This is a genomic window from Pseudoxanthomonas dokdonensis (assembly GCF_001431405.1).
GTDB classification, from domain to species: domain Bacteria; phylum Pseudomonadota; class Gammaproteobacteria; order Xanthomonadales; family Xanthomonadaceae; genus Pseudoxanthomonas_A; species Pseudoxanthomonas_A dokdonensis.
Map to the genome: position 1 here is coordinate 1 of NZ_LDJL01000015.1, position 57,671 is coordinate 57,671.

Here is a 57,671-nt window from a genome sequence, read left to right on the forward strand (position 1 = left end):
GAGTCCATTCCGGCCTACACCACGCTGGCTGCGTTGAGCGGTGCCAGCAGCAGTGACTGCGCCGTGGGCGATGCCGGTCGCAAGACCTGCACCCTGACGGTGGCCACCGTGCCGGCCAACGGCACGGCCACGGTGAGCCTGACGGTGACCGCCGATGCGGCGCTGCCCAGTGGCATCAGCCTGTACAACCTGGTCACCGATGAGGTCTGCCAGCCGGGTGATACCAGCTGTACGCCGCCGCCGCCGTGCGACCCGGCCACCGATGCCAACCAGTGCACCACCCCGCCGGAGGGCTGTGACCCGGCCACCGACCCGGATCATTGTGTGTCGACCGAGACGGACAGCTCGCAGGTCACGGTGGCCAAGCGTTTGACCGGTGAGTCCGGCACCCGTGAAGGCAAGGCAGAAGCTGGCGAAACCCTGACCTACACGATCACCCTCACCAATGTCGGTGATGGCGAAGCCGAGCAGCACAGCTTCTACGAACTGCTGCCGCAGTACTCGACGCTGCTGTCGATCGAAAGCGCCAATCCGGTGGTGAGCAGCTGCCAGCCTGGCGATGGCAACCGCCTGTGCCGGATTGACGTGACCGGACCGATCGCTGGTAACGGCGGGACGGTGGATGTCATCGTCGCGGTCCGTGTCGACGACAGTCTGCCGACCGGCGTCAGCCACCTGGTGAACATCGTCACCGACGACGTCAACCAACCGCCGACCGGATGCGATGAAGCGGGCGTCTGCACGCCGCCGCCGCCGGGCATCTGCGACGATCTGGATCCGGCGCATTGCGTGCCGACCCCGGTCGGACCGGTGCTGACGATCACCAAAGAGGTCAAGGGTGAGCCGGTATTGGTTGCTGGCAGTGCCGATACCTTCCTGGTGACCTATGAGCTGACCGTGGTCAACGAGGGCGGTGGTGAAGGCATCTATGATCTGACTGACCAGGCCCGCTTTGATGGCGATGCCAACGTGATCGCTGCCAGCTACCAGCGTGGCGAGGAATCGGCCGTCAATCTGACCGGCAGCAGCGAGTGGGTGCTGGCGACCGATCGCAATCTGGCCGCCGGCGAGCAGGACGTGTATGTACTCAACCTGCAGGTGCAGATCGCGGTGGGCAGTGACACCAGCAACGACACCTGCAAGGTCGGTGAAGGTGCTGCCGGCAACGGCCTGTTGAATAACGCACTGTTGCAGGAAGGCGAAACCGAACTGCGCGATGACGCCTGCGTGGACACGCCCAAGCCCGGTGTCAGCAGCCAGCTGGCAGTGGAAAAAACTGGTAGCACCCGTGATGCCGAGATCGGCGACCTGGTCAACTACAGCATCCGCGTACGCAACAACGGCGATGGCGTCGCCATCCGTCCGCTGCTGGTGGATCGTCTGCCGGCTGGCTTCAGCGTCCTGCAGGACAGCCTGCGGGTCACTGGCGCCAACGTGGAATCGGTTGAAGGTGTGCCGGGCCCGCGGATCGAGGTGACCCTGGATCGGATTGATCCGGGTGCCGAAGTCCTGTTGACCTACTCGGTGCGTCTGGGCGTGGGCTCGCTGGAGGGCGACGGCATCAACCGCGTGCATGCCGAATGCCGTGAACAGGCCAGTGACACCAGCACCCGGACCTGCTCCAACGAGTCGCGCTGGAAAGTGGATGTGGATGCCGGCGTGTTCACCGAAGAGGGTTGTGTGGTCGGCCAGATCTTCGTCGACTGCAGCGCCAACTCGATCAAGGATGAAGAAGAGTTGGGTATCCCCGGCGTGCGCCTGTACTTCGAGGACGGCACCTTCCTGATCAGCGATTCGGAAGGCAAGTACAGCTACTGCGGACTGCGTGCGACCACACACGTGTTGAAGGTGGACAAGATCACCCTGCCAACCCGCAGTCGGCTGGTGACCAGCAGCTCGCGCAATGTCGGCGACGCTGGCAGCCTGATCATCGATCTGAAGAAGGGCGAGCTGCACCGCGCCGACTTCATCGAAGGCTCGTGCAACAGCGACGTCATCGAGCAGGTCAAGGCCCGCAAGGCCCAAGGCGAGGTGAGTTCGGTGCAGACCGAAGCCAACCAGCCTGCCCTGAAGTTCGGCAGCAAGCCGGCTCCACAGGGCAACCCGTTGCGACAAGGGACTGACTCGGCAGACCAGCCGATTGAGCAACCGCGGCGCCAGGATGGCGACGAGGATGGGGAATCCAACCCTGGCTCCTAGGGCGGAGAGGATTCATCCCAGTGCACGACCGGCCCCGGTGTTCATCACCGGGGCTTTTTTTTCGCCTTCCCTCAGATGACCCGCGCACAGATCCAGGCATCGACGCGTTCGACCCCCGCCCGCCGCAGGCAGCGTGCGGCCGACTGCAACGTCGCCCCGGTCGTCATCACGTCGTCGATCAGCACCACGTGCGCCGGCAACCGGCCGGATGATGGCGCTGCGAAGGCGGAGCGCAGATTGCGCTTGCGCGCCGCCGCATCAAGTTCCGACTGCGGTGCGGTATCCCGGGTCCGCCGCAACAGATCGCCGCGCAAGGGAATCGATCGCTGTCGGGCCAGCGCCCGGGCCAGCTCCAGCGCCTGGTCATAGCCACGCTGGCGCAGCCGTGCAGGATGCAGCGGCACCGGTACCAGCAGCGGTGGCGAGGGCAGGGCCTGCAGGCCCTGTACCATCAATTGCGCCAGCACCTTGCCGGCGACTAGGTCGCGATGGAACTTGAAACGCGGGATCAAGCGGTCCAGCGGAAACCCGTACTGGTACGCCGCATGCACCTCGGTCAACGCGGATGGCCGTTGCAGACAGTCGCCGCATAGCCGGTCGCCAGCCAGCAGCGGCAGCCCGCAACGTTGACACGCGGAACGGTTGTCAAGCAGCTGAAGCCGGCATTTTTGGCACAAATCGATGCTGTTGTCGCCGCGTTCGCTGCAGATGATGCAGCGTGGCGCAAACAGCCAGCGACTGACCCAGCCCACATACTTGTCAACTTTCGCCACGTCCATGTGGTTGACAGCTCCCCAGCCGGTTCCCAGACTTGTCGACTTTAATCCTGCGAGTCCGCCGTGTCTGCTCACGAATCCCTGCCGTATCCGTTGCGCCATGACTGGCAGCTGGACGAATTGCTGGCGCTGTTCGATTTGCCGTTTACTGAGTTGCTGTACCGTGCGGCCAGCGTGCATCGCCAGCATTTCGATCCGGCGCAGGTGCAGATCAGCACGTTGCTGTCGGTGAAGACCGGTGGCTGTCCTGAGGACTGTGCCTATTGCCCGCAGGCACAACGCTACGACACCGGCGTCGATGCGCAGAAGCTGATGAGTACCGATGCAGTGCTGGAGAAAGCGCGCCAGGCCAAGGCCGCCGGTGCCAGCCGCTTCTGCATGGGCGCGGCCTGGCGTGAACCCAAGGATCGCGACATTCCGAAGGTTGCCGAGATGATCCGCGGGGTCAAGGCGCTGGGCCTGGAAACCTGCGCCACCCTGGGCATGCTCAAGGCCGAACAGGCGCACGCGCTGAAAGACGCCGGCCTGGACTACTACAACCACAACCTGGATACCGCGCCGGATTTCTACGACTCGATCATCCACACCCGCCAGTACCAGGATCGCCTGCAGACGCTGGAACACGTGCGCGATGCCGGCATGAAGACCTGCTGCGGCGGCATTGTCGGCATGGGCGAATCGCGCCAGCAGCGTGCCGGCCTGTTGCGGGCGCTGGCCAACCTGCCAGCGCATCCGGACTCGGTGCCGATCAATCGACTGGTGCAGGTCGCTGGTACCCCGTTGCATGGCACTCGCGAACTGGATCCGTTTGAGTTCGTGCGGACCATTGCGGTTGCCCGGATCTGCATGCCGCGGGCGATGGTGCGGTTGTCGGCAGGTCGCGAGAGCATGAATGACGAACTGCAGGCGCTGTGCTTCGCCGCCGGCGCAAATTCGATCTTCCACGGCGAAAAGCTGCTGACCACCGGCAACCCGGACGTGGAACGGGATCAAGCGTTGTTCGCCCGGCTCGGCCTGCGGGCGATGGTCGTGGCCATGGCAAATCCCGACGACGATCACAGAAACGATCCTCCCGGCAGCGCTACGGTGCACGCTGATATCACCCGGCCAGCGGCGTGCGGCCTGCCGGCGTGACCAGCTTGCGGACGATCCAGGGGCGTTCCGGCAGCACCGGTTGAGGCGAGGGCGACCCCGGGTCGCCCCGTGTCCAGCGACTGAGGAATACCCGGATTGCCGCCGATGGCTGCCGCGCAGCCGTTATCCATTCGAGGTATCCAGCAGATGAGCAGCCGTCCCGATCTTTTCCAGCGCATTGCCGTGCAGCGCGAACAGCGGGTGGCCGAAGGACGGGTGCGGGTGCGCCGGCTCGTCGCCCGCCGCGACGGCATGCGGGTCGAGCTGGATGGACGTTGGCTGACCGAGTTCGCCGGCAATGACTATCTCGGCCTTTCGCAGCAGTTCGAAGCGGTCAACGCGTTGCAGGACAGCGCCGCGCGCGATGGCACCGGTGCCGGCGCCTCGCATCTGGTCAGTGGCCATCATGCCCAGCACCACGCGCTGGAACAGGAACTGGCGGAATGGCTGGAATATCCGGCGGCGCTGCTGTTTGGCAGCGGCTACATGGCCAACCTGGCGGTGCAGCAGGCGCTGCTGGGCGAAGACGATGTCTGTGTCCAGGATCGACTCAACCACGCCAGCCTGATTGATGCCAGCCGTCTGGCCGGCTGTCGTTTGCGCCGTTACCCGCATCTGGATCCGGAAGGGGCGATGCGCCAGCTCAAACAGTCGCCCGATGGGGTGGCGATGCTGGCGACCGACGGTGTCTTCAGCATGGATGGCGATGTCGCGCCGCTGCGTTCGCTGAGCCTGGTGGCGCGCATGCAGCAGGCTTTGCTCTACGTCGATGATGCCCACGGCGTAGGTGTGCGTGGACCGCATGGTCGTGGCAGCGTGGCCGACGCGCGGATGGGCGTGAACGAAGTACCGCTGCAACTGGTGACGCTGGGCAAGGCGCTCGGCGGCTACGGCGCGGCAGTGGTCGGCGAGGCGGCGTTGATCCGGCACCTGGCCGAAACCTCGCGCCCTTACATCTACACCACCGCCTTGCCACCGGCGCAGGCAGCGGCCACCCGGGTCGCGATCCGCCAGGCGCGGCGGGACCAGTGGCGGCGCGACAAGCTCAATGCATCGATTGCCCGCTTCCGCCAACGTGCGCAACGCGCAGGCCTGCAGTTGATGGCATCGGACACGCCGATACAACCGGTGTTGTGCGGCAGCGACGCCAGCGCCGTGGCCTTGTCCGATGCATTGCAGAGCGCCGGCCTGCTGGTGCCGGCGATCCGGCCACCCACCGTGCCCGAGGGCAAGGCGCGCTTGCGGGTGACCTTGTCGGCGCTGCACAGCGAGGCTGAGGTGGATGCACTGGTCGATACGCTGGCGCGTTCCTGGGAAGCAATCCAGAAGCGCGAGCGGTTGCAGCGACTGGAGCAGGAAGTCGCCTGACGCGAGCCTGCCGCGGCACCGCCGCGCCTGCAGGACACGCCGCGATCAACGACAATAAACCCATGCATATCGACGTCATCGGCAGCGGTCCACCGCTGGTCCTCATCCATGGCTGGGCCCTGCATGGCGGCGTGTTCGCGCCCCTGGTCGAGCGCCTGTCCAGCGTGCACGAGCTGCATGTGGTGGATCTGCCCGGCCATGGTCACAGTCGCGATTCCGGCATCCGCCTGGATCTGGATGCCTGCGCGCGCGCGATCCTGGCGCGGACGCCGCCAGCGCCGTGGCTGGGCTGGTCGCTGGGCGGGCTGTTCGCGCTGCACGCGGCGGCGGTGTCGGAACAGGTCAAGGGCCTGCTGCTGATCGCGGCAACGCCACGCTTCGTACGCGGCGCTGACTGGCCATCGGCGGTGGACCCGGGCGTGTTCGTGCAGTTCGGCAGCGAGCTGCAACAGGATTACCGCGGCACGCTTGAGCGCTTCCTGGCGCTGGACACCATCGGCTCCGAGCATGCGCGCAGCGAGCTGCGGACCTTGAAGGAAACCCTGTATGCGCGTGGCGAGCCGGCGCCGAGCGTGCTCCAGGACGGGCTGCGCCTGCTGGAACGCAGCGATCTGCGCCAGCATCTGCCTGCGCTGTCCGTCCCCAGCCTGTGGCTGTCCGGGCATCGCGACCGGCTGGTGCCGCCTGCGGCGATGCGCGAAGCCGCGGCATTGGCCACGGCCAGCACCTATCTGGATATCGCCGGTGGCGGCCACGCGCCGTTCCTCGGCCACGCCGACCAGGTCGCCCAGGCGGTATCGGCGTTCATGGCCGGCATTCGATAATGGCGGCCGTTTGCTGATGTTGCCGCCGCCAGTACAGTGATGAATCCGATGTTTGATCAGCGCCAGATCCGCCGCGCATTTTCGCGTTCGGCAGGCACCTACGATGCCGCCGCCGCACTCCAGCACGAGGTCGAGAAGCGTTTGCTGGAGTCGCTCGATTACCTGGATGCGCGGGTGCCTGGCCGGGCGCTTGACGTGGGCTGCGGTCCCGGCCGCGCCGCGGCAGCCATGCACAAGCGCTGGCCGAAGGCGCAGGTGATCGCGATGGATCTGGCCCTGCCGATGCTGCAGCAGGCCAAACAGCGCGCGGGCTGGTGGAAGCCGTTTTCGCGGGTATGCGCCGACGCGCGCGCACTGCCGCTGGCCGACAACAGCGTCGACGTGTTGTTCAGCAATCTGTGCCTGCAATGGGTCGAGGATCTGCCGTCCGTGTTCGCCGGATTCCGGCGCGTGCTGCGTCCCGGTGGCCTGCTGCTGTGTTCGACGTTCGGCCCGGATACGCTGCATGAGTTGCGCGCATCATTCAGCCACGCCGATGCGGTCCCGCATGTCAGTCCGTTCGCCTCCATCGCCCAGTTCGGCGATGCGTTGCTGATGTCCGGCTTCCGCGATGCGGTGCTGGATCGCGATCATTTCAACCTGACCTATCCGGACATGACCGCGTTGATGCGCGAGTTGCGCGCGATGGGTGCGACCAATGCGCTGGCCAGTCGTCGCCACACCTTGACCGGCCGCGCCCGTTTCGCCGCCGCGAGCGCCGCCTACGAACCCCTGCGCGATGGCAACGGCAAGCTGCCCAGCACCTGGGAAGTCATCTACGCGCAGGCATGGGCCCCGCCGCCAGGTGCACCGATCCGCGAACATGGCCGCGACGTCGCCGCGGTGCCGGTGGCGCAGATTCCGATCCGGCGCAAGCAATGATCGATCCGGCCGTCGCCGGCGCTAGGGCGTCGGCAGCCGGTCGCGGTGGAAAAAGTAGACTTCGCTCAGCAGGAAGCGCCAGGACTTGGCAAAGCTGCGGAAGCGGCTGGTTGGGGTAGGCGACCCGACAGCGTCGATGCCCAGCTCGTGGCTGATCCGCAATGCCCGCGCCATGTGCATCGGATCGCTGACGATGATGGCGCGCTCCAGGTCATAGGTCTGCATCAGGCCACGCGCCTGGCGCAGGTTTTCGTGGGTATTGCGCGACACCGATTCGATCAGGATGTCCTGCTCCGGAACCCCTGCCTTGATGCTGTAGCGGCGGGCGACCTGCGATTCGGAAAAGCGCGCGCCGCTGCCGCCATAACCGCCGGTGTAGATGATCTTGCTGGCATAGCCGCGCTTGTACAGATCGACGCCGTGGCGAATGCGCTCTTCGAACACCGGCGAAGGCTTGGCATCGTAGGCCGCAGCGCCGAGCACGATGATGACGTCGGCTGGTGCCGCCTGGTCGCGACCGCCGACCCACATGATGTAGGCCGCCACCCCGAGCAGCCACAGCAGCACCAGCAGCAGCAGGCGCAGCAGCCAGCGCCAGGGACCGACACGCTTGCGGCGTGTACGTGCCATCAGCGGCTACTCCATGGCATGGCATCCAGATCGACGTTGCCGCCGGACAGGATCACGCCAACCCGTTTGCCGGCAATCGCATCGCGCTGCTTGAGCAGCGCCGCCAGCACCGTTGCCGAGGACGGTTCCACCACCACTTTCAGGCATTCCCACAGCTGCCGCATCGCTGCCACGGTCTCATCGTCGCTGACCGTGGTGACCTGCACGCCATGCGCGCGCAGCAGCTCGAAATTGGGCGCGCCAACCGGACCGCGCAAACCGTCGCAGACCGTATCGGGGACGAAATCGACCTCGCGCCGGCCTGCTGCCAGTGAACGCGCGGTATCGGCGGCGCCTTCCGGCTCGGCACCCCAGCGGGCGCAAGCCGGTGCCATCGCCGCCGTGGCGATGGCGGTGCCGGACATCAGTCCGCCACCACCCACCGGGGCCATGACCACATCGAGTGGCCCGGCTGCGTTGATCAGTTCCAGCGCGGCGGTGCCCTGGCCGGCAATCACCTGAGCATTGGCGTAGGGATGGATCATCGTGGCGCCGGTTTCCCCGGCAATGCGGGCGCAGGTCTGCTCGCGGTCGGCGGCGGTGGGCGCGCAGACATGGACGGTGGCGCCGTATCGGCGGATGCTGGCGACCTTGGCCGGCACCGCGCCGTGTGGCACCACCACATGGCACGGGATGTCGCGGGTTCGCGCGGCCAGCGCCAGCGCCGCACCGTGATTGCCGGAAGAATGGGTAATGACACCTTTGCCCGCCTGCGTTGCCGGCAGTGCCCAGACCGCATTGCAGGCGCCGCGGAACTTGAACGAGCCGGTGCGCTGCATCGGCTCGGCCTTGAACCAGACCGACGCGCCGAGCAGTTGCTCCAGGGAGCGTGACTGCAGCACCGGGGTGGCATTCACATGCGGCGCGATACGGGCGGCGGCGGCCAGCACGTCGGCAAAACTGCAGAAGGGTTCATTCATGTGGAAAGGTTAACGCATGCCACGCCAGCGCCAAACGACCGCGTGGAACAGCGGATGCCGGCAATTAAGCTTGCTGTCGCCCGGCGCGGCTGACGCTGCGCTGAGCGGTCATGTAATGGTCTGGCCGAGTTAAGGACGGATTCAATGCCGGCCACCGATGCTGCAGACTGCAGTTTCGAACAGGGGCCCGTCATGAACCGCTATCTACTGAGCACCGTGCTGGTTGCCGTCACCGCACTCGGTGGCTGCGCCACCTATGACTACCGTGGCAGCAGTGCGCCCGGTGGTTACTACTATGGCCGCCCCACCACCACCTATTCCGGTGGCTCCATCGGCCTGTACGGCAATGGCTACTATGGTTACGGCGGTGGCTATGGCGGCTACTACGGCTACCCGGGCTACGGCTACAACCGCTGGTATGGTCCGGGCTACGTCAACCCGTACTACCCGGGCTACCGGCCAGCGCCGCGCCCGCCACACCGCCCCGGCCACCCGGATGGCAGGCCTGACCGCCCGGATCACCGGCCGGACCATGGCAACAACAGCGGCAAGCCACCGTGGCGCGACCCCACCAACGGTGCCTGGCAGGGCCGTGGCGATGTGCCGCGTCGCCCGAACCCGCGGCCTCGCACCACGGTCCGACCGGTCGAGCCGACCCAGGCCGCCCCCCGTGTCCAGGGCCCGCGGCTGCGCGAGATGCCGGTGCGCATCGTGCCCAAGGGCCGCCCCGGCAATCCCAGAATTCGCCAGGTCGAACAATAAACGCTTGATTTGCGCGTCCGTCCGTCGCAAGCTCCGGTCTGTGGATTGACCGGTTGCGTCGCTTTGTGACGTAATTGGGTTATATACGGTTTATGTCGACGTCCCGTGGGGAAATCTGGATCCCCCCTGTTCCGGCCCCACTGGACGTCGGCGCCTACCCGCAGCGCGTATGTCGCGCGCAGCCAAAGCCCGGTAATTCCGGGCTTTTTCATGTCCGAAGCGGTATCCTGCGTGCGCGAAAAAAGGGGCCGATAGTCCCCCGACTATCGGCCCCTCGGCATCCCCGTCATGCGCATGGCTGGCCCCTGTTCCAATTCCAGCCTGCGCCCCTGAACGCTTGCCACGACGGGTGCATGATGTACGTAGCATGAAGCGTGCCAACCTGGCCGAGCATGCGTTCCGGTTTGTTCCTAGACCCGCTGGTGCAGATTCCATGAGTTCCGATTTCCATCGCTACGACGTCATCATCATCGGTGGTGGCCATGCCGGTACCGAGGCCGCTCTGGCGTCGGCGCGTGCTGGCGCGCGCACGTTGTTGCTGACCCACAACATGGAAACGGTGGGCGCGATGAGCTGCAACCCGGCCATCGGCGGCATCGGCAAAGGCCATCTGGTCAAGGAGATCGATGCGCTGGGCGGGGTCATGGCGCTGGCCGCCGACCGCGCCGGCATCCAGTGGCGCACGCTGAATGCCTCGAAGGGGCCGGCGGTGCGGGCGACCCGCTGCCAGGCCGATCGCAATCTGTACCGCAGCGCCATCCGCCAGGCGGTGGAGGCGCAGCCGGGGCTGACGGTTTTCCAGGCCGCGGTCGATGACCTGGTCATCGAGAACGGTCGTGTCCGCGCCGCAATCACCCAGACCGGCCTGCGCTTCGACGCCGCCGCGGTGGTGCTGACCGCAGGTACCTTCCTGGCCGGCAAAATCCATGTCGGCCAGACCCAGTACGCGGCCGGTCGCGCTGGCGATCCGCCGGCCACGGCATTGGCGCAGAAACTGCGCGAAGGCCTGTTCAACGTCGATCGGCTGAAGACCGGCACGCCGCCGCGCATCGATGGCCGTTCGCTGGACTACAGCGTGATGGAAGAGCAGCCCGGCGACACGCCGATGCCGGTGATGTCGTTCATCGGCCAGGCCAGCGATCATCCGCGCCAGGTGTCGTGCTGGATCACCCATACCAGCGAGCGTACCCACGAGATCATCCGCAATGCGCTGCATCGTTCGCCGATGTACAGCGGCCAGATCGAAGGTATCGGCCCGCGCTATTGCCCCTCGATCGAAGACAAGGTGGTGCGCTTCGCCGAAAAGGCCAGCCACCAGATCTTCGTCGAACCCGAAGGCCTGGACGTGGCTGAAATCTATCCCAACGGCATTTCCACTTCGCTGCCGTTCGACGTGCAACTGGACATGGTCCGCAGCATGCGCGGCTTCGAGCGCGCGCACATCACCCGGCCCGGTTATGCGATCGAATACGACTTCTTTGATCCGCGCGGGCTGAAGCCATCGCTGGAAACCAAGGCCGTGCAGGGGTTGTTCTTCGCCGGTCAGATCAACGGCACCACCGGGTACGAGGAAGCCGCGGCGCAAGGGCTGGTAGCGGGCCTGAATGCCGCGCGCCAGGTGCAGGATCTGCCGGCCTGGAGCCCACGCCGTGATGAAGCCTATATCGGCGTGCTGATCGATGATTTGATCACTCATGGCACCAACGAACCGTACCGGATGTTCACCAGTCGCGCCGAGTATCGCTTGCAGTTGCGCGAGGACAACGCCGATCTGCGCCTGACCGAGACCGGGCGCGAACTGGGCCTGGTCAACGATGAACGCTGGCAGGCGTTTGCCGGCAAGCGTGAAGCCATCGCCCGTGAAAGCCAGCGTCTGGCCGCCTTGTGGGCGACGCCGGCCAATGCGTTGGGGCGCGAACTGGAAGCCACGCTGGGCGTCAGCGTCAGCCGCGAAACCAACGTGCTGGACCTGATCAAGCGTCCCGAACTCGACTACGCCAGATTGATGCAGCTGCCATCGCTGGGCCCGGCAGTCGACGACGCCAAGGTCGCCGAGCAGGTCGAAATCGGGGTCAAGTACGCTGGCTATCTGGATCGCCAGCGCGAAGAAATCCAGCGTCAGCAGCGCAACGAGAACACGCCGATTGCCGAGGATTTCGATTACGCCAGCGTGCGTGGCCTGTCGGCGGAAGTGCAGCAGAAGCTGGAGCGGGTACGCCCGGCCACCGTCGGCCAGGCCCAGCGCATCCCCGGCATGACCCCGGCGGCGGTTTCACTGCTGCTGGTGCACCTGACCCGCGCCCGCCGCAGCAAGGTCGCCTGATCGCGCAGGTCTGCTCTCGTAGAGCGGAGCTTGCTCCGCTGGAGAATCCCTCATCCGATAGAAACACCGACGTCGCGGAAAGGCAGCGGAGCAAGCTCCGCTCTACGCCAGGTCGGGGTGGCGGCGTTTCCATGCCGCCAACTGCTCGCGGTATTGCTGCATCTGTTCCGCATACAGATCGTAGACGCAGATCGGACAGCCACTTTCGCAACAATCGCTGGGCAGTGGCTTTTCCGGTTCCTGCGGCCGTGGATCATCGTCGTGATGGCCGGACGATTGCATGGCGGTGGTGTCAGTCGACCTGCATTTCCTGCAGCAGGTGCGGGGCCGGATAGACCTTGGCCAGCAGCCAGCGCAGGTAACGCATGTCGACGTGCACGGCACGCTTGTAGCGCGGGTCGAACATCCAGCTGGCGCTGACCGCTTCCCAGTTGCTGTCGAAGTTCAGCCCGATCAACTCGCCGTTGGCATTCAACACCGGTGACCCGGAATTACCGCCAGTGGTGTCGAGGTTGGTCAGGAAATTGACCGTCTGCGTTTGCAGCACGGGATCAGCGGTATCACCAAAGTCGCCCTTGGCAATCGCGTCCAGCAATCGCTTGGGGGCATCGAACGGTACCTGGTTGGTGTTCTTTTCGACGATACCGGCCACGGTGGTCACCGGTGCGTAAGTGACCGCGTCGCGTGCCTGCAGGCTTTCCAGCGTGCCGTAGCTGATCCGCAAGGTGCGATTGGCATCGGGATACAGGGCGCGTCCCTGCGATTTGCGCCAGTCGAACAAGGCATGCATATAGGCCGGACGCAGGCGTAGATCCTCGCCTTCCCAGGTCTTGCGCTGCTGTTCCAGGCTCAATTGCGCCGGAATCAATCGTGCTGCCAGATCAATCAGCGGGTCCGGCTGCATCGGCTGGCCTTCGCGGGCGGCGGCGAAGCGCGACAGGCGCTGCGCTTCCTGATCCAGCGTGGTCGTGGCGTACAGCTTGTCCAGCGCGCTGGCCAGTTGCGCCGGCGTACGGCCGAAGGCCTGGTCGAACTCGGCCACGCGCTGGTTCTCCGGCAGCTGCTGATAGCGGCCGAGCAGGGCGGCCAGCAGTGCCTTCTCGACCTGTGGTGAGTAACGTCGCTGGACCTGCTTGAGGAAGGCCTCGATATTGTTCCAGTCGCGTTGCTGGTAGCCACTTTCGCGCTGCGCGTCAGGCTTCTGCGATTCCACCTGCAACCGTTGCAGCATCAGCGCCGAGCGCATCAGCTGGCTCTGGCTGCCGAACACGTTGAGCAGGAATTCGCGATCCCGCAGCGCGGTCTGTTCGGCCAGCAGTGTCGACAGCTGCTCGATGGCGGCGCGATCATCGGCATCGGTCTGCGCCAGCATGCCGCGCTCGTCGGCAGCACGCACCGCGACCGCCTGGCTGCGCTGCAGGCCGAGCAGTTCGCCGGCCGCGCGCTTGCTGTTGTTCTTCAGCGATTGCAGCTGTGAGGCATAGCGGGTGCGGGCGTCGGCATCGGCCTTGCCTTGTTGCTCGATGATGTCAATCAACTGGTCGAAGACCTGCACCCGCTGTGGCAGCACATGATTGACCTGGTTGTCGAACTCGGCCGCGGTGCGGTGGCGATAGGTCACCCCCGGATAGCCAGCCAGCATCGCGAAATCGCCTTCGCGCGGCCCGTTCTTGGCCATCTGCAGATGGGCTGGTGGCTGATACGGTACGTTGTCGGCGCTGTAGTCGGCGGGCTGGCCATCCTTGCCGACGTAGGCGCGCAGCAGGGTGAAGTCGCCGGTGTGACGCGGCCACATGAAGTTGTCGATTTCGTCGCCGTAATTGCCAATCGCACGCGGCGGCGCATAGACCAGCCGGATGTCGCGCAGTTCCAGTTGCTTGATCCGGTAGAAGTCGGTGCCGTAGTACATGTCGGCCACGCTGCAGCGATAGCCGGGCTGGCTTTCGCACTCGCTGACCAGGCGTTTACTGGCGGCGTCGACGGCATCGAAGTAGTCGCGACCGGATTTGCCACGCGCCTCCTTCAATACCTCGTCGGTGACCTTGTCGAAAGCAACGGTGACCAGTACCCGGTAATCCGGATTGGCCGGCAGTTCGGCGCTGCGGTCGGCGGCGATGTAACCGTTGTCGATCAGATTGTTGTCCGGCTTGCTGTTGTACTGGATGACACCGTAGGCGACATGGTGGTTGGTCAACAGCAGACCCTGGTCGGAAACGAACGAGCCGGTGCCACCACCGACCCGGACCACCGCGTTCAGCGGTGCGGCGGTCAGATCCGACAGTTGCGCCGGATCCCCCTTGAAACCGGCGCTGCGCAGTTCCGACGCCAGCTGCGGCATCTGCGAGGGCATCCACATGCCTTCAAACGCCTGCGCCGGCGCGGACAAGGCGATGCCGATGGCGAGGGCGGACAGCGACCAACGTTGATTCATGATGGATTTCCAGCGGTTTTGACAATCGATGACGATAGCGGTCGCGGCGGCCAGCGGCAATCGGGCTTTGGCCGCTTGCGCGGCAGAACGATAGTGGCTAGTGCCCCACGCATTCGAACGGGACGACGCGGCTATTTCTCGCGTCGCCAGTTGATCGAACCGCGGGTCTCGATGGTGCTGGTCTCGACTTCAGCATCGAAGCCCTTGCGCAGCAGGTACTTGAGCGTGACCACCGAGCCCAGGCCGATGGTCGAGACGCCGTAGCTGACGTACAGCTTGGGCGACAGGTACTTGCCGACGCCGAACACAGAGCCGCCGACCGTTCGCGATTCCAGCACGCCGGCATCATCCAGGCCGATGCGGGCACCGAGCTGCGAGGCAAGCAGGCCGGCCCCGGCCGACAGCGCGGTCGATGCCGCGTTTATCTGCTGGCTTTCATCACTGCTGGCGGTGCTCAGCGAACGGCCGAGGACCAGATAGGACAAGGCCTCGCTCTCGCTGGTGGCCGGGTCTGACCAGACCGTTGCACGCGGTCGCTGCGCGCGGCCGGTGACATCGATGCCGGCGGTAACGTCGGCACTGACGATTTCACGCTGGGCGCGGATGTCGATGCGTGGATCGGAGACCGGATTGTTGCTCCAGGTCAGCGCGCCACGGGTGATGTCCAGTTTCTGGCCATACGCTTCGTAGCGGCCTTCCACATCGAGCCGGCCCTGCGCCAGCATTTCCTGGCCTTGCCGCGAGCGTACGTTGAGAGTGCCGGTGAGCGCACCTTCCAGGCCATAGCCTTTCAGTTTGACGTCATCGCCCAGGCTGATCGCCAGTTGCAGGTCCAGTGGCGAATCCGGGGCCTGTTCCGGATCCACCGGATCCAGCACCACCACGTCGGGCGAGGCCGATACGCCCTGGCTGAGGCGTTCAACGTCGATCAGCGCCGACGGCACGGTCACCTCGCCACGCACCTGGATGCTGTTGTCGACCAGGCTGACCACGATATCCGGCGAGGCGACCGCACGCAGATCCGGGGTGTCGGAGACCAGCAGATTGTCGCCGCTGATGTGGAACACCAGCGGCGTGGTGGTGTTGTTCCAGCCCAGGCTGCCGTCGAGGTTGAGCAGGCCTTCGCCGGTCTTGACCGTGCCGCGGATGCTGGCACTGCCATCGGCCAGCGCGGTCAGGTCGACGTTGCCTTCGGACAGCGCGATGCCAAGCGATGGCAGCTCGGCGTTGAAGCCGGTCAGCGTGGCTTCGCCGCTGAGCGCCGGTTGCCCGCGGCTGCCGGCAAGTCCGATATGACCGGCCAGCACGCCGGTCGGCTGCACCAGATCCGGCGAGAACAGTTCCATCCACACCAGTCGCGAATTGTTGAAGTACAGATCACCACTTAGCGGCGAGGTCGGATCCCAGCCGGTATCGAACGTCGCATCGACATAGCCGTCGCCCTGGAAACCGGTGCCAAGGCGGCCTTCGATGCGTTGCGGAGTAAACGTGGCATCGATACTGAAATGATCGTAACGGATCACTTCGCCGCGACGGCTGTGACCCTGCACCGCCTTGCCGACGCGCAATGCGCCCTCCATCGAGGCGACATGCACTTCGCCAGCCCAGGCATTGCCTTGCGGACGCAGGCTGGCATCCAAGCTGACCTCGCCACGCAGGTTGAGGGGCGCGCCCTGCGGTTGGGGCAACCACGGGTTGACCAGGGTCAGCGGCAGTGCATCGGCCTGTACGCTGAGCCCGGTCTTTGGCCAATCGGCGACCACGCACAGGTTGCCGCCGCCATTGGCGACCAGGCAGCTCTGGCTGAGGCTGAAGGCATTGCCCTGCTGGCTGAAATCGGCCGGCGCCTGCAACCGCCATTGCGCGCCCTTGGCCGGCACCAGCGTCAGCTGCTGCAACTGGCCGAGCCAGCGTGGCCCCTGTTTGCGTGCATGACCGTTGATGGCCACGTCCAGCAGTTCGCTCTGGGCATCGGCATCGATGGTGATGTCCTCGACGGCACCACTGAGATCCAGCCGCAATTGCTGCAACAGCAGACCGGCATTGACCGAAGTACCACGCACCGCCAGTTGTCCGTCACCACCACGCCAGGGCAACTTGCCGCGCACGCTGAGGGTTTCGGCGCTGTAACCTTCCCAGTTCAGGCCGTTGCCGGTCAGATCGCTGTCCAGGGTCGGCGCGTCGCGCGGACCGGTCAGCTTGATACTGCCAGCCAGTTGGCCGCTGCTGCCGGGCAGCAGATCCGACAGCAGCAGCGGCTGCAGCCGGGCATCGATATCCAGGGTCTTGCCAACGCTGCCTTCGGCCTGGACCCGGCTGCTGCCCAGGCTGAGCGCCAGTTCGCCGCGGCCGTGTTCGCCCTGCAGCGCGAACTTGCCATGGCCACTCAAGGCGCGGCCACGCAGTTGCCCACTGAGCTTGGGGATATCGGCGGTGGCGTCGATGCCGCCGTCGTCGCGCAGTTGCCCCTGGCTGGCGATCTGGCCGGAGACATTGCCCTGCCAGCCACTGAGGAAATATCCCGGATCAAACCCGGCCAGGGTGGCGCTGGCGTCCCAGTCCAGTCGCGGCGTCCAGCCGACGCGGCCTTCGGCATCGAGCGTCCCGGTTGGCATGCGTGCCTGCAACTGGTGCACTTGCGCCTGCTTGTCGTCGCCGCGGATGTCGAGCGCCAGTTCGGCCTGCTCACCGTCACGCTGCAGGCGTGCAGTGCCCTTGCTGGCCCAGTCCCTGAGCTGGCCGGCAATGCCCAGGTCGGCATCACCGGCAATCGCGGCTTCGCCTTCACCCCAGCGCACGCCGCGCGCGTTGACCGCGAACTTGAAACGCGGATTGCCGCTTTCACTGAAGTCGGCGGTGCCGCGCAGGCGCACCCGCCCGTCCAGCAGTCGCACTACCAGCGGATGCACATCCAGCACCTGCTCTTTGATCGACAGCGTCGACGGTTCAATCATTGCTGACCACTGGCCCTGTTGCACGCGGCCACGCAAGTGGGTGCTGCCATCGGCACCATCGGCTTTCAGCGCGAACGACAACGGCAGCGATTCCTCGACTACGCCCAGCGCTGCCAGATCCAGCTCGTCGCTGCGGCCATCCAGATGCCAGGTCGGTTGTTTGCGACCCTGTACGGTCATGGTCAGGCGCACTTCCTTGGGTGCATACCCGGCCACGGCGACAACCATGCGGTCGATATCGCCGCGTGCAACCAGACCCAGACGAGCCGGACGCTTGCCCAGTCCGCTGGCCGGGAACTGCGCGCTGAGCTTGAGCTGGGTCTTGTAGTCGTCGCCAGGCAGGTAGCCGCCATGCAGCTGGAAATCACCACGGTCGGTGTTGATGGCGACCTTGTCGGCGTGCACGTAGCCGTTGCCGATGTCGATGCCGCCACGGACCTTGCGGATGTCGATCGTTGGCTGGCCGTCACTGCGGATGACGAAGCCATCGATTTTCAGATCATCGGCCTGGATCGCCAATGGCATTTCGATTGCCGGCAGTACATCGGGCCAGCGTGGCAGTTCGAACGGTTCGTCGCTGGAAGGCATGTCCAGCATCGCGCCTTCGATTTCCATCGCATCCAGGCGCAGCCGCTTGCCCAGCAACGGACGGATGTCGGGATCCAGATAGATGCGCTCGGCGCTGAAATGGATCTTGTCCCAGTGCAGATCGACACCGCGCAGGGTGAGCGGGCCTGCCAGCGGGCCTTCGACCTGTTTCCAGGTCAACGATGCATTGGCCGGCAAGCGTGCAACCACCTGCGACAGCAACACGTCGCGACCGGCGACCGTCTGCAATAGCCAATAGGCCAGCACCAGCAACCCCAGCAACAGCACCGCCAGGCCGATGCCGCCGCGTACCGCCAGCCAACGCACGCGCGCGCGGCGACGTGCGCGCAGTTCGGCGATGCGTTGTTCGTGGGCGTCTGGCTGTGGAGTTGCTTCTGTGGCCATCGGGTTACCAGTCTGCGCCTATGTTGAGGTAAAGCTGCAAGGCCGAATCGGGATCGTTCAAGCCGCGCGCCACATCCACCCGCACCGGTCCGACCGGCGACTTCCAGCGTGCGCCGATGCCGACGCCGGTACGGAAATCAGGGGTGTCGTCGAACGCATCGCCGCTGTCGACGAACACCGCCGCGCCCCAGCTGTCATTGAAATAGCGTTCGAACTCGACGCTGGCGGTGAGCACGTTCTTGGCACCCAGTGCGTACTTGTCGCCCTGGTCGGAGATCGAGGTCGGCCCGACCTCACGGTAACCATAGCCGCGGATGCTGCGATCGCCACCGGCAAAGAAGCGCAGCGACGGTGGCAGCCCGAACAGCTCGTCGGTATAGGTGTGGCCGGCTTCGCCACGCACGATCAAACGATTGTTGTCGCCAACGGCCTGGTACCAGCGTGCGGTCGCATGCAACTGGATGAAGCTGGCATCGGCGGCAACCCCTTCGACCGCGCCGCGCAGCTCGACGTCGATGCCGATGCCGTGCTGCGGAAACAGCAGGTCGTCGGCGTTGACGTAGTCGGCCCGCAGCGCCGGATACAGGAAGGTAGCTTCGCTGTAGTCGAGCGGCGCCAGCGCGCCACCGCCGTCGTCGGGTTCGTCGTAGAACCAGCGCTCGTTGAGCCAGTTGATCGAGGCGGTGGCCTTGAGGTGCTCGTTGATCTGGCCGCTGCGCGAGCCGGTCAGCAGGTAACGCCGGGAGTTGATGTAATCGCCGTCGTCATCGTCGTACAGGGCGCTGATCCGGTACCAGCCATCGAGCCAGGCGAACGCGGGTATGCGGTAGTCGGTACTCAGGATCTTGCGCTTGCGGGTGTAGTCCAGGCCCGCGGCCAGCTTGTGGCCATGGCTGTTGACGTAGCGGCGATCCAGGCCGAGCCGGATACCGGGGCCGTTCTCGGTGCCGTAGCTGAGACCGGCGGTGTAGACGGTGCGCTTGGCACGGGTCAGGTTGACCTCGACCGGGATCCGGCCCTCGACTGCTTTGTCCGGGTCGGTGCGGATGTCGATGTTGGAAAAATAATCCAGTCCGACCAGCGATTCGCGCAGCCGGTCAAGCTTGCCCTGGTGGAAATAGCTGCCCTCGTCCCAGTACACCAGCTGCTCCAGCAGGCCGGCATCGAAATAATCCTGGTTGAAACGGGTCGGACCCATGTCATAGCGGATGCCGGTGGCCCAGCTCAGATCGATGTCGGCGGCATGTTCGGCACGGGTCACCTCGACCCGCCGGGTCAGGAAGTCGGAGTCGAAATAGCCGCGCTCGGCCAGCCGGTTGACGATCTTCAGCTTGCTGGTTTCGTACACGGTGTGATCGAAGCGCTGTCCCGGCAGTGGCGTGAAGGCGGCCAGATCCTGCTTGAGATAGCGATCGTCCTCGCCCGGGCCCTCCAGCCGCAGGTTGGCATTGCGCACCCGCACCGGCTCGCCCAGTTGTACGTGGATGGTGATGTCGACCGCTTCGGCGGGCGCACGCTGGCGGGGTGCCGAGTCCGCGGCCGGCGCCGGATTGCCGTCATCGCCGGCCGCTAGGCTGTCCGGCTCAGCGGCGGCGCCGGCATCGGCCTGGCTGGTGACCGGCTCGGCATTGTCGGCGGCGGTCGCGACCGGGTCATCGGGGTCGTTGGCAGCGTCGGCCGCCATCGCCGCAACCGCGCGGGTCTCGCGCTGGTCTTCGGGAGCGGGCAGATCGCCGGGCGCCGGATCAACGCTGCCGTCGGCAGCTGGCGTGGCCGCGGGCTGGCTGTCGTCGGGACTGACGATGGTGGTGGCGCTGCCATCCTTGCGTGGCACGCTGATGGTGATGACCGGGCTGTAGTAGCCGAACGGTTCCAGCGCGGTACGGGTTTCCTCGACCGCTTCCTGCAGCAGGTATTCGAAGCGCGCTTCACGCAGGCGCCGGCCCTTCATTTCGTTGAGGGTCAGTGCCAGCTGGATGTTCTCCTCCATCAGCTCGTCTTCGAGACCGGTGACGGTGACGCTGTTGACGGTGGCCGCGGCCCATGCAGGCCCGCCGATGGACATCAGCGCGACCGGCAGCAGACGGCTGATGGTGCGGAGGTGGGAACGGTGCGTTGGCATGCGCTCAGGATAACCGCGGCGACATTAAATGGCTGAATGCAGCGGTTTGGCGCCACTGGCAGCCCGCATTGGCGTGGCCGGGCCGGGCAGCGATGGCGCGCTGCCCGGTGAGCAAACTCACATCAGGACGACAGGTGTTCGATTGCCGCGACCTTGCCGAACCGATCCGCCAGTCGCTTCAGCAATGCCAGCCGGTTGCCGCGGATGGCCGGGTCGTCGGCGTTGACCATCACGCTGTCGAAGAACGCATCCACCTGCGGCCGCAGCCGCGCCAACCGGTTCAACACGGCCACGTAGTCGTGGCGATGCAGGGCGTCATCGGTATCGCCCAGTGCGGCCTCGACGGCTTCGGCCAAGGCGCTTTCAGCAGGCTCGGACAGCAGCGCACGGTCCTCCATCGCCGGAATCGCGATATCGGCCTTCTTCAGGATGTTGTTGATGCGCTTGTTGGCTGCGGCCAGCGCCTCGGCTTCGGGCAGCGCGGCAAAGGTGCCGATCGCATCGAGGCGGGTGTCGAAGTCGTACAGCGATGCCGGCTTGAGCTCGGCGACCGCAGTGAAATGCGCGGTCGGCACGCCCTTGTCGGCGTAATAGCCGCGCAGGCGGTCGAGGATGAAGTCGTACAGATCCAGATACATTGTTTCGGTATTGCGATCCGCATGCGGTTGCACCGCCGCGGGTAGCAGCGCAATCGCCTGCTCGATCAGCGCCGGTATCGGCAGATTGAAACCGCTCTCGATAATTGTCCGCGCCAGGCCCAGCGCATTGCGTCGCAGTGCAAACGGATCCTTGTTACCGGTCGGTTTAAGGCCGGCGGCAAAGCCCCCGGCCAGGGTGTCCAGGCGTTCGGCGATTGCCAGCACCTTGCCCAGTGGCGACAGGGCGATGTCATCACCGCTGAAGCGCGGCTGGTAGGCCTCGTCGATGGCCAGCGCGATGCTGCTGTCCTCACCGGCGGCTTTGGCGTAATGGCGGCCGGCGATGCCCTGCAGTTCCGGGAACTCGTTGACCATCCGTGATTGCAGATCGTTCTTGGCCAGTTCGGCGGCGCGGCGGGCCTGCTGCGGATCCGCACCCACCTGGGGGGCAATCACTTCGGCCAGCCTGGCCACGCGCTGCACCTTGTCGGCGACACTGCCCAGTTTGGCCTGGTAAGTGACGCTGTTCAGGCCTTCGCCCATGGCCACCAGGCCTTGCTTAAGATCCTCGTCGAAGAAGAACTTGGCATCGGAGAAACGCGGCCGGATCACGCGTTCGTAGCCTTTGCGCACTTCGCTGACGTCACGCGATTCGATATTGGCGATGCCGATGAAATGTTCGGTCAGGCGACCGCCGTCGTCCAGCACCGGGAAGAACTTCTGGTTGACTTCCATGGTTTCGATCAACGCTTCCTGCGGTACCGCCAGGAACGCCTTTTCGAAGCTGCACAGCACTGCCGCCGGCCATTCGGTCAGGCACACCACCTGTTGCAGATTGTCGTCACTGATGCGGGCGCTGCCGCCGACCTGGCTGGCGGCGGCTTCTGCCTGCTCGGCGATGCGTGCGCGGCGTTCGTCGGCATCGACGATCACGTGCGCGGCGCGCAGCGAGTCGATGTAATCGGCCGGCTCGCCAATCCAGACCGGCTTGGCGTGCTCGAAGCGGTGGCCACGGCTCATCCGATCCGAACGCGCGCCCATCAGCTGCGCATCCACCACTTCCTGGCCCAGCAGCATCACCAGCCAATGCACCGGCCGCGCGAATGCGTGCTGGTGGTCACCCCAGCGCATCGGCTTGGGAATCGGCATGCCGGCGATCGCTTCGGCCAGCACCTCCGGCAACAATTGCGCGGTGCGCGCGCCGGGACTGACCGAGCGATGCACGAAGCGTTCGCCCTTGGCATCGCTGCTGCGCTCCAGCGCGGTCCAGTCAACGCCGGCCTTGCTTGCAAAACCCTGCAGTGCGCGGGTCGGCTGGCCGTCGCCGTCCAGCGCGATGTTGAGGTACGGCCCCAGTACTTCGGAATGCTGCTGCGGCTGCTCCACCTCCACCGCCGGCAGCAACACCGCCAACCGACGTGGCGTGTACAGCGGCCTGGCATCGCCACGTTCGAAGGCGACGCCACGCTTTTCCAGCGCGGCCAGCACGCCATCGAAGAAGGCCTGCGCCAGCCCCGGCAATGCCTTGACCGGCAGCTCTTCGGTGCCTAGTTCGATCAGCAGAGGTTGCTTGCTCATATCACGTCCTTACGGGTCGCCAGCAGGTCCGGCCGACCGGTTGCATCGATTCGGGAAGGTTGCGCGTGTAGCTTCGCGTTCAACCACAACAGCACCAGGCCCGCAACGGGCGGCAGTATGAATCCGAAGAGGAACCACAGCAGCGCGCTGCGTTGCGTCGTCTGCGCCCAATACGCGGTGAAGATCGCGAACAGAAAGGGTGTGAAGGTCACTGTTACCAGGGTATCGGGCGACATGGATCAGGTTCCGCCGTTGACAGTCTTCAAACCCGGAAAACCGAGCTTCTCGCGTTGCGCGTAATAGGCCCTGGCCACCGCCTGGGCCAGGGTACGCACGCGCAGGATGTAGCGCTGGCGTTCGGTCACGCTGATCGCACGGCGAGCATCCAGCAGGTTGAAGCTGTGGCTGGCCTTGCAGACCTGTTCGTAGGCCGGCAACGGCAGGCCCAGCTCGACCAGTTTCAATGCTTCGGCCTCGCACGCATCAAAGCGGTGGAACAGTTCGCTGACGTCGGCATGTTCGAAGTTGTAGGTGCTCTGCTCGACTTCGTTCTGGTGATAGACATCGCCATAGGTGACCACGCCACGCGGTCCCTGCGTCCAGACCAGGTCATAGACGTTGTCGCAGTTCTGCAGGTACATGCACAGGCGTTCCAGCCCGTAGGTGATTTCACCCAGCACCGGTTTGCATTCCAGGCCACCGGCCTGCTGGAAATAGGTGAACTGGGTGACTTCCATGCCGTTCAACCAGACTTCCCAGCCCAGTCCCCAGGCGCCCAGCGTCGGCGATTCCCAGTTGTCCTCGACAAAGCGCAGGTCGTGCACGCGTGGGTCGATGCCCAGCGCCTTCAGCGATTCCAGGTACAGCTCCTGGATATTGTCGGGGTTCGGCTTCATCACCACCTGGTACTGGTAGTAATGCTGCAGGCGGTTGGGGTTTTCACCGTAGCGGCCATCGGTGGGGCGGCGGCTGGGCTGCACATAGGCGGCGCTCCACGGCTCCGGACCCAGTGCGCGCAGGAAAGTCGCTGGATGGAAGGTGCCGGCGCCGACCTCGATATCCAGCGGCTGGATCAGCACGCAGCCTTGCTCGGCCCAGTACTGGTTGAGCGTCTGGATGAGCTGTTGGAAACTGGGTCCCTGGGTGGTCGATCCGGCCATGATTAATCGTGTGCGGCGTAAAGCGGGCTAGTATAAGCGCAACCCACGTCCTGCCCCGATTCTGTCTGGTCAATCCTGCCCCGTGAATGCCCTCGTCCACGCGCCTTTCCTGATTATCGAAACCGGCCAGCCGGTACCCAGCATGCGACGTTACGGACGCTTCCCTCACTGGGTTCGCGTGGCCGCCGGCCTGCAGGCCGACGAAGCCATCGTCGCCAATGTCGAACAGGGTGATCCGCTGCCCGAGCCGGTCGGCTTTGCCGGGGTCATCGTCACCGGCTCCGGGGCGATGGTCACCGACCGCGCCGAATGGAGCGAGCGCAGCGCGCAGTGGCTAGGCACAGCCGCGCACGCCGGCTTGCCGGTGCTGGGAATCTGCTATGGCCACCAGTTGCTGGCCCACGCGCTGGGCGGCGAAGTCGGCGACAATCCGGCCGGCCGCGAGATGGGTACGGTGACCATCCGCCTGAATCCGCAGGCCAGCCAGGATCCACTGTTCTCGCGCCTGCCGGACACGTTTGCCGCGCAGGCCACCCATCTTCAGACCGTGCGCCGGGCACCGGAAGGAGCCACGGTGCTGGCCGACTCGGCACAGGACGATTGCCACGCGTTCCGCTGGGGCAACAGCGCCTGGGGCGTACAGTTCCACCCGGAATTCGCCGCCCACCACATGCGCGGCTACGTCCATGCGCGCCGCGATGCGCTGCGCGGCGAGGGCCTATGCCCGCGGACCCTGGCCAAAAACGTGACGGCAGCGCCGCAAGCACGCACACTATTGCGGCGATTCACCCGCCACGCCCGCCAGCTGCAACGGCGCTGACGTCTTCCTACTGATCCGGAACTGCTGATGTCCAACCCCAACAAGCTGCTGGCCAGTGCCGGCGCCGAATGGCTATTGAACGGCTTTGCCCTGTTGCGCAAGGCGCCGCTGGCGCTGGGCATGCTGGGCGTGCTGTGGGGCGTGGCATCGCTGCTGGTGGTGGCACTCGGCAGCCAGTTGCCGGTCCTGTTCATGGCGCTGCAGTTGCTGCTGGTGCTGGCCGGGCCGCTGTTCTTTGGCGCCATGATCTGGGCGGTGCGCGAAGTCGACCAGGGCCGACGCGCGCATCCGGCGCATCTGCTGCAGCCGATCCGCGATGGCCATGCGCCGGCCCTGCTGGCAACGCTGTTGCCGCAGGTGGTCGCGGCACTGGTGCTGGGCGGCTTGCTGTTCGCGATGATTGGCAGCGACCAGCTCAAGCACCTGGCCGATGTCTGGTTGCAGATGCAGGCCATCGCCGAAGCCGGCGGGCAGCCGGATCCATCGCTGGTCGAAGGGCTGCCGGCCGGTCGCCTGCTGCTGTGGTTCGCGCTGGTCATCGCCACCTTCGTCGCGATCAAGTGGATGACTTTCATCGCCGCGCCGCAGATTCTGTTCGATGGGGTGCCGGCATGGACCGCGATGCGCAACAGCCTGCGCGCGTGCCTGCACAACTGGCCGGCGATGCTGGTGTTCTATCTGCTGGCTGGCATCGCCATCTTCGTCACCATGATGGGTACCTTCATGCTGGCGCTGGTGCTGCAGCTGGCGGTTGGCGCGGCATTGGCGATGATGCTGTGGCAGTTGCTGCTGCTGGCGGTGCTGATGCCGCTGCTGGCCGGGGCGATGTACGCCGCATGGCGGCAGATGCTGGGCCGTCCGGATGTGGTCGCGCCTGGCGTCGTTGCGCCGTCAGCGCCTTCCCATTTCGAAGCCTGATTGCACCCTGATGTAGAGCGCAGCTTGCTGCGCTGCAGTGGTTGACAGGGCGCGCGACGCAGCGCAGCAAGCTGCGCTCTACGAGTCTGGTGTTGTTTCAGCGGCAAACAGCGCAGCAAGCTGCGCTCTACCTCGGATCAGGCTTTGTGTTGCGCGGCCAGATACTCGGTGCTCTGCATTTCGAACAGCCGCGAGGCGGTGCGTTCGAACGCGCCCTGCAGGCGGGTGCCGGAGTAGAGATCAACAGGTGCGGCGGCGGCGGTACAGACCAGGTTGACGTGGCGGTCGTACAGCTCGTCGATCAGGTTGACGAAACGCCGTGCGGCATCTTCGTTGTTGCGATCAAACAGCGGGATGCCGCCAAGCAGGACCGTGTGGAATTCGCGCGCGATCTCGATGTAGTCACTGGTGCCACGTGGGCCTTCGCACAGCACCGCGAAGTCGAACCAGGCCACGCCTTTGCCACGCCCGCGCACGGCAATCCTGCGATCATCGATGACGATGTTGCCTTCGCGGGTGGCATGGCCGGCGCTGAGCTCGAGCCAGCGCTCGCCCAGCCACGCATCCGATTGCGCGTCCAGCGGGGCGCGATACACCGGTGAACGGGTCAGCGCACGCAGGCGATAGTCTTCCTGCCCATCCGAACGCAGCACCACGCAATGCTGCTGCAGCAGCTCGATGGCGGGCAGGAAGCCGGCGCGCTGCAGGCCGTCCTTGTACAGATTTTCCGGTGCGGTATTGGAGGTCGTGACCAGGGTGATGCCTTCGGCGAACATCCGTTCCAGCAAGCGCGCCAGCAACATCGCATCGCCGATGTCGGTGACGAAGAACTCATCCAGTACCAGTACCCGCAGCTTGCCGCGCACCTCGCGGACGATCTTCGCCAGCGGGTCGCTCTCGCCGGTATGTCTGCGCAGGCGCTCATGCACGCCACGCATGAAGCGGTGGAAGTGGGTACGGTACTTGCCACCTTCGGCGTGGCTGCGCGGTCCCTGGCCCTGGCCGGAAAACGAATAGGTCGGCAGCGGCAGGTTGTCGTAGAACAGATCGACCAGGAAGGTCTTGCCGCGGCCGACTTCGCCCCAGTAATACAGCCCGCGCACGGCATCGACCGGCTTGCCCAGCAGGCGGCCGAAAAAGCCGGGCTCGGCAGGCGTGTCCAGCAGTGCGTTGTGGATGCGGTCGAGTTCGGCCAGCGCGGCGTGCTGGACCGGATCGTCCTGCCATTGGCCTTGTGCCGCACCACGCGCATACACCTGTGACGGCGTCAGAGCGCCCGCATCGTTGTCCGACGTCATCCGATCCAAGCTCAGGCGGCCGGCAGATGGGCTTTCATTGCGTGCTTGATGGCGCCACGCAGATCCATCAGCTTGCGATGGAAGAAATGACTGGTGTCAGGCATGCGGATCACCTCCGGCGGCTGCTTGAGGCTGTCGACCCAGTCGTACACCGCCTGCGGCGAGACGACCTCGTCCTGTTCGCCCTGGATCAGCAGCCACGGCGAGGTCGGTGCGACGATCCCGTCGAAATCCCAGCGGCCGGCCGGCGGTGCAATCGAGATCAGGGCGTCAGCCTGCAGCGCGGCGGCATTGCGCAGCGAGACATAGGCACCAAAGCTGAAACCGGCCAGCCACAGGCGGGTACCGGGCCGTTGCGCACGTACCCATTCGACAACCGCGCGCAGGTCCTCGGACTCGCCATCGCCGTGATCAAACACGCCTTCGGATTCGCCGGTGCCGCGGAAGTTGAAGCGCACCGTGGTCGCGCCCAGTTCGCGCAGGCTGCGTGCGGCCATCACCACGACTTTGTTGTGCATGGTGCCGCCTTCGGTCGGCAGCGGGTGGCAGACCACCGCCACCAGCGGCAGCGCGGTCACGTCATCGTCTGGCAACTCGACCTGCACTTCCAGTTTGCCGGCAGGCCCTGGCAGGGTCAGCGCGGCCGAAGTGTCGGGAAAGGCGGGATGGGGGCGGGCGGGATTGACCATGCCGCTATGATAAGGCCTCGCCCGGACGCGTGCTGGCCCTGCGGCCGCGTGCCTGACTGCCAGCCATCGGCCGGCGCCCCTTCCTGCAACAAGAAACGGTTTCCTGGATGGCTTTCGACGCATTCGCACTGATCCTGGCCATGCTCGCGGTCGGCATGGGCTTTGCCCGGGCGCGGCTGTTGCCGGCCAACACTTCCGAGGTACTCAACCTGGTGGTGTTGTACGTATGCCTGCCGGCAGCGGTGCTGCTGTACGTACCGCGGCTGCATGTCGATGCTTCGCTGCTGGGCATCATCGCCACGCCATGGCTGCTGATGCTGGCGACGCTGGCGCTGGTCGGGCTGGCCAGCCGCTGGCTGAAGTTCCGCCGCGACGAATATGCGGTGGTGGTGCTGTGCGTGGCATTGTGCAACAGCAGTTTCATCGGCTATCCGATGACCCGCGCGCTGGTCGGTGAGCACGCCTTGCCCTATGCGGTGGTGTATGACCAGTTCGGCACCTTCATCATGCTGTCCACGTTTGGCGTCTACATGGTCGCCCGCTACAGCGGCAGCGTTGCCCCGAGTGGTCGCCAGATTGCGCTGCGGATCCTGAAGTTTCCGCCGATCTGGGCACTGCTGGTAGCGGCCACGATAATGCCGGTGCAGCCGCCAGCATGGATTGCCAGTGGCCTGCAGAAACTGACCGATGCGATGCTGCCGCTGGTGATGCTGGCGGTGGGCTTTTCGATCCAGCTGAAGATGCCACGCGACGAAATCAAACCGCTCGCCACCGGCCTGCTGCTGCGCCTGCTGGTGATGCCGGCGCTGGCGGTGCCGCTGTCACTGTTGTTCGGCATGCGCGGCGAGATGTTCCAGGCCAACGTGCTGGAATCGGCGATGCCGTCGATGATCAGCGCCGCGGCGCTGGCGATGGCCCACAACCTGGCACCGCGGCTGGCCTCGGCCCTGATCGGCTACGGCATCCTGCTGTCGCTCGTGACGTTGCCGATGTGGGCATGGCTGGCTCGCCAATTGGCAGCCTGATTGCACCCGTAGAGCGCAGCTTGCTGCGCTGTCGCTGTATCCCGGCCAGCGGAGCAAGCTCCGCTCTACCCTGGGATTGCACCCGTAGAGCGCAGCTCGCTGCGCTGTCGCTGTATTCCGGCCAGCGGAGCAAGCTCCGCTCTACCCGGGGATTGCACCCGTAGAGCGCAGCTTGCTGCGCTGGAGCTGTATTCCGGTCAGCGGAGCAAGCTCCGCTCTACCCGGGGATTGCACCCGTAAAGCGCAGCTCGCTGCGCTGGAGCTGTATTCCGGTCAGCGGAGCAAGCTCCGCTCTACCCTGGGATTGCACCCGTAGAGCGCAGCTTGCTGCGCTGGAGCTGTATTCCGGCCAGCGGAGCAAGCTCCGCTCTACCCGGGGATTGCACCGTAGAGCGCAGCTTGCTGCGCTGTCGCTGTATTCGGGCCAGCGGAGCAAGCTCCGCTCTACTGCTGCTTTCAGAAGGCGTGGTCGAAGCCAACTTCGCCCTGCACGCCGACCTGGTATGCGGAGACGCGGCGTTCGAAGAAGTTGGTCAGTTCCTGTACGTCCTGCAGATCCATGAACGGGAACGGGTTGCTGGACCCGAAGTGCTTGGGCATGCCGAGCTGGACCATGCGCTGATCAGCACAGTATTCCAGGTAATGGCGCATGTCCTTCAGCGACAGCCCGGCCACGCCGCTGGACAATGCATCCTCGGCGAAGGCGACTTCGCAGTCGACCGCTTCGCACATCATCTGCACCACCTGTGCCTTGAACGCATCGTCGATCAAATCCGGTTCTTCCTCGCGCGCGGTATTGATTACTTCAAACGCAAACGCCATGTGCGCGCTTTCGTCGCGGAACACCCAGTTGGTGCCACTGGCCAGGCCATGCAGCAGCCCGCGAGAGCGCAGGTAGTAGACGTAGGCGAAGGCGCCGAAGAAGAACAGGCCTTCGATACAGCCGGCAAAGCAGACCATGTTGAGCAGGAACTGCCGGCGTTGCTCGCGGGTTTCAATCCGCTTCAGATCCTGCACCGAGTCCATCCATTTGAAGCAGAAGTCGGCCTTCTGCTTGATCGACGGAATGTTGTCGACCGCGGCAAAGGCCTTGGCGCGCTCATTGGGATCGGGCAGGTAGGTGTCGAGCAAGGTCAGGTAGAACTGCACGTGCAGCGCTTCTTCGTACAGCTGGCGCGACAGGTACATGCGCGCTTCCGGTGCGTTGATGTGCTGGTAAAGATTGAGCACCAGGTTGTTCGACACGATGGAATCGCCGGTGGCGAAGAAGGCGATCAGGCGCTCGATCAGATGCCGCTCGGCGGGCCCGAACTTGTGCTTGAGATCGTGGGTGTCCAGGGAAAAGTCCACTTCTTCCACGGTCCACGTGTTGCGGATCGCATTGCGGTACATCTCGTAGAACTGCGGATAGCGCATCGGCCGCAAGGTCAGTTCGAAGCCGGGGTCGAGCAGCAGTTGGCGATTGTGGCTGGACATGGATTTTCCTGTTGGGTGCATCCTCCGCGAGCGGCGGATGGCATGGAGCAAGCGCCCGGCGAAGACGGCGCGGTTGGCGATGGATGCGCAGGCCGGCCCAGGCACCACGCTGGCCGAGGCAATGGCCGGCGGCCATTGCATCGATCCGATATGAAGAGGGCGCATCCTTGCGCCGGGAACATCCATGTTCCGTGGTCCGGCAATCCTTCAGTCAAGTCCCCACGCTATGGTTCGTAGCGATCATGCACGTAGCGGGAGATGTAGCTGCTCAGTCCCTGGCCCGCCTGTGCCAGTCGTTTCATCCGTCTGACGTGGTCGGTGCCGGCGCTGGCATGGCTGTAGACGTAGATCCGCGGGGAGTTGTGAAACCTCACCGCGATCGCATCGGTGCGGATGTCGTAAGCGGCCACGCCTGAATCTCCGCTCAGGTCGAGGTAGCGCTGCATCGCCGCCTCGCTGGGTCCAGATCATTGGCAGGCCTCGCAGGCTTCCGGGTTCTCCAGCGAACAGGCGACCGCTTCACTCGGGCTGTACTCCGGTCTGGGAGCGGCGGCCGCGCTGTTGCCGACGGTGGTCTTGGCAATCCTGGTCGCCGGCCGCGAGCGCAGGTAATACGTGGTCTTGATGCCTTGCTTCCATGCGTACATGTACATCGAGGACATCGCGCCGATGTTCGGGCTTTCCATGAAAAGATTCAGTGAAGCGCTCTGGTCGATGAAGGCGCCGCGACCGGCGGCCATGTCGATCAACGATCGCATCGGCAACTCCCAGGCGGTACGGTAGATCTGCCGCAGTGATTCGGGAATCTGGCTGATGCCCTGGATCGAGCCTTCCGACTGCTTGATCAGGTCGCGGATCTCGGCCGTCCAAAGCCCCAGTTTCTTCAGCTCGTTGACCAGATAACGGTTGACCTGCAGGAAGTCACCGGACAGCGTCTCGCGTTTGAAAAGATTGGACACCTGCGGCTCCACGCATTCGTAGCAGCCGGCAATCGAGGCGATGGTGGCGGTCGGCGCAATTGCGATCAGCAGCGAGTTGCGCAGGCCATGCTGCTGGATGCGGGCGCGTAATGCATCCCAGCGTGCGTTGTCCTGTGGCTGCACCTGCCAGGCATCGAACTGCAGCTCGCCATTGGCGGCGCGGGTATCGCCGAACGAAGGATGTCGGCCGCGTTCCTCGGCCAGCTCGCAGCTGGTTTCCAGGGCGTGGAAATAGATGGTCTCGGCAATCCGGTTGGACAGGGCGCGGGCAGCGTCGCTGTCGAACGCCAGCCGCAGCTTGAAGAACACATCCTGCAAACCCATCACCCCGAGGCCGACCGGGCGCCAGCGCAGGTTGCCGCGGCGCGCGCTTTCAATCGGGTAGAAATTCAGGTCAATCACCCGGTCCAGCTGGCGTACCGCCAGGCGCACGGTCTCGCCCAGCTTGTCGAAATCGAACAGCGGCTGCTTCAGGTCAGGATCGGTATCCAGGTGATGGCTGAGGTTGATCGAGCCCAGGTTGCAGACCGCGGTTTCCTCGGCGCTGGTGACTTCCAGGATTTCGGTGCACAGGTTGGACAGATGGATGACGTTGCCACGCTTGGCGGTCTGGTTGCTGGCCCGGTTGCACTTGTCCTTGAAAGTCATCCAGCCATTGCCGGTCTGCGCCAGCGTGCGCATCATCCGCGCGTACAGCTCGCGCGCCTTCACCGTCTTGACCGCCTTGCCCTGGGCTTCGGCCTGCTCGTAGGCGTTCTCGAATGCCTCGCCAAACAGATCGGTGAACTCGGGCACCACCCGCGGATCGAACAACGACCAGTCGGCGTCGGCTTCGACCCGCTTCATGAACAGGTCCGGCACCCAGTTGGCCAGGTTGAGGTTGTGGGTGCGGCGGGCCTCGTCACCGGTGTTGTCGCGCAACTCCAGGAATTCTTCGACATCGGCGTGCCAGGGTTCCAGGTAGACGCAGGCCGCGCCTTTGCGCTTGCCGCCCTGGTTGACCGCCGCGACCGACGAGTCCAGCGTCTTCAGCCATGGCACGATGCCATTGCTGTGGCCGTTGGTGGAGGTGATCAGCGAACCACGCGAACGGACCCGGGTGTAGCTGACGCCGATGCCGCCGCTGAACTTGGACAACTGGGCGATGTCGCCGTAGCGCTGGTAAATCGACTCCAGCGAATCCTGTGGCGAGTCGAGCAGGAAGCACGAGGACAATTGCTCGTGGGTAGTGCCGGCGTTGAACAGCGTCGGCGAGCTGGGCAGGTAATCCAGTTGGCCGAGCCGCCGGTACAGCGCCAGTGCTTCGGGCACGTCTTCGCTCAATGCGCAGGCAATCCGCAGGAAGAACTGCTGCGGGGTTTCGATGACCTTGCGGGTGTGCGGATGGCGCAACAGATAACGGTCATACAGCGTGCGCAGGCCGAAGTAATCGAAGTTCATGTCGAGGCTGGCATCCAGCGCGTCGTTGAGCTTGCGCGCATTGGTCTGCACGAAACCGAGCAGGCGCTGGTTGATCAGGCCGACCTCGTGGCCGCGGGTGACCGATTGCGAGAACGCATGGATTTCCTGGCCGGTGACTTCCTTGCTGATGACCTGCGCCAGCAGCCGTGCGGCCAAGCGGCTGTATTCGGGTTCCTCGGCGGTCAGCAGCGCTGCGGTGCGGATCGAAAGCTCGTCCAGCTCGCGGGTGCTGGCGCCGTCGTACAGCCCGGAAATGGTGCGGGTAGCCACCCGCATCGGGTCGATCGCATGCAGGCCTTCGCAGTTGCGCTGCACCGCACGCACGATCTTGTTCAGATCGACCGGCTCGCGCTGGCCATTGCGCTTGGCCACGCTCATCGCGGTCGCGGTTGGCGGCGGGGTCAGCAGGAATTCGCTATCGCCGGCAGCGACAGTGGCGTCGGTTTCAGCCTGGTCATCCAGGCCGACAGGGGTATTGGTCACGGTTGTTCCCTCCATGCGCGATGCACGCGTCGGCCCGTCCCTCGCAGGTCCGCGGGTGGCTCGGTGATCACAGGGTGGAGGAGCGGCGTCGCAGCGATCGCGACAGCGCGGACCCATCGGCAATCGATGGCCGGCTGCACGGCAGTGCGTCACCAGCCATCTCCCCCCGGAGATTCCGCGGCCGGCACCACGCGCTGTGCTTCGCGTGGCTGTCGGCAGGTCTTCGGACTCGTGGACATGGAAGCGATGCTTCCGGCCTGGCTCGCCGCTTCCCGGGAACCTGTGTCCCAGTGCCATTGGCGAGTTCGTTTCCACTTACCGCTGCGGGGCAGTGCTGGACTAGCGCGAGGCGTCACCAGCTTCCCTATTAATCCCTTGGCCATCAGCCAACGGAACCGACGGCCACAAGATAGTGGGGTTGCTGGAAGGCGTCAACACCAAATATGGATTCATGTCGCCGTTCAGGCCGAAACCATGCGCCCGTTGAATCGTGCGGCATCGCCAGCTGGTCTCACAATTTGTGAGATGCAATGACACGATGGCGTGCGTACAGTGGGGTGGTACACACAATAGCCGCCGCCGTTTGTGCTGTGCTGGTTTAGCTTGCAGATCCGGTGGCGTCGCATCCCGATAGGAGATTGACGTGCTGAAAAGGATCATGATTGTCCTGCTGGGCATGGCAACGCTGGCGGTCATCGGTATTTTCGCGCTGGCCTACCGCCCCGCCATCGGCCCGGTCGCAGTCCCTGCCGCAAGTTCATTCGCACCTGGGCTGATAGCCAGGGGCCAGCAACTGGCCGGGGCTGGCTACTGCGCGACCTGCCACACCCGCAGGGGCGGCGAACCGTACGCCGGTGGCCTGCCGTTCCCGACACCGTTCGGCACCATGTACAGCACCAACATCACTCCGGACCCGGTGACCGGTATCGGCCAATGGTCGGAGGAAGCCTTCCGCCGGGCCATGCATCAGGGCGTGGCACGTGATGGTTCGCATCTGTTCCCGACCTTTCCGTATCAGCATTTCAATCTGATCACCGATGAAGACATCAGCGCGCTGTATGCCTTCATCATGACCCGCAAGCCGGTGGTGGCCGAAGCCCGCAAGTCCGACATCCCATTTCCGCTCAACGTGCGCGCGTTGCAGGCGGGCTGGAAGCTGCTGAATTTCCGTGAAGGCCAGTACGGTCCGGTCGACGGCAAGGACGCGCAGTGGAACCGTGGCGCCTATCTGGCCGAGGGCCTGGGCCACTGTTCGGCCTGCCACAGCCCCCGCAACAAGCTGGGTGCGGAAAAGTCCGGCGACCAGCGCTATGCCGGTGCCGAGATCGATCACTGGTATGCGCCACCGTTGACGGCGGCCAATCCGGCAGCAGTGCCATGGACGCCGGATGAGCTGTACCAGTACCTGCGCGAAGGCGCCACGCCGCTGCACGGCGTGGCTACCGATGTGATGTCCGACGTCATCCAAAAAGGCCTGTCGGAACTGCCGGATCAGGATATCCGCGCACTTGCCACTTACTTTGCCGATCGCATGGGCACCAGCGGTGCGTCGATCGACCGCGATGTGATCAACGGCGAACTGGCCAAGGCCAACCTCGCCCAGCACTCGCCACAGCGCGATGGTGGCCAGGCGCTGTACCTGGCGGCGTGTTCTTCATGCCATTACAACAATGACGCAGGTCCGCAATTGCAGCGTCCCGAACTGGGCATCAACACTGCCATCACGGCTGATGATCCGACCACGTTGCTGCGGGTCATCCTGCAAGGTGTCAGCGTCGATCAGGGATTGCCCGGAGTGATGATGCCCGGTTTCGGCCACAGCATGAGCGATGCCCAGGTGGCGCAGCTGGCCGCATGGTTGCGCAGCAGCCGCAGCGACCGACCGGCGTGGCCGGATCTGGAACAGCGTGTCACCCGGTTACGCAAGGACCTGGCGGCGTCGGAACGTTGATCGCGCCCGCATCGTCCTTCCAATACTTCCTGCATGGAGCCGCAACATGAGCCAATTCCTGCTTAACGGGCGCGAGGTCAGCGTCGCCGACGATCAGACCCCGTTGCTGTGGGCGATCCGCGACGAACTCAAACTCAAGGGCACCAAGTTCGGTTGTGGCATCGGCATGTGCGGCGCCTGCACCGTGCATTTGAATGGCCGCGCCATCCGCTCCTGCATCACGCCGGTCGGCGCGGTGGCGGGCCAGGCGGTAACCACCATCGAGGGCCTGAGCCCGGATGGCCAGCATCCACTGCAGAAAGCCTGGGTCGCCGCGCAGGCGCCGCAGTGCGGCTACTGCCAGTCAGGGCAGATCATGCAGGCGGCCAACCTGCTGCAGGATTTCCCCAATCCCTCCGATCAGGACATCGATGCGGTGATGTCCGGCAATCTGTGCCGCTGCATGACCTACGGCCGCATCCGCGAGGCGATCCACCTGGCCGCGCGCGAGTTGCAGGGGCAATCGGCCACGGCTGGAAACGCTGGCCATCCGGATGAGGGCCAGCGCCATGAATAAATTCCGCAGTGCCAAATCCAACGGGCGTGGCTTGAGCCGGCGCGGTTTCCTGATCGGCGCCGCCAGCGGTGGTTTCGTGATGGCGTTTTCGCGCGCCTCGGTGCTGCTGCCGTCGCAGACCCCGGCCAGTGCCATCGCCGACAACGACTACGAACCCAATATCTGGTTCCGCCTGCAACCGGACGGCATCATCGTCGTGCATATCATCCGCGCTGAAATGGGCCAGCATGTCGGTACCTCACTGGCCCGGATCTTGGCCGATGAACTGGAAGCGGACTGGAACCAGGTCCGGATCGAGCATGTCGACACCGATCCCAAGTGGGGCGAGATGTCGACCGGCGGCAGCTGGTCGGTGTGGCAGACCTTCCCGATCTTCAGTCGCGCCGGTGCTGCCGGTCGCATCGCCCTGATCGAAGAAGGCGCCAGGCTGCTGGGCGTGCCGGCCGCATCCTGCCAGGCCCGCAACAGCCAGGTGCTCGGCGGCGGCCGTTCGATCAGCTATGCCGAAATCGTGCAGCGTGGTGATCTGACCCGCAGCTATAGTGCCGAACAGATGGCGCAGCTGCCGATCAAACCACCATCGGAACGACGCTTGATTGGCATCGACACCGATGCCATCGACATTCCCGACAAGACCGACGGCCAGGCGATCTACGGCATCGATGCCGAGATCGAAGGCATGGTCCACGCCAGTCCAAGAATCCCGCCGACCCGGCAGGGCTCGACCGTGGTGTCGGTCGATGACTCGCAGGCGAAGAAGCAGGTCAAAGGCTACCTGCGCAGCATCGTGCTGGAAGATCCATCCAACACCGTGCCCGGCTGGGTGGTGGTGTGTGCCGATTCGACCTGGGCGGCGATGCAGGCGGCGCGGCTGGTTGATGTGCAATGGAGTAACGATGACACCGCCGCGGTATCGGAAATCGATTTGCAGGAACACGCGCGGCAACTGATTGCCGACCCGGAGCAGGGTGCGCGGGTGGTCGCTGATGCCGGTGTCGAGGACGCATTCGCCAGCGCCACGTCGACACTGGAACGCAGCTACAGCACCGCCAGCGTGCTGCATTTCCAGCTGGAACCGGTCAATGCGCTGGCGCTGCAGAAAGACGGCCGCTGGGAAATTCATACCGGCAACCAGTGGCAGACCCTGATCCTGCCGACACTGGCGGTCGCCCTGGGTGTCGAGCAAACCAGCATCATCATGCGTACCTATCTGCTCGGCGGCGGTTTTGGCCGGCGCCTGACCGGCGACTATGCGGTGCCGGCGGCGCTGGCGGCCAAGGCGCTGGGGCGGCCGGTGAAGCTGACCCTGACCCGCGAGGATGACGCCCATTTCGATCCCTTCCGTTCGCCATCGGTGCAGCGGGTGATGATGGCCTTCGACAACGCAGGCAAGGTCCAGGCGATGCAGCACGATGCTGCCGCCGGCTGGCCGTTGCTGGCCAACGCCGGTCCCGATCAGATGCCGAAAAGCAGCGATGGCAAGCCGTACGATCCATTTGCGGTGGCTGGCGCCGATCACTGGTACAACGTTGGCGCGCACCGGGTCCGCTGCATCCAGAATGATCTGGCCAATCGCGCGTTCCGGCCGGGTTGGCTGCGCTCGGTCGGACCGGGCTGGACCAACTTCGCGCTGGAAAGCTTCATGGACGAGGCCGCTCATCAGCTGCAACAGGATCCGGTGCAGTTCCGCCTCGGCATGCTTGATGCCAGTGGCAAGAACGCCGGCAGTGCGCCGAATGCCGTCGGTGGCGCATCACGCCAGGCCGCGGTGCTGCGCAGGCTGGCCGAAATCAGTGGCTGGGGCGGCGAACTGCCTGCCGGTACCGGCATGGGTATCGCGACCTCGTTTGGCCAGGAACGCGACATGCCGACCTGGGTCGCCTGCGCGGCACAGGTCAAGGTGGATCGCGACAGTGGCCAGGTGCGGGTGGAAAAACTGTGGGCGGTGGCCGATGCCGGTACCATCGTCCATCCCGATGGCGCATTGGCGCAGATGGAAGGTGCGACCTACTGGGGCTTGAGCATGGCTCTGCACGAAGGCACACGATTCGAGAATGGCCGGGTGCGCGACAGCAACCTCAACAGCTACACGCCGCTGCGGATGACCGACGCAGTGCCACTGCAGATTGAATTCATGCCCTCGACCGAGGTCCCGGTCGGCCTTGGCGAACCGGCCACGACCGTGGTCGCCCCTGCCATCGCCAACGCCATCTTCGCCGCCAGCGGCGCACGCGTGCGGCAATTGCCAATCAGGCCCGACGCAGTGCTGCAGGCGTTGAAGGAATCAGCCGCGGGTTGACCCGCAGCCGCCTTGGCCCGGGCGCGATGGTCAGCGGGTAAACCGCACGGCCTGCAACGCCTGCTGCAGGCGGGATGAGGCCACGTCGGCGGTGAACGGAGCGGTACGCGGCGGGTCATATACGTCGGGGCGTACCCCCTGCACGATCAGATCAATGGCGACGCAATAGCCGTTGCGGACCGCGCGGTAGGCTTCCATTGTCCGATAGTGGCTCATCGCCGCATCAGCAGCGCTGAAGTGGCGGAATGGCTGACCATCGATGCGGACCTCATCGCCATCGCCGGCTCTGGCAGCGGATGGCGCTTGCAGACAGTGCGCCAGCGCCTGCGGATCGTTGCTGCTACCCAGACGCATAGCTGCCGCGGTGACCGCGTTGGAATCATCCAGCACCAGCATCGCCAGCAGTTGGCCGGGCGCATCGGCATCGGCCTTCCAGCTGCGGTCGAAGGCGAAATCGTCATCGGGCAGGTCTGTCTGATGCAGCGAAAAGTCCGCGATTGGCAACACGGCAATGGCTTCCGGCGCGTGCTCGAACAGCGGCTGCAATGCCTGCCGCGACGGCGGCGCTGATACCTGGGCGGGCGCAGCAGCAGCCGGTCCGGCACCAGCCTGTTCAGAGGGTGGCGGTGCGGCGGCAGGTTGGCAGGCAGCCAGCAACCCGGCAGCGCAGAGCAGACTCAGTGGATAACGCATGGTGGGGTATCCCTTGGGAACTCGATACCAGCAGTGTGCCAGCCGTGCCGGCAACGCCACATCAATCAGCGCTGTCGCCGAGCATGATCGCTGCGGTCAGCGGCGACCGGACACCGGTGGCGCGCCGTCGGCCTGGGCCGGCACCAGCCAGCGCGCGGCGAGGATGCCGGCCTCGTACAGCAGGTACATCGGGATCGCCAGCATCAATTGGGAGATCACGTCCGGTGGGGTGATGACCGCGGCCAGCACGAAAATACCGACCAGCACATAGCCGCGCGCCTCCTTCAGCTGCGCCGGCGTGACCCAGCCCAGCAACGCCAGGATCACCACGGCCACCGGCAGCTCGAAACTGGCGCCGAAGGCAAAGAAGATCACGACGACAAAGTCGAGATAGGCGCTGGCATCCGGGGTGATGGCAATGACGTCGGGTTTGAACTTGACCAGGAAGTTGAACACCATCGGCAGGACCAGGAAATACGCGAACGCGCAACCGGCATAGAACAACGCGACGGCCGATGCCAGCAGCGGCGTGGCGACCCGTTTTTCGCGCTGGTAGAGGCCGGGGGCAACGAATGCCCAGGCCTGGTACAGCAGCCATGGTGCGGCGAAGAACAGCGCCACGAAGAAAGTCAGCTTGACCGGGGCGAAGAATGCGCCGGCCGGGTTGACCGCCAGGAAGGTCTGGCCGGCCGGCAGGCGTTCGATCAGCGGTTCGGCCAGCCAGTTGTAGATGCGGCTGGTGAAAGGCAGCAGGACGACCAGCACCAGCCCAAGCCCCATCAGCGCGCGCATCAGCCGCGTGCGCAGTTCCAGCAGGTGTTCCATCAGGCTGCTTTCGGTGTCCTGCGGCTCAGCCATGACGGGGATCCTCGCTGGAGGATGCGGGCGCCGGAGCCGGTGGCGGCGGTGACGGCGCAGCATCGCCGCTGCGGTCGCCTTCGGCTGGCGCGCTGACATCGGCGGCGCGATGCAGATCGCCAGCATCATTGGTCGGCATCAAGGTCGGTTCGGCCAGGCTGCTGACTTCCGGCGTCGATGCGGAAGCCGGCTCCGTGATCGGCTCATCCGCGCTCAGGGTTTCGGCCGGCGAGGTTTCGGTGGCGATGGTCTGGTCGACCGGCTGCTCGCCGGCCGCAGCATCGGTGGCTTTGCCGGTGTCGAGGATCGATCGTTGCAGTTCGTCCACGCCCTGCTGTGCCTGCGTGCCGGCATTGCGCAGGTTGTCCTGGGTCGCGCGCAGCTCATCCTGGGCGGCTTTCAGGCTGCGCTTGAGCTCGTCGGCGGCCAGCTCGCGCTCCAACTCTTCCTTGACCGAGTACCACTGCGCGCGCGCGCGGCGCACCCACAACCCGGCAAACCGGGTCGCCTTGGGCAGGCGTTCGGGGCCCAGTACCACCAGGGCAACCACGGCCACCACCAGCAGCTCGCTGAAACCGATGTCGAACATGTGTCAGGGACGCGGGAACCGGCGGCAACCCGGCTCAGCGGGCATTGCGGTCGTTTTCCTTGCTGTCGCTGGTGGTTTCGTCACGGCGCGATTGATCGCCGAGCTGGCCGGTGGGCTTGTCGTCGTCGTCGTTCAGGCCCTTCTTGAAACCCTTGACCGCCTCGCCCAGATCCTGGCCGGCGTTGCGCAGGCGCTTGGTGCCGAAAACCAGCAGCACGACCACCAGCACGATGATCCAATGCCAGATGCTTAAACCGCCCATGGTGTGCTCGCAGAAAAAGTGAAAGAGGGAAAAGGATACCGCAGCCGCGGGCCTGGCGCGTGCCCGTGGCGATGGTGCTGCTGCTTACGGCATGCCGTCCAGAGGTTCGGTCTGCACGCTGTCCTCGGCAACCGGCTGGAAGCCCTGGGTTGGCTGCTCGACCGGTTGCGGCGGGGTCACCACCGTGGCCGGCACTACCGGGGCGGCCGCCTGGGCCACCGGCGCGGCCGCCGGCTGGCCACTGGTACCGCGTGCGGCGCGTGCGGCGGCGGTGGCTTCTTCCAGCTCATCGCGGAAGCCCACCACGGCATCGGATGGCGCCCCGGCGCGACTTTCGAAAATCGCCCGCGGGGTTGCCGCGCTGCCGTACACGGCGACGTTGGCGTCATCGTCGATCTGCAGCACCGCGCCATCCAGCGCGACCCCGGCGAACAGGCCGCGCGCGCGCGACCATGACCAGATTTCGGCCTTCAACTGGCCGTCGGTGGAAGCGTTGGCATTGCGCCCGACCGGTCCGGCGGCGACGCCGGCATCGGCGCCGAGGGTGAACTTGCCGTTGACGATGTCATTCAGGTTGCGATCGTTGCGGAACACCAGCACCACGTCGGCTGACTGCACCCCGGCCTGGAAGCCGATGCTGCCGCCGGTCAATTTGATGAAGGTCGGCTGCGACCAGCTGCCATCGGCGTTGCGCACCGACATCAGACCGTGGCCGCGGCGGGCGCCGATGACCAGTCCGGCCTTGAGCGTGTCGGGAATGACCACGATGGCCTTGGCCTCGTCCAGCAGTTTGTCGGGGATGCTTTCTTCGGGAATCTGGCGGATTTCGGACAGCACGCGCACCGCATTGGTGGCGCGCTCGTCTTCCTTGGGACCGGCGACGGCCTGGCCCGCGACCAGCGCGGTCGCCAGCACGGCGGCGGTGAGTGTTGCGATGGCACGCGGTGCATTGGCACGCAGCAAGCGGGGCATGGGGCACTCCAAGGTAATGGAACAAAAAGATGGGCTAACGCGTTGATTGTTCAGCCTAGACGCGGCTGCGTGAATCAGTGATGAGTTTGGCCAGGGCAGCTCTGGCCACGGCATCGGCGTGGGCTTCTGTCATCATTATGAACATGTCCGCGCCCCCTGCCTCCCCCGAACGTCACGCCCTGTTGCTGGTCAACCTGGGTACCCCCGACGCGCCTACGCCGCCCGCAGTGCGCCGCTATCTGCGCGAGTTCCTCAGCGACCCGCGGGTGGTGCAGATACCGCGCCTGCTGTGGCTGCCGCTGCTCAATGGCGTGATCCTGCCGTTGCGCGGCAAATCGGCGGCACATAAATATGCGCAGATATGGCTGCCGGAAGGCTCACCGTTGGCGGTGTACACCCGCCGGCTGGCCGAAGCCATGCAGGCCGTACTGCCACAGATGACCGTATTGCATGCCATGCGCTACGGATCCCCCGGCTTGGCGGCGCAGTTGCAGCAGCTTCGCCAGCAAGGATGCCGACGGTTGACCGTGCTGCCGCTGTATCCCCAGTACTCGACCACCACCACGGCTTCGATCACGGATGTGCTGGACCGGCACGCACGGGATTTCGAGCTCGATGTGATCGAGGACTATTCGGTCAATCCACATTGGGTCGCGGCGGTGGCCGCGGCCATTGGCGACTGGCGCCAGCGCCACGGCGCAGGCGAGCACTTGTTGTTCTCGTTCCATGGCCTGCCGCAACGGGTGGCCGACAACGGCGACCCGTATCCGCAACGTTGCCAGGCCAGCGTGGCAGCCATCGTCGAGTCACTGGGCCTGCGCCCGGAGCAGTGGAGCCTGAGTTACCAGTCGCGGTTCGGCAAGGAACGCTGGCTGGCGCCGGCCAGCGATCAGGTGCTGGCCGAACTGCAGCAACGCGGAGTCCGCAGGATCGACGTGGTCTGCCCGGGGTTTGCGGTCGATTGCCTGGAAACGCTGGAGGAAGTGGCGATGGGTTTCGCCGCCGAGGTCAGTGCGCGGGGCGGCCAGTTGCGCTACATCCCATGCCTGAACGACTCCCCCGGGCATGCCCACGCGCTGGCAGCCATGGTGGGTGGGTCGTCGTCGGAGGCAGACGATGCAACTGAGTGAATTCGAGGCCGCAGTGACGCTGGGGCCGTTGGGTGGCCTGCATTGTCGACATCCCGGCGCGGAACGGGTCATCGCCCTGCATGGCTGGCTCGACAACGCGGCCAGTTTCATTCCACTGGCCAGTCACTTGCCGGACCTGGACTGGGTGGCTCCGGATCTGCCCGGTCATGGCCGCAGCTGCCATATCGCCGCCGGCACCGAATACAGCAGTTTCCTGGCGGTCAACGCGATTCTGGACCTGGCCGATGGACTGGGCTGGGAGCGGTTCAGTCTGGTCGGCCATTCGATGGGCGCCGGCATCGCCAGCATCATCGCCGCGGCCGCGCCGGAGCGGATACGGCGGCTGGTGTTGATTGAAGCCCTGGGGGCGCTGGCCGAAACCGTCGAACGCACCACCGCGCGCTGGCGCGAGGCGGTGGCCGCGGCGCGCGCGCTGCCGTCCAAGTCATTGCGGGTGTTTCCGGATCTGGAAGCACCGATCCGCGCACGCATGCGCGCCAATCATCTCAGCGAGGCCTCGGCACGGCTGCTGGTCGAACGCGGAGTCAAGGCCGTGCCCGGTGGCTACGAATGGAGCACCGATCCGCGCTTGACGCTGCCGACTCCGCAACGCCTGAGCGAAGCGCAGATAAGCCATCTGGTGACCGGTATCCAGTGCCCGGTACAGGTCATCTACGCCGAGCCGGCGCAAAGCTATTTTCCCGAGCCGCTGCGCAGCGAGCGGGCTGGGTTGCTGCCGCAGGGCCAGCTGGCGACCATGCCGGGCATTCACCATCTGCACATGGACAACCCGGCTGCGGTCGCATCGATAGTGGCGGATTTCCTGTGTCCGACTGATTGAGCCCGGCGAGCAGCTGGCTGCCATGCGCGCGCTTGGCGTCGCAGAATTCCATCACCAGCTCGATATCGCGCAACCGGATCGGCTGGCCGCTTTCCCACCAAGGTGCGATCAGCTGCCTGATCTCCGGGTCCTTGCTGGCCAGATAACGCAGGATGCTGGTCTCACCGGTACTGGCGATGCGCTCGACGGGCTGCTGCCAGGTGGCCGGCCCAGCGGCGCTTTGGCGGCTGCGCAGCATCGCGTGCAGGGTCAGTCCGGCCGCAGCCGATGCCAGCACCAGCGCGGTCACCAGCCACGCGGCTGAACCCAGCCACCCGCCGAGCACGCTCGCCAGCATCGCCACGCCGGTTATCGTCGCGGCCAGCCATGTGCGCCAGGTTTGCTGGCGGCGCGGTCCATGCAAATGGGCTGGCGGCGCCACCGTACCGCTGTCTTCATCTGGCGACGACCGTCTTTCAACCACCGCCTGGCGTGCACGACGCAGGCGCAGCGCGGTTGGCGATACCGCCCGTGGCGCAATCGGCAGGGCGATGGGAACGGTGGCACTCAATTCCATGGAGGACCTCAGTCGCAATGCCGGATGGCACTACTTTCTGATTCGCCAATCCGGGCCTCAAGCGGACAGCAATGCGCGCAGGCTGCCCTTCAATTGCCGACCGTGGTCACGGAAATACTGGCGTTCCTCCCGCCAGTCGGGAAAACGCCGGTCCACTTCAGCCCAGTAGGCGGGCGAGTGGTTGGCATGGATCAGGTGGCACAGTTCGTGCACCAGCACGTACTCAAACGCCGATGGCCGTGCAGTGACCAGACTGAGATCCAGCGCCATCGATCCATCCGGTGCCAATGAACCCCATTGCGAGGACATCACCTTGAACAGGATCTGGCGTGGCGCGCGTGGCAGTTCCGGCAGGTAACGCGGCAACCAGCGGCCGATATCGGCACGCGCCTGGGCCTCGTAGAAACCGCGCAGGCTGCGCTGCAGCGCGGTGGCTCCCAGCCTTGGCGGCAGCTGGATGACCAGGCCGTCGTCCTCGAGGTCCATCTTCAGATAGCGGCCGCTGCGCCATTGCACCGGACAGGGCTGGCCGCGCAATGGAATGCTGGCGGTCTGGCCGGGCAGCAATGCTTCGACCTGCAATGGTTGCGCGTAGTGCAGCAGCTGCTGGGCCAGCCATGGCAGATGCTGCTGCAGGAACTGGTCACCGGCGGCCAGGCTGGCCCGCATCGGCAATGTCAGCCGGGCGCCGCGCTCGTCAACGCTCAGCTTGATCCGCTTGGCGCGTGGATTGCGCACCCGCAGGATGCTGGCGTCGCTGCCATCGGGCAGGGTTACCGCCAGCGTATCGCGGACGGCAGCCGCTGGCGGCGCGATCAGCCGGGGCAGTCGCGATGCCATGCCCGGTTCCCGCCGCCGCTGGAGCGCTGGTCTCGCATCAGGCCTCGACCTTGCTCAGTTTCAACGCGCCTTCCAGCACCACGAACAGCCGCTTCAGTTCGCCGCTCATCAGGGCGAAGCGAGCGTCAAGTTCGGCGCGCAGGTCATCGCGCTCGGTATTTTCCAGCTGGTCGACCGCGCCTTCCAGGAATTTCAGCTTGCGGATGATCAGATCCTCGCCGAGCACGAATGACACGTGGTCATCCAGCACCAGCGCCAGCTTGGTCACCTGCTTGCCGGCCTCCAGATGTTTGCTGATTTCATCACACTGCAATTCCTGGTTCTGGCACTTGACCACCGCGCCGCCTTCCATCGCGTCCTTGAGTTCGCATTCTTCACCCAGGCTCAGGCCCTCGGGAAGTTCTTCGCCGGCGATCCAGCCGGTCAGGATGCTGCGCGGGGCGATTTCGGCGTTCAACGGCAGCGCCGGGAAGCTGCCCAGCGCGCGGCGCACTTCCGAGACCACGTTTTCACCGCTCTTGCGCGAAGAAGTATCGATGGCGATGAAGCCATGTTCCATGTCCAGCAGCGCATCGGTGCGCGAAGTCTTGACGAAGGCACGCGGCAGCAGTTCGTGCAGCAGATCATCCTTCAGCCGCTTGCGGGTCTTGCTGCCCGGCTTGCGTCCTTCGCGCTCCTCGATCTCGGCGACCTTGTCGGCCAGCAGGTCATTGACCACCGAACCGGGCAGGATCTTGTCCTCGCCGCCGACCGTCAGCCAGGTGGCATCGCCCACCGTATGCGACAGGGCTTCCTCACCCCGCCCGAAAGGCGAGATGAAGCCGCGCGACGACATCTCCAGCGGACCGACCGGCTTCAATGCCGCTTCGGGCAGCAGTTGCTCCAGTTGCGAAATATCCAGGGTGGTGGGGAAGCGGAACAAAGTCAGGTTACGAAAGAACATCGAATATCCGTCAGCAAAGAAAAAGAAGGCAAACCGCCGCGCAACGCCGCAGCTTACCGGGTACCCATCTCATGGGTTGAGCCGCCATGGCCGCGGGCCAGGCCGATGAAGTCGAACAGCCGCGGATCGGCCAGTTGCGCCGGGCGTACATCGGCCAGCGCCCGTGCAATCTGTCCAATGCGACCCGGGCTGTCGCGCTCCCATTGCGCCATCATCTCTTCTACCTGCCTGCGCTGCAGATTGTCCTGGCTGCCGCATAGCGTGCACGGAATGATCGGGAAGCGCTGCTGATCGGCGTAGGCGCTGATGTCGCTTTCGCTGACATAGGCCAACGGCCGGATCACCACGTGCTGGCCATCGTCGCTGCGCAGCTTGGGTGCCATCGCCGCCAGCCGGGCGTGGAAAAACAGATTGAGGAAGAAGGTGGCGACCATGTCGTCGCGGTGATGGCCCAATGCGATCTTGGTGAAGCCTTCGGCCTTGGCATGCGCGTAAAGCGCGCCGCGCCGCAGCCGGGAACACAACGAGCACATCGTGCTGCCTTCCGGCATCACCCGGCTGACCACCGAGTAGGTGTCCTGCTCCAGCACCCGGTACGGCACCGCCCGCGCCTGCAGATAGTCCGGCAGCACATCCGCGGGGAAGCCGGGCTGCTTCTGGTCCAGGTTGACTGCCACCAGTTCGAAGCTGATCGGCGCTTTCTTCTGCAACTGCAGCAGGATGTCCAGCAGCGTATGGCTGTCCTTGCCACCGGACAGGCAGACCATGACCTTGTCGCCTTCCTCGATCATCGCGTAGTCGGCGATGGCCTGGCCGACCTGCCGGCACAGGCGTTTACCCAGCTGGCCGCGGACACGCTCCGGCCGCGCGGCAGCGGCGGTGTCTGCCGGCCGGACCGGGTCTTTCAGAGGTAGCGGGAAAACGGCACTCATGGAGCCGGCTATTCTACTGGACAGCCCATGCCGGCCGGCCGCCGGGAAGGCGGTGACGACGCCCCGGTGGCGGTGTACGCTGGCGGCGTGGACGCCCTGGACCCGACCGAGATCAACCGCAAGCTCAATGAGCTCAAGCAGGAGCATCGCCAGCTGGATCAGGACATCGCCCAGCGCCTGGCCAGCATCCAGGCCGACGAGTTGACGGTGAAACGGCTGAAAAAGCGCAAGCTGTGGCTGAAGGACTGCATTGCCCGGCTCGAAAGTGCCTTGATTCCCGACGAGCCAGCCTGACCCGCGCACGCAGTTGACAACTGCCGCGCCGCGTCACCGGACCATTTGTAACCTTCCTGACACCTCCCCATATGCTGGGGTAGCGCGCCAGCGCAACCCCCATGGACAGGGGCGACAGGGTTGGCCCGCTATTTGCTAGGACCATGGGTACTCCAGTTGTCGTGGGCCACTGCCCCGTAGGGTACGCATATGTCTTCGTCCAGCGATGTCCATCCGGGTCCAGGCGCCGTTGGCCTGGAGGCGAGTGCGCTCGACACCACGTCGGCGCGTACCCAATGGGCAAAGCAACTGCGGATCCGTCGGATCGCGCCGGGCGACCCGCTCGGTGACGTACTGCAGCTTCGCCGTGAAGTCTATTTCCAGGAGCGTGGCCTGCAGCCAGACGCCGACGTCATCCCGCATCGCCACAGTCGCCGCGTCACCGACGGACTGGATGCGTCCGGTACCACCCTGGTGGTCGAAAGCAACCAGCAGGGTGTGGCCACCCTGCGTCTGCATGATTTCAGCTCGCTGGCTGCCCAGGTCGAGTACGGCAGCCTGTTCCAGCTTGACGCCTTCGCCAGGAGCTGGCCGCTGCATGCCTTGGCGGTGGCCACCCGCTTCGCGGTCCAGGCTGACCAGCGTGCCAAACCGGTGGTCCAGCATCTGTTCCAGGAACTCTATCGCTGGGGCCACGAGTCCGGCATACGCTTCTGCATGATTGCCTGCGAGCCGTTCCTGCACGATGTCTTCGAACACTTCGGTTTTCGCGAGTACCTGCCGCCGGCGATCCTGCCCGGTGGCGTCGACCTGCTGCGTATGGTCCTGGTCATGGAAGAGGCCCCGCGATGGCTGGAACGCTCGGCGCGGCTGGACCGCGAAGAACTGGGCGAACCCCACGACCAGACGTCACGTCACTGGCTCGAACGCACCTTCAGCGCGCTGCGCTAGCAATACGGCTCATCTCCCGCGGCCAGCGCGAATCGCGCGACCGCCACCTGCTTCTCAAGTAGGCCAGCGGCCGATAGTTGTGTTGCTGTTCTATTCGCAGCAATAACGCACTCGCCCGCGCGGTGATATGAAGCAACGTCCGCCTGATCGCACGCCCCGCATGATGCTCGCGTTCGAAAGTTCCTGCTGCCGAGAAGTGAGTATCCAGAGCTAAATGATTTTTACGGCACATTTAGTAAGGCGCCTGAGCCGCTCTCCTTTTAGATAAGTGAGCTAAATCTCTATAGTGTGATAAGTGATAAATGAGGGCAAACACGGGCTATTTCGATAATCTCGAATGATGCAGATTACAATCACTTTTACATTTGCAACGACATGCTGTTTTTCCGTCAATCTTTGGTAAATCTTGCGTTACCCTCGAATGGTCGAGTGCCAATCAAAAAGACGCTCGCATGATTCGCCTGGTCTGCCAGGCTCGGATTTGAATTACAGAGGGAGAGCTGCATGACGATTACCAAGAAACTGCCAGGCGCGATCAAGATCGCGCTGTTCACCGGTGCCGCAATGGCCACCAGCACCGCGCTTGCGCAGGATGCGCCGCCGGCTTCCACGGAAGCCACCACGCTGGATCGCGTGGAAGTAACCGGATCCCGCATCCGTCAGGTCGACAAGGAAACCGCTGCGCCGGTGCTGACCATCGATCGCGCAGCGATTGAGGATCAGGGTTTCAACAACGTGGCGGAAATCCTGCAGAATGTCTCGGCATTTGGTTCGCCCCCCATCAGCCGCACTGATCCGCTGCAGTCAGGTGAAGCTGTCGGCGGTCAGTACGTGGATCTGCGTGGTCTGGGCTCTCAGCGAACGTTGGTGCTGGTCGACGGCAAGCGCCTGGGCATCACTAATGGTGGGCGCCAAGACGTCGCATCAATCCCAGCCGCTGCTGTTGAACGAATCGAGATCCTCAAGGACGGTGCATCCTCGATCTACGGGTCCGATGCGATGGCCGGCGTGGTCAATATCATTACCCGCAAGAACTTTGATGGTCTGGAAGCCAATGCCTATCTGGGTCAGTACAGTCAAGGTGATGGTCAACGTCAGCAATACAGCTTCCTGATGGGTACTTCGGGTGATCGCGGCTCACTGACCGCTGGTGTCGAGTACACCAAAGAGGACCCGGTCTGGACCAAGGATCGCTGGTTCAGCCGTACCAGCTATCCGAGCTATGAAAAAGGTGACCGGCTGAAGTTCGATGGGTCGGGCACCATCAAGGATGGCGCGATCGTTACGCCGGACGGCAACATGACGCTAGACCGCACGACCAGTAACTACGATACCAGCGATATCAACAATTTCCGGCCGACTGACGCCGATGGCCTGGATGCTACATTTCCTGCCTTGGCATCGACGCTGCAGACGGGCGTCGAGCGCAAGTCCGCATTCCTGAACGGTACCTACAACATCACTGATGATGTGCGTTTCAGCACCGATTTTCTGTATACCGATCGTGATTCGTTTGCCCAGAACGCAGGTTATCCATATCGCTCAGCCTCATGGGGCACCCCGCTGTCGGGCGAGAGCGTGTTCAATCCTCTGGGTGAAGAAGCAGAGTTCATTCGTCGTGGTTGGGAAGTACCACGCGGTGTATTCAACAATCTCACTACCTTCCGATGGACCGGCACACTGGCTGGCTCATTCCAGATTGGTGAACATTTCTGGGACTGGGATGCCGGCATGCTGTACAACCAGAACAAGGGCACCCAGGTCAGTACCGGCAATCTGAACACCGCCAACGTAGGACTTGCGGTCGGCCCTTCCTTCATCAACGCTGCGGGCCAGGTGCAATGCGGTACCGCGGCTGATCCGATTCCGTTGGGCATAGGTCCAGGTAACTGCACGCCGTGGAACCCGCTAATTCCTGAAGGTGTCCAGGGCTACAACGGTTTGGCCGATCCCGCCGTACAGGCATATCTCTATCAGCCGGGACAGGCGGTGTCTGAAACCACGACCCGGGATTACTTCGCCAATCTCTCCGGCTCGCTCGCGACCTTGCCGGCAGGCGATCTGGGCATGGCGGTCGGTATCGAGCATCGCAATGAACGCGGCTCGTTCTCACCCGATGCACTGGCGCAGACCGGTATATCCACCGATCTGGCCTCCGGCCCGACCGCAGGTGGCTATTCGCTGGACGAAGCGTATCTGGAATTCCTGGTGCCGGTGCTGGCTGATGTACCCGGTGCGCAGTTGCTGAGCTTTACCGCTGCAACTCGCTACTCCGATTACGACACCTTCGGCGATACCCTGAACAGCAAGTTCGGCTTTACCTGGAAGCCGGTTGATTCCTTGCTGGTACGCGGTACCTGGGCTGAAGGTTTCCGCGCGCCTTCTGTGGCCAGTCTTTATGGAGGCACGTCGGACAGCTTCGCTTACTATAGTGATCCCTGCGATACAGCCTTTGGCGAAGCCGCTGGCAATTCCCGCTGCCTGCAGGACGTTCCAGTGGACTTCCGTCAAGCAGCGAATCGAGTGCCGCCGGTCTCCGCAACTGCCACTGATCAATCCAACATTCCGTTTCGATCAGGTGCGAATCCGGATTTGACTCCGGAAACTTCCGAGTCACAGACACTCGGCCTTGTCTGGAGCCCAAGCTTCGCCCGCGGACTCAACGCCGCGCTTGACTGGTGGAAAATCAGGATCGATAACACCATCGTTGACGACAGTCCTACCGACATACTGGATGACTGCTACCTGCGAGGAATCGAATCGCGTTGCAGCGGTAAGTTCACCCGTGATCCGGTGACAGGCGCCATCACCAGCATGGCCTACAGTGAGCGCAACGCTGGCTATCGGGAAACTGAAGGTTTTGATCTTGATTTGAATTATGCGTTGGATACCGACTGGGGCCGATTCGACCTGCAATCGCAGTCGACCTATGTGGTGAAAAGCGAACTGAAGACCGATAACACGGACTCACCTCCGCAGCAGTTGAATGGCTTTGGTGGCGATTTCCGTTTACGCAGCAATCTCGCCTTGGGCTGGACGCGGGGTGATTTTGGATTGACCTGGAACATGCGTTACTACTCCGGCGTCAAGAGTGGCTGCCTGAGGGATCCGGATGGCAAATTTTACGAGGGTCGTTGCAGTCTGCCTGAGTTCACCGCGCCGGATCTCAATGGTGAGATATCTGCCCAGAATGAGCTGGGTGCCAATACCTTCCATGACCTCCAGGTTCGCTGGAATGCACCGTGGAACGGAACTGTTTCATTGGGCATCAACAACGTGTTCGACCACAATGCCAATGCCGACTATGACACCCCGAGCTCCGGCTATGCCTATTACGGGGGCTATGATATCGGTCGTTTCATGTACATGAAGTACCAGCAACGCTTCTGATTCCGATTACGGAACGGTTGTAAAGTTGACAATGACATGGCCCCGAGAGGGGCCATGTTTTTTATAGAATTTGATTGTTATCGGCCTTGTCCCGGATGCTTGGAAGTGATTTTGGGATTGCACGAATACAAAACTAATGTTCGCACTTTTCAATAGCGCTTATATTCAGTACTGAAGTATGTCTGCCAGGGTATAAACATTTAGACGTGCTACGCTCTAGGTGCTCCGCGGTCTTGCGGACGGCTGGAGCAATAACTGTCGTAGTTAACAAGGAGAGTTGAAATGGAGATGCGAAATATATATGTCGGGATGGCCGCGGTTGTTTGCGCGGCAGGTTCTTTGTTGTATGTCCCTGAAGTCAGTGCTGGTGATGTCAGTAATGCGTCGCTCGCATGCTATGTCGATACGAGGGCTTATGATCAGCTGACATCAGACTACTGTGCCTCCGGCTGGCGACCGGGCGATCCCAATCCAACCACTGCACATTTCGAGGTTATTGGATTGACGCCCGGAAGTTACAGTTTTACCTGGAATTCTTCCTGCGGAACGGGGGCGTGGTGCAACAAATCCATCACCAAGGACACGAGTAAAGGAGTACCTGTCACGCTCTCTGTCCTGATAAGGGATAACGCTACCGGAAGGACAAAGACCGTTAGTGCGACTGCCGAATATATTGATATGTGGAGATGACGCCCTAGTGCATCAATGCTACCTGCATGCACATGTCATGCAGGTGGTCATGTTCAATCGTAACTCGATCAATCGACGGTGCTTTTCTCGGCTGCTGTCACATCGCTGGTTGCCGCCTCGGCAGCCTCCGGGCTGACGCGTTCGATGGTGTGGCGCAGTTCGCGGCCGAGGATGGCCTTGGCGTCTTTTGCCCAGGCATCGAGGCGTTCGTCGAATACCAGTTTGCTGTTCTCATCCGGCCAGACCAGTTTCATTTCACGCATCTTTTGGATGAAGCCGCGGAACAGGGTGCGGTCGAAGAATTCCGGCGCCGCTGGCGCGTACAGCAGGCTCAGGCGTTGCGCCGCTTGTTGGCACAGGCTTTCCAGTTCGGCGGCGCCGAGCTTGCCCGGGCCATTTTTCACCAGCACGCTGATGGCGATGTAATAGCGCTCGAAAGCCTGTTGCAGTGAATGGCCGATGGCGCGCAGGCGGAACACTTCGTCGCTCTGGCCAGCGCTGCGGGCGAGGATGCCGCCGTCGTCTTCGTTGACCAGTTGCAGCAGGCCTTCGCGCAGGAACAGGTCGATGGTGCGCTCCATCCGCTGCACGAACTCATCCTCGGTCCACGGCAGGAACAGCTCGGTCTGCAGGAACGGATACAGGCCGCGGCCCAGTCGCAACACGCCGCTGCGGCTCATCCGCCGGTTGTTCTGGAAGCAGCAGGCAATCCAGGCCGAAGCGGTAAACAGATGCAATACGTTGTTGCGGTAGTAGCTCATCAACACCGCGGTGTCGTCGTCGTACACCTTCAATACATCGCCCAGCGGGTGCTTGACCCGGACCAGCGCGTTGATTTCCTCGCCGTGGGCGATGATCCGATCCGGACTGTGCGGGGTGACGGTAACCCGGTCCGAGTACGGCAGTTCGGCGAGTACGGTCTTGCACAGTTCGATCTGGGCGACCAGATCGGCTTCACTCATCGCGTGCTTGGGCGTGGACAGCAGTGCCAGCGCCAGCAGGTTGATCGGATTGACGTCGGCGGCACGGTTGATGTTGACCTGGATCTGGTTGGACAGGGCATCGACGGTGGTCGACAACCAGGCCGGCTTTTCGTCCTCGCCGACTGGTGCGCCATCCCATTCCGGGGCATGCTCGGCCAGGGTTTCACTCAAGGCGATGGGCTCGCCGAAATTGACCACGACCTGGCCGAAATTCTGCCGCAGGATTTTCGGCAGGCTCCACAGCAGGCCCCAGATGGATTCTTCTTCCTTGGGGCGGCCACTGAGTTCGTGCAGATAGCTTTTGCCTTCCAGCAGTTTTTCGTAGCCGATGTAGACCGGCTGGAACAGCACCGGCTTTTTCGGTTGCCGCACGAAGGCGCGCACGGTCATCGATATCATTCCGCCCTTGGGTTGCAGCAGCCGGCCGGTGCGCGAACGCCCGCCTTCGATGAAGTACTCGATCGAATAGCCGCCAGCGACCAGCTGGCTGACGTACTCGGTGAACACCGCCGAGTACAGCGGATTGCCGCGGAAGCTGCGACGGATGTAGAACGCGCCGCCCTTGCGCAGCAAGGTGCCGACCACGGGCAGGTTGAGGTTGACGCCGGCGGCGATGTGCGGCGGCACGATGCCGCGTTCGTACAGCAGGTAGCTCAGCAGCAGATAGTCCATGTGGCTGCGGTGGCTTGGCACGTAGACCACTTCATGGCCGGGCGCAGCTTCCTTGAACTTGTCCAGGTGATGGACCAGCACGCCATCGTAGATCTTGTTCCAGACGTGGCTGAGCAGGAAGCTGGCCGAGCGCACCACCGGGTTGGAATAGTCGGCGGCGATTTCCCAGGCGTAGGCATGGGCCTTCTTCCAGGCGTCCTCGGGCTTGGACTTGTCGCGCTTGGCCTGCTCGGCGATGGCCTGGCGCACTGGCTCCGAGGCCAGCACCTGATCCACCAGCAGGCGGCGGGTCGACAGATCCGGGCCGATGATGGCCTCGCGGATGCGATGGAAATGAGTGCGCAGCACGCGCGACAACTTGCGCACGGTGCGTTCGGGATCCAGCCCGTCGCGGACGGCCTCGTCGACGGTGCTGCGCAGCGATACCGGCGGCGCAAAGCGGACGATGGTGCTGCGGCCGTTCAACAGGACCGCCAGCAGGCGCCGGAAGCGGCCGACGATGGCCCAGTTTTCCGAGAACAGCACCGAAAACCAGCCGCTGGCCTTGTCCGGGGCACGGCCGACGAAAATCGACACCGGCACCAGCTGCACATCCAGCTGCGGATTGCTGCGATGGGCCTGCAACAGCCGCGCCAGCGAGCCGGAATGGCTCTTGGTGCTGCCTTTTTCCGGAATCAGGCTGTTGGCGTTGCGCCGCGACAGCGCCACGTACGAGCGCTTGCGACCCAGCGGGTCATTGGGCAGCGGCATCGGCACCAGCGGCGACGGCAGACCGGCATCGCGGCAGGCGCGATCCAGGATCAGCGCATTGGACAGACCGTAGTCTTCCAGGACGTAGCAGACCGGGCGCGAGTCGATCAGCTCCATCGGTGCCTGTGGCTCGATACCCAGCCCCAGCCATGGATCGGCCAGCCAGCCCATGAAGCGTGCCCACCAGGGCCGGCGGGCGGCGCGCACGGGCGCGCGCACCATCGGTTCGGGTGTGCTGGCAGCAGGCGCCGGCGCGGTGGGCTGCGGATTGGCCGGCGCAGGCGGGCTTGCTTGGCCGTCCGGAAAGGGCAGGGGTTCTTGTTCGGGCATCGTGGGCATTATGAAGCAGGCCGCCGGTCCGGCGGCAATCCGGTTCAGGAAGCGCGGGCCAGCGGGGCGCTGTCAGCTTGCTCGGGATCACGCCCCGGACGCTGCAGTTCCGGCGGTGGCGGTACCGCTGGCGTCGGTGCCGCGGGATCCGGGACGGGCGGACGGGCCTGCTCGGCATCGTGCAGGTAATCACTCAGATACCAGTGATTTGCGCGGCGTTGCATGCGTACCACGCTGTCGATCTCGCGATCGCCCAGGGGATAGTGGATGCGGACACTGGCCTCATCGCCCTGCTGTTGCAGCAGGCCGGTGCGCAGGTTGGCCAGGCTGGTGTCCAGCGGCAGGCCGTAACGGGCAAAGCTGGCTTTCATTTCGGCGAAGAAGGGCGCCAAGCGGCGCAGTGTGTCGGTCATGCCGGCGCTGCGCACCTGTTCTTCACTGCTGATGCCGGTCTGGCGGGCAGCGGCGGCCAGCCGCTTGATGGTGGTGGTGGCCAGTGCGCGATCACCAAGCGGAGCCTGCTGGCCCCAGGCGCTGAGCGCGCCGATGACCTGCACGTAATGCTTGCGTTCGTTGTCGCTGTAGTCGCCTTCCTTGCTGACGTATTGCTGGCCGAACAGGCCCAGCGAGCGCGCGGCGTTCTTCAGGTCGCGGGTCTGGCCGGCGAACTGCTTGTCGAAGGTGGCCTGCAGGCGGGCCTCGGCGCCGGGCTGTGACAGTGCGATCACCATCGGGATGATTTTCTGGTCCAGCGGCAGCTCGGTCAGCGGCCAGCGGCTGCGGCCCTCACGCCAGGCCTGCTCCAACTGCGCATGGTCCTCGGCCGGGACCGCGGCACGGGCAAACCCGACCAGGTCATTGCGCTGCACGTAATCGACCAGTTCACGCACGGTCGCCGCCGGTTCGGTGCTGCCGCCAGCCAGGGGGGCTGGCGCGGCCGGCTCCTTCTGGCAGGCGCTCGACGCGGCAAGCAGGACGGCCAGTGCCAGTGCGGGCAGGCCGCTGCGGCGATGGGTATCAGCGCGTTCGGACATGGTCTGGGGTTCCCGGGTTCGACGGCATCTTGGCGGCTAGCCCGGCGCAGGGCAAGGCGGCATGGCATGGCTGTGACGCGGGACATAAAAAAGGAGGCCATGCATCCTCGCGGAGCAGCGGGCCTCCTGAAGTCCGGCCGAAGCCGGAGGACAGTGTTGTGGCACATTTCCGGCCGGAACCGGACCGGGCAAGCCTACGCCCCCATCAAATTTAATGCAACACTTTAATTAAAGTGATCTAATTAATTGAATTTATTGAAATATTCTTCGATTTCCAGTTGCATCGCCTGGGCCGCCGCGCGGGGATCGCTGGCCTGGCTGATCGGCCGACCGACGACAATCGCGGTCGCGCCGCGCTCGAAAGCTTCGCTGACGCCGACCGTACGCTTTTGATCATCACCGCCACCGCCGCCAGGGCGGATGCCCGGGCAGACGATGTTGAAGTCGTCGCCGCTCGCTGCCCGCAACAGCGCGGCCTCCTGGCCGGATGCGATCACCCCATCCAACCCGGCAGCCTGTGCAGCCTTGGCACGTTGCACGACGATGTCAGCTGGTTCGCCGTCGATACCCATTTTTTTCAGATCCTGGGCATCCATTGAGGTCAGCACGGTGACCGCCAGCAGGCGCAGGTCGCCGGCGCGTGCATTGGCGGCGGCTTCCAGCATGGCCGAGTGCCAGCCGTGGACCGTGCAGTAGTGCACCGGCCAGCGCGACAGGCCGCGGATGACCCCGGCCACGGTCGCCGGGATATCAAAGAACTTGAGGTCGACGAACACCTTCTTGTCGCGCTTGGCCAGCGCTTCCAGCACCGGGAAGTAGTCGCCGGAAGCCAGCAGCTCCATGCCGATCTTGTAGAAGGAGACGGAATCGCCAAGGCGGTCGACCCAGGCCAGCGCATCGGCGCCGCTGGCCGCGTCCAGGGCAAAGATCAGCCGCTCGCTCGGGTCCAGTGGCAGCAGCTTGCCAGGCTTGGTGGTACTCATCGTGCCAGCTCCAGGGCGGCGCGCTTGGCCTGGCTGCGGGCCTGCGGTGACTGTTGCCAATCATTGTTGAACAGGGCCGGTTCCCAGGAACCGTAGCTGGGGTTGGGCAACATCCACCAGCGTTCGCCAAACCAGTCGCGGTAGTTGTCGTACAGCGCCTTGCGCCCTTCGCGGGTATTGGCGGGGACCTCGACGAAATCGCCAATCTGATCGCCGAACTGCATCAGCACCCGGTACTTCTGTCCGGCCAGCTTGCGCCGGCAGCCTTTCTCCGAACCCTGCTGCTCGCAGCCCGGCAGCACCGTTCCCAGACCCAGGAACACGCTGTCATCAGCCACCGGCAGGCCCTGTTCGCGCAGGTTGGCCAAGGTCGCTTCCTTCAGGTGCACGGCGCGATTGGAGATGTAGAGGATGGTGACCCCCTTGGCAGTGGCGGCACGGGCGAAATCGAGTACGCCCGGCACTGCCTTGGCCTTCTTCTCCGCCACCCACTGGTCCCAGCTGAGGTCGTTGTATTCCTTGCCGTCGGCAATCAGGCGGGCCTGGTAGGGCGAGTTGTCGAGCACGGTCTCGTCCACGTCCATGATCACCGCCGGCTTCAGTCCTTTCAGCTCGTTGCCGCGCTCGTCCGGGGCCAACGCGTCCCAGTGCTTGTGCTTGAGCGCGGCGTCCAGGTGATCGGCGGCGGCGCGATAGGTCTGGGTGCTGAGCGCGGTGTATTCGACCGAGGTCTGGATCCAGGCCACCGCGTTGAGATTGTCGTGTGCGGTCAACTGCTGCTGCAGCCGGTCTTCGGCCGAGGTTTCCTGGACCGGCCGTGCGTTGCTGGCGACCGCCGGTGCCGGTGGGTCGGCCGGTTTGCAGGCGGACAGCAGGACACAGGCCAGCAGACTGGCCGAAAACACATGTGGGCGCATCACGAAAACCGGTTTTGCTTGAGATGCCGCGATTTTAGCCGAGCGCGGCGGCCGCCGCTGGCCGGCAGCTATGCTAGGGGCCAGCATCAGGAGCCCCATCATGACCGAAACCAATGAATCTTCCGCCCCCGACAGCGCCCCGCCGGCCTTGCCCGAGCTGTCGCCGCTGCTGGCGCGATTGCTGGGCTGCCTGATCGAGAAGGAAGCGACCACCCCTGACAGTTACCCGTTGACGGTCAACGCGGCGGTCTCGGCCGCCAACCAGAAGACCGCGCGTGATCCGCTGATGTCGCTGCAGCCGGGGGCGGTCAACCATGGCCTGCGTGAGTTGGAAGCGCTGGGACTGGCCCGGCA

At 64.4% G+C, this 57,671-nt stretch carries 47 protein-coding genes and 1 riboswitch (1 of these 48 running past the window's edge); of the genes, 20 read left to right on the forward strand and 27 right to left on the reverse strand.

The window, feature by feature from the left end; genetic code table 11:
- Positions 1-2,199, forward strand: a 2,199-nt coding sequence (locus ABB29_RS13055; protein ID WP_057659789.1) for a DUF11 domain-containing protein, incomplete at its 5' end; no start/stop codon positions are given.
- Positions 2,200-2,270: 71 nt separating this feature from the next.
- Here ABB29_RS13055 and ABB29_RS13060 read toward each other — a convergent pair.
- A complete protein-coding gene (locus tag ABB29_RS13060; protein WP_057659791.1) occupies positions 2,271-2,978 on the reverse strand; it encodes a ComFC family protein in 708 nt (235 codons plus the stop codon).
- A 78-nt stretch (positions 2,979-3,056) separates the two neighbouring features.
- On the opposite strand from ABB29_RS13060, the gene bioB reads away from it, so the two are divergent.
- The 4 genes from bioB to bioC all read left to right on the forward strand — a co-directional run bounded on the left by bioB (position 3,057) and on the right by bioC (position 7,222).
- Positions 3,057-4,109: a biotin synthase BioB gene (gene bioB / locus ABB29_RS13065; RefSeq protein ID WP_057660032.1), complete on the forward strand. Its 1,053-nt coding sequence runs from the start codon at positions 3,057-3,059 to the stop codon at positions 4,107-4,109.
- 147 nt (positions 4,110-4,256) lie between these two features.
- Positions 4,257-5,477, forward strand: coding sequence for an 8-amino-7-oxononanoate synthase (gene bioF / locus ABB29_RS13070; RefSeq protein WP_057659793.1), 1,221 nt, complete (start codon positions 4,257-4,259; stop codon positions 5,475-5,477).
- A gap of 62 nt (positions 5,478-5,539) precedes the next feature.
- Positions 5,540-6,301, forward strand: a complete 762-nt coding sequence (gene bioH / locus ABB29_RS13075) for a pimeloyl-ACP methyl ester esterase BioH (protein ID WP_057659795.1) — start codon at positions 5,540-5,542, stop codon at positions 6,299-6,301.
- Positions 6,302-6,340: 39 nt separating this feature from the next.
- Positions 6,341-7,222: a malonyl-ACP O-methyltransferase BioC gene (gene bioC, locus ABB29_RS13080; protein WP_057659797.1), complete on the forward strand. Its 882-nt coding sequence runs from the start codon at positions 6,341-6,343 to the stop codon at positions 7,220-7,222.
- Between the two features lie 21 nt (positions 7,223-7,243).
- Here the strand turns inward: bioC and ABB29_RS13085 are convergent, their stop codons facing one another.
- Together ABB29_RS13085 and ABB29_RS13090 are read right to left on the reverse strand one after the other, a co-directional pair.
- On the reverse strand, positions 7,244-7,852 hold the full coding sequence (locus ABB29_RS13085; protein WP_057659799.1) for a YdcF family protein: 609 nt from the start codon (positions 7,850-7,852) through the stop codon (positions 7,244-7,246).
- A complete protein-coding gene (locus ABB29_RS13090) occupies positions 7,852-8,811 on the reverse strand; it encodes a threonine ammonia-lyase (protein ID WP_057659801.1) in 960 nt (319 codons plus the stop codon). The genes ABB29_RS13085 and ABB29_RS13090 overlap by 1 nt, the downstream gene beginning before the upstream one ends.
- A gap of 192 nt (positions 8,812-9,003) precedes the next feature.
- Here ABB29_RS13090 and ABB29_RS13095 point away from each other — a divergent pair, with 192 nt between their 5' ends.
- Both ABB29_RS13095 and mnmG read left to right on the forward strand, forming a co-directional pair.
- Positions 9,004-9,573, forward strand: a complete 570-nt coding sequence (locus ABB29_RS13095; RefSeq protein WP_157062652.1) for a hypothetical protein — start codon at positions 9,004-9,006, stop codon at positions 9,571-9,573.
- A gap of 433 nt (positions 9,574-10,006) precedes the next feature.
- A complete protein-coding gene (gene mnmG / locus ABB29_RS13100; protein WP_057659805.1) occupies positions 10,007-11,896 on the forward strand; it encodes a tRNA uridine-5-carboxymethylaminomethyl(34) synthesis enzyme MnmG in 1,890 nt (629 codons plus the stop codon).
- A gap of 102 nt (positions 11,897-11,998) precedes the next feature.
- Here mnmG and ABB29_RS13105 read toward each other — a convergent pair whose 3' ends face one another.
- The 7 genes from ABB29_RS13105 to glyQ all read right to left on the reverse strand — a co-directional run bounded on the left by ABB29_RS13105 (position 11,999) and on the right by glyQ (position 23,772).
- Positions 11,999-12,178, reverse strand: a complete 180-nt coding sequence (locus ABB29_RS13105; RefSeq protein ID WP_057659807.1) for an oxidoreductase-like domain-containing protein — start codon at positions 12,176-12,178, stop codon at positions 11,999-12,001.
- 10 nt (positions 12,179-12,188) lie between these two features.
- On the reverse strand, positions 12,189-14,327 hold the full coding sequence (locus tag ABB29_RS13110; RefSeq protein ID WP_057659809.1) for a S46 family peptidase: 2,139 nt from the start codon (positions 14,325-14,327) through the stop codon (positions 12,189-12,191).
- A 131-nt stretch (positions 14,328-14,458) separates the two neighbouring features.
- Positions 14,459-18,274, reverse strand: coding sequence for a translocation/assembly module TamB domain-containing protein (locus tag ABB29_RS13115; protein ID WP_083487896.1), 3,816 nt, complete (start codon positions 18,272-18,274; stop codon positions 14,459-14,461).
- Between the two features lie 4 nt (positions 18,275-18,278).
- On the reverse strand, positions 18,279-20,396 hold the full coding sequence (locus ABB29_RS13120) for an autotransporter assembly complex protein TamA (protein ID WP_057659811.1): 2,118 nt from the start codon (positions 20,394-20,396) through the stop codon (positions 18,279-18,281).
- A gap of 122 nt (positions 20,397-20,518) precedes the next feature.
- The gene (gene glyS, locus ABB29_RS13125) at positions 20,519-22,612 is read right to left on the reverse strand and encodes a glycine--tRNA ligase subunit beta (protein WP_057659813.1); all 2,094 of its coding nucleotides are present in this window, start codon (positions 22,610-22,612) and stop codon (positions 20,519-20,521) included.
- On the reverse strand, positions 22,609-22,848 hold the full coding sequence (locus ABB29_RS13130) for a hypothetical protein (RefSeq protein WP_057659815.1): 240 nt from the start codon (positions 22,846-22,848) through the stop codon (positions 22,609-22,611). The genes glyS and ABB29_RS13130 overlap by 4 nt, the downstream gene beginning before the upstream one ends.
- 3 nt (positions 22,849-22,851) lie before the next feature.
- On the reverse strand, positions 22,852-23,772 hold the full coding sequence (gene glyQ / locus ABB29_RS13135; protein ID WP_057659817.1) for a glycine--tRNA ligase subunit alpha: 921 nt from the start codon (positions 23,770-23,772) through the stop codon (positions 22,852-22,854).
- 82 nt (positions 23,773-23,854) lie between these two features.
- Between glyQ and ABB29_RS13140 the strand changes: the two genes are divergently transcribed.
- Both ABB29_RS13140 and ABB29_RS13145 read left to right on the forward strand, forming a co-directional pair.
- Positions 23,855-24,592 (forward strand): glutamine amidotransferase, encoded by a 738-nt coding sequence (locus tag ABB29_RS13140; RefSeq protein ID WP_281177436.1) that lies wholly within the window; start codon positions 23,855-23,857, stop codon positions 24,590-24,592.
- A 27-nt stretch (positions 24,593-24,619) separates the two neighbouring features.
- Positions 24,620-25,510 carry a BPSS1780 family membrane protein gene (locus ABB29_RS13145; protein WP_057659818.1) on the forward strand — a complete coding sequence of 297 codons (891 nt, stop codon included), beginning with the start codon at positions 24,620-24,622 and terminating at the stop codon, positions 25,508-25,510.
- A 137-nt stretch (positions 25,511-25,647) separates the two neighbouring features.
- Here the strand turns inward: ABB29_RS13145 and zapE are convergent, their stop codons facing one another.
- Entirely contained in the window at positions 25,648-26,808 is a 1,161-nt protein-coding gene (gene zapE / locus ABB29_RS13150; protein WP_057660039.1) for a cell division protein ZapE, read from the reverse strand.
- 11 nt (positions 26,809-26,819) lie between these two features.
- On the reverse strand, positions 26,820-27,497 hold the full coding sequence (locus ABB29_RS13155; RefSeq protein WP_057659819.1) for an alpha/beta hydrolase: 678 nt from the start codon (positions 27,495-27,497) through the stop codon (positions 26,820-26,822).
- 107 nt (positions 27,498-27,604) lie between these two features.
- On the opposite strand from ABB29_RS13155, the gene ABB29_RS13160 reads away from it, so the two are divergent.
- Positions 27,605-28,522 (forward strand): AEC family transporter, encoded by a 918-nt coding sequence (locus tag ABB29_RS13160; protein WP_057659821.1) that lies wholly within the window; start codon positions 27,605-27,607, stop codon positions 28,520-28,522.
- 456 nt (positions 28,523-28,978) lie between these two features.
- On the opposite strand, the gene ABB29_RS13165 is transcribed toward ABB29_RS13160, so the two are convergent.
- The 3 genes from ABB29_RS13165 to ABB29_RS13175 all read right to left on the reverse strand — a co-directional run bounded on the left by ABB29_RS13165 (position 28,979) and on the right by ABB29_RS13175 (position 32,817).
- Positions 28,979-29,998 carry a ribonucleotide-diphosphate reductase subunit beta gene (locus ABB29_RS13165; RefSeq protein WP_057659823.1) on the reverse strand — a complete coding sequence of 340 codons (1,020 nt, stop codon included), beginning with the start codon at positions 29,996-29,998 and terminating at the stop codon, positions 28,979-28,981.
- A 224-nt stretch (positions 29,999-30,222) separates the two neighbouring features.
- The gene (locus tag ABB29_RS13170; RefSeq protein ID WP_057659825.1) at positions 30,223-30,444 is read right to left on the reverse strand and encodes a hypothetical protein; all 222 of its coding nucleotides are present in this window, start codon (positions 30,442-30,444) and stop codon (positions 30,223-30,225) included.
- A 21-nt stretch (positions 30,445-30,465) separates the two neighbouring features.
- A complete protein-coding gene (locus tag ABB29_RS13175; protein WP_245622642.1) occupies positions 30,466-32,817 on the reverse strand; it encodes a ribonucleoside-diphosphate reductase subunit alpha in 2,352 nt (783 codons plus the stop codon).
- A 302-nt stretch (positions 32,818-33,119) separates the two neighbouring features.
- Positions 33,120-33,337: riboswitch (cobalamin riboswitch) on the reverse strand.
- Positions 33,338-33,565: 228 nt separating this feature from the next.
- On the opposite strand from ABB29_RS13175, the gene ABB29_RS13180 reads away from it, so the two are divergent.
- The 3 genes from ABB29_RS13180 to ABB29_RS13190 are packed head-to-tail and all read left to right on the forward strand — an operon-like array spanning position 33,566 to position 37,728.
- Positions 33,566-34,873, forward strand: coding sequence for a c-type cytochrome (locus ABB29_RS13180; RefSeq protein ID WP_057659829.1), 1,308 nt, complete (start codon positions 33,566-33,568; stop codon positions 34,871-34,873).
- A 46-nt stretch (positions 34,874-34,919) separates the two neighbouring features.
- Complete coding sequence (locus tag ABB29_RS13185) at positions 34,920-35,429, forward strand: (2Fe-2S)-binding protein (protein WP_057659832.1); 510 nt, start codon at positions 34,920-34,922, stop codon at positions 35,427-35,429.
- Positions 35,422-37,728, forward strand: a complete 2,307-nt coding sequence (locus ABB29_RS13190) for a xanthine dehydrogenase family protein molybdopterin-binding subunit (RefSeq protein ID WP_057659833.1) — start codon at positions 35,422-35,424, stop codon at positions 37,726-37,728. The genes ABB29_RS13185 and ABB29_RS13190 overlap by 8 nt, the downstream gene beginning before the upstream one ends.
- A 30-nt stretch (positions 37,729-37,758) precedes the next feature.
- On the opposite strand, the gene ABB29_RS13195 is transcribed toward ABB29_RS13190, so the two are convergent.
- The 5 genes from ABB29_RS13195 to ABB29_RS13215 form a co-directional block, all read right to left on the reverse strand.
- Positions 37,759-38,421, reverse strand: coding sequence for a hypothetical protein (locus ABB29_RS13195; protein ID WP_157062653.1), 663 nt, complete (start codon positions 38,419-38,421; stop codon positions 37,759-37,761).
- A gap of 96 nt (positions 38,422-38,517) precedes the next feature.
- Positions 38,518-39,279, reverse strand: a complete 762-nt coding sequence (gene tatC, locus ABB29_RS13200) for a twin-arginine translocase subunit TatC (RefSeq protein ID WP_057659837.1) — start codon at positions 39,277-39,279, stop codon at positions 38,518-38,520.
- Entirely contained in the window at positions 39,272-39,868 is a 597-nt protein-coding gene (gene tatB, locus ABB29_RS16725; protein WP_083487900.1) for a Sec-independent protein translocase protein TatB, read from the reverse strand. The genes tatC and tatB overlap by 8 nt, the downstream gene beginning before the upstream one ends.
- Before the next feature lie 34 nt (positions 39,869-39,902).
- A complete protein-coding gene (gene tatA / locus ABB29_RS13210; RefSeq protein WP_057659839.1) occupies positions 39,903-40,130 on the reverse strand; it encodes a Sec-independent protein translocase subunit TatA in 228 nt (75 codons plus the stop codon).
- A gap of 84 nt (positions 40,131-40,214) precedes the next feature.
- The gene (locus ABB29_RS13215; RefSeq protein ID WP_057659841.1) at positions 40,215-41,102 is read right to left on the reverse strand and encodes a lipid-binding SYLF domain-containing protein; all 888 of its coding nucleotides are present in this window, start codon (positions 41,100-41,102) and stop codon (positions 40,215-40,217) included.
- 143 nt (positions 41,103-41,245) lie between these two features.
- Between ABB29_RS13215 and hemH the strand changes: the two genes are divergently transcribed.
- Positions 41,246-42,232 (forward strand): ferrochelatase, encoded by a 987-nt coding sequence (gene hemH, locus ABB29_RS13220; RefSeq protein WP_057660041.1) that lies wholly within the window; start codon positions 41,246-41,248, stop codon positions 42,230-42,232.
- Positions 42,219-43,073, forward strand: a complete 855-nt coding sequence (locus ABB29_RS13225; protein ID WP_057660043.1) for an alpha/beta fold hydrolase — start codon at positions 42,219-42,221, stop codon at positions 43,071-43,073. Before hemH ends, ABB29_RS13225 begins: the two co-directional genes overlap by 14 nt.
- Positions 43,074-43,686: 613 nt before the next feature.
- On the opposite strand, the gene ABB29_RS13230 is transcribed toward ABB29_RS13225, so the two are convergent.
- The 3 genes from ABB29_RS13230 to ttcA are packed head-to-tail and all read right to left on the reverse strand — an operon-like array spanning position 43,687 to position 46,344.
- Positions 43,687-44,469 (reverse strand): M48 family metallopeptidase, encoded by a 783-nt coding sequence (locus tag ABB29_RS13230; RefSeq protein ID WP_057659843.1) that lies wholly within the window; start codon positions 44,467-44,469, stop codon positions 43,687-43,689.
- 37 nt (positions 44,470-44,506) lie between these two features.
- Entirely contained in the window at positions 44,507-45,412 is a 906-nt protein-coding gene (locus ABB29_RS13235; RefSeq protein ID WP_057659845.1) for a recombination-associated protein RdgC, read from the reverse strand.
- Between the two features lie 53 nt (positions 45,413-45,465).
- Positions 45,466-46,344 (reverse strand): tRNA 2-thiocytidine(32) synthetase TtcA, encoded by an 879-nt coding sequence (gene ttcA, locus ABB29_RS13240; RefSeq protein ID WP_057659847.1) that lies wholly within the window; start codon positions 46,342-46,344, stop codon positions 45,466-45,468.
- 27 nt (positions 46,345-46,371) lie between these two features.
- Here ttcA and ABB29_RS13245 point away from each other — a divergent pair, with 27 nt between their 5' ends.
- The 4 genes from ABB29_RS13245 (at position 46,372) to ABB29_RS16430 (ending at position 51,648) form a co-directional block, all read left to right on the forward strand.
- Positions 46,372-46,638, forward strand: a complete 267-nt coding sequence (locus tag ABB29_RS13245) for a YdcH family protein (RefSeq protein WP_157062654.1) — start codon at positions 46,372-46,374, stop codon at positions 46,636-46,638.
- 189 nt (positions 46,639-46,827) lie between these two features.
- A complete protein-coding gene (locus ABB29_RS13250; RefSeq protein ID WP_057659850.1) occupies positions 46,828-47,568 on the forward strand; it encodes an N-acyl amino acid synthase FeeM domain-containing protein in 741 nt (246 codons plus the stop codon).
- Positions 47,569-48,072: 504 nt separating this feature from the next.
- On the forward strand, positions 48,073-50,958 hold the full coding sequence (locus tag ABB29_RS13255) for a TonB-dependent receptor plug domain-containing protein (RefSeq protein WP_057659851.1): 2,886 nt from the start codon (positions 48,073-48,075) through the stop codon (positions 50,956-50,958).
- A 282-nt stretch (positions 50,959-51,240) separates the two neighbouring features.
- Positions 51,241-51,648 (forward strand): hypothetical protein, encoded by a 408-nt coding sequence (locus ABB29_RS16430; protein WP_157062655.1) that lies wholly within the window; start codon positions 51,241-51,243, stop codon positions 51,646-51,648.
- A 68-nt stretch (positions 51,649-51,716) separates the two neighbouring features.
- On the opposite strand, the gene plsB is transcribed toward ABB29_RS16430, so the two are convergent.
- The 4 genes from plsB to ABB29_RS13275 all read right to left on the reverse strand — a co-directional run bounded on the left by plsB (position 51,717) and on the right by ABB29_RS13275 (position 57,317).
- On the reverse strand, positions 51,717-54,392 hold the full coding sequence (gene plsB, locus ABB29_RS13260) for a glycerol-3-phosphate 1-O-acyltransferase PlsB (protein ID WP_057659852.1): 2,676 nt from the start codon (positions 54,390-54,392) through the stop codon (positions 51,717-51,719).
- A gap of 35 nt (positions 54,393-54,427) precedes the next feature.
- Positions 54,428-55,417, reverse strand: coding sequence for a hypothetical protein (locus tag ABB29_RS13265; protein ID WP_157062656.1), 990 nt, complete (start codon positions 55,415-55,417; stop codon positions 54,428-54,430).
- A 242-nt stretch (positions 55,418-55,659) separates the two neighbouring features.
- A complete protein-coding gene (gene pyrF, locus ABB29_RS13270; RefSeq protein WP_057659855.1) occupies positions 55,660-56,400 on the reverse strand; it encodes an orotidine-5'-phosphate decarboxylase in 741 nt (246 codons plus the stop codon).
- Positions 56,397-57,317 carry a 5'-nucleotidase, lipoprotein e(P4) family gene (locus ABB29_RS13275; protein WP_157062657.1) on the reverse strand — a complete coding sequence of 307 codons (921 nt, stop codon included), beginning with the start codon at positions 57,315-57,317 and terminating at the stop codon, positions 56,397-56,399. Before ABB29_RS13275 ends, pyrF begins: the two co-directional genes overlap by 4 nt.
- A 100-nt stretch (positions 57,318-57,417) precedes the next feature.
- Between ABB29_RS13275 and ABB29_RS13280 the strand changes: the two genes are divergently transcribed.
- Positions 57,418-57,671, forward strand: the start of a protein-coding gene (locus tag ABB29_RS13280) for a YceH family protein (RefSeq protein WP_057659859.1). The gene runs 424 nt beyond the window's last position; only the first 254 of its 678 coding nucleotides appear in the window; its start codon is at positions 57,418-57,420; its stop codon lies off the right edge, out of view.

Bases quoted from the DNA above. Each gene is read 5' to 3' on its own strand.
- mnmG (WP_057659805.1), top strand. From the start codon at position 10,007: ATGAGTTCCGATTTCCATCGCTACGACGTCATCATCATCGGTGGTGGC.
- pyrF (WP_057659855.1), bottom strand. From the start codon at position 56,400: ATGAGTACCACCAAGCCTGGCAAGCTGCTGCCACTGGACCCGAGCGAG.
- ABB29_RS13165 (WP_057659823.1), bottom strand. From the start codon at position 29,998: ATGTCCAGCCACAATCGCCAACTGCTGCTCGACCCCGGCTTCGAACTG.
- bioF (WP_057659793.1), top strand. From the start codon at position 4,257: ATGAGCAGCCGTCCCGATCTTTTCCAGCGCATTGCCGTGCAGCGCGAA.
- bioH (WP_057659795.1), top strand. From the start codon at position 5,540: ATGCATATCGACGTCATCGGCAGCGGTCCACCGCTGGTCCTCATCCAT.
- ABB29_RS13160 (WP_057659821.1), top strand. From the start codon at position 27,605: ATGGCTTTCGACGCATTCGCACTGATCCTGGCCATGCTCGCGGTCGGC.
- glyS (WP_057659813.1), bottom strand. From the start codon at position 22,612: ATGAGCAAGCAACCTCTGCTGATCGAACTAGGCACCGAAGAGCTGCCG.
- ABB29_RS13230 (WP_057659843.1), bottom strand. From the start codon at position 44,469: ATGGCATCGCGACTGCCCCGGCTGATCGCGCCGCCAGCGGCTGCCGTC.
- ABB29_RS13255 (WP_057659851.1), top strand. From the start codon at position 48,073: ATGACGATTACCAAGAAACTGCCAGGCGCGATCAAGATCGCGCTGTTC.
- plsB (WP_057659852.1), bottom strand. From the start codon at position 54,392: ATGCCCACGATGCCCGAACAAGAACCCCTGCCCTTTCCGGACGGCCAA.
- ABB29_RS13185 (WP_057659832.1), top strand. From the start codon at position 34,920: ATGAGCCAATTCCTGCTTAACGGGCGCGAGGTCAGCGTCGCCGACGAT.
- zapE (WP_057660039.1), bottom strand. From the start codon at position 26,808: ATGACGTCGGACAACGATGCGGGCGCTCTGACGCCGTCACAGGTGTAT.
- ABB29_RS13105 (WP_057659807.1), bottom strand. From the start codon at position 12,178: ATGCAATCGTCCGGCCATCACGACGATGATCCACGGCCGCAGGAACCG.
- ABB29_RS13115 (WP_083487896.1), bottom strand. From the start codon at position 18,274: ATGGCCACAGAAGCAACTCCACAGCCAGACGCCCACGAACAACGCATC.
- ABB29_RS13155 (WP_057659819.1), bottom strand. From the start codon at position 27,497: ATGGTCAATCCCGCCCGCCCCCATCCCGCCTTTCCCGACACTTCGGCC.
- ABB29_RS13095 (WP_157062652.1), top strand. From the start codon at position 9,004: ATGAACCGCTATCTACTGAGCACCGTGCTGGTTGCCGTCACCGCACTC.
- tatC (WP_057659837.1), bottom strand. From the start codon at position 39,279: ATGGCTGAGCCGCAGGACACCGAAAGCAGCCTGATGGAACACCTGCTG.
- ABB29_RS13195 (WP_157062653.1), bottom strand. From the start codon at position 38,421: ATGCGTTATCCACTGAGTCTGCTCTGCGCTGCCGGGTTGCTGGCTGCC.
- ABB29_RS13130 (WP_057659815.1), bottom strand. From the start codon at position 22,848: ATGTCGCCCGATACCCTGGTAACAGTGACCTTCACACCCTTTCTGTTC.
- ABB29_RS13225 (WP_057660043.1), top strand. From the start codon at position 42,219: ATGCAACTGAGTGAATTCGAGGCCGCAGTGACGCTGGGGCCGTTGGGT.
- ABB29_RS13250 (WP_057659850.1), top strand. From the start codon at position 46,828: ATGTCTTCGTCCAGCGATGTCCATCCGGGTCCAGGCGCCGTTGGCCTG.
- ABB29_RS13090 (WP_057659801.1), bottom strand. From the start codon at position 8,811: ATGAATGAACCCTTCTGCAGTTTTGCCGACGTGCTGGCCGCCGCCGCC.
- tatB (WP_083487900.1), bottom strand. From the start codon at position 39,868: ATGTTCGACATCGGTTTCAGCGAGCTGCTGGTGGTGGCCGTGGTTGCC.
- tatA (WP_057659839.1), bottom strand. From the start codon at position 40,130: ATGGGCGGTTTAAGCATCTGGCATTGGATCATCGTGCTGGTGGTCGTG.
- ABB29_RS13190 (WP_057659833.1), top strand. From the start codon at position 35,422: ATGAATAAATTCCGCAGTGCCAAATCCAACGGGCGTGGCTTGAGCCGG.
- ABB29_RS13120 (WP_057659811.1), bottom strand. From the start codon at position 20,396: ATGCCAACGCACCGTTCCCACCTCCGCACCATCAGCCGTCTGCTGCCG.
- ABB29_RS13170 (WP_057659825.1), bottom strand. From the start codon at position 30,444: ATGCAGCGCTACCTCGACCTGAGCGGAGATTCAGGCGTGGCCGCTTAC.
- ABB29_RS13085 (WP_057659799.1), bottom strand. From the start codon at position 7,852: ATGGCACGTACACGCCGCAAGCGTGTCGGTCCCTGGCGCTGGCTGCTG.
- ABB29_RS13175 (WP_245622642.1), bottom strand. From the start codon at position 32,817: ATGAGCGTGGCCAAGCGCAATGGCCAGCGCGAGCCGGTCGATCTGAAC.
- ttcA (WP_057659847.1), bottom strand. From the start codon at position 46,344: ATGAGTGCCGTTTTCCCGCTACCTCTGAAAGACCCGGTCCGGCCGGCA.
- hemH (WP_057660041.1), top strand. From the start codon at position 41,246: ATGTCCGCGCCCCCTGCCTCCCCCGAACGTCACGCCCTGTTGCTGGTC.
- ABB29_RS13275 (WP_157062657.1), bottom strand. From the start codon at position 57,317: ATGCGCCCACATGTGTTTTCGGCCAGTCTGCTGGCCTGTGTCCTGCTG.
- ABB29_RS13145 (WP_057659818.1), top strand. From the start codon at position 24,620: ATGTCCAACCCCAACAAGCTGCTGGCCAGTGCCGGCGCCGAATGGCTA.
- ABB29_RS13215 (WP_057659841.1), bottom strand. From the start codon at position 41,102: ATGCCCCGCTTGCTGCGTGCCAATGCACCGCGTGCCATCGCAACACTC.
- glyQ (WP_057659817.1), bottom strand. From the start codon at position 23,772: ATGGCCGGATCGACCACCCAGGGACCCAGTTTCCAACAGCTCATCCAG.
- ABB29_RS13235 (WP_057659845.1), bottom strand. From the start codon at position 45,412: ATGTTCTTTCGTAACCTGACTTTGTTCCGCTTCCCCACCACCCTGGAT.
- ABB29_RS13245 (WP_157062654.1), top strand. From the start codon at position 46,372: ATGCCGGCCGGCCGCCGGGAAGGCGGTGACGACGCCCCGGTGGCGGTG.
- ABB29_RS13265 (WP_157062656.1), bottom strand. From the start codon at position 55,417: ATGTCCGAACGCGCTGATACCCATCGCCGCAGCGGCCTGCCCGCACTG.
- ABB29_RS13110 (WP_057659809.1), bottom strand. From the start codon at position 14,327: ATGAATCAACGTTGGTCGCTGTCCGCCCTCGCCATCGGCATCGCCTTG.
- bioC (WP_057659797.1), top strand. From the start codon at position 6,341: ATGAATCCGATGTTTGATCAGCGCCAGATCCGCCGCGCATTTTCGCGT.
- ABB29_RS13060 (WP_057659791.1), bottom strand. From the start codon at position 2,978: ATGGACGTGGCGAAAGTTGACAAGTATGTGGGCTGGGTCAGTCGCTGG.
- ABB29_RS16430 (WP_157062655.1), top strand. From the start codon at position 51,241: ATGGAGATGCGAAATATATATGTCGGGATGGCCGCGGTTGTTTGCGCG.